Source organism: Mesorhizobium sp. P2_E6 (assembly GCF_056403835.1).
In genome coordinates this window covers 1-55,952 of the sequence record NZ_JBFUEQ010000017.1, presented here as the reverse complement: position 1 = coordinate 55,952, position 55,952 = coordinate 1, and the positions used below count along the sequence as shown (strand labels likewise).

Sequence of the window (55,952 nt, the reverse complement as noted above, 5' to 3'; positions counted from 1 at the left end):
CTTGTCGCCGCGATCGTCGAAGATGCCGCAGATGCGGATGTCGTTATAGGGCTGCTTTTCGACCGAGCGGATCAGCATCTCAGCCGCCTTGCCACCGCCGACGATGACGGCGCGCCGCTCCATGCGGCCATCGCGCGCCCAGCGCCGGATCAGCTTCGACATCACCAGTCTGAGGCCGAAGAGGAGAACGAAGCCGATGACGAACCAGGTGCCGAGCAGAAGGCGCGAATAGTCTTCCGACATCTTCATGACGAATGCCATCAGCGCCATGAGGGCGAAAGTGCCGGCCCAGACCAGCAGCACGCGGCCGAAATTGGCGATGGGCCGCATGAGGGCCACGATCTGGTAGCAGTCGGTGACGTCGAGCAGCACCACGGCAAGGAACGACGAAGCGGCGATCGTCAGCGGGTATTGCCAGGCGAGATAGTTGAAGAACCCGACATAGTAGAAATAGATGCCGAGCCCGGACACCAGCAGCAAGCCGAATTCGACCATGCGCAGCACGCCGCTGACCATGATCGGCGACATGGTATCGCGCCTGTACTGCGAGGCGACCTGGCGGGCGACATCGTTCATGCCGCCGGGCGGCGTGTCGCCTTCGGCCGGGCCGTCGAATTTACGCACCGCCTCTGGTGAAAAGCGGCGCGCGGGGTCGATCTCGTTCATGGGGCTTTCCGCAAGCTTCCCTACGGTGAATAGCAAAAGAGAGCTAAGAAAGCCTTGAAACAACAAGTGGCTTTGAAACGGCCTGGGGCTTGAGGCCTATTTGTTGATCGCGGCGAAGTAGGCCTTCTCGATGTCGGCGGCCATCACATCGGCGCCGAAGCGTGCCTTGAGGCTGGCGCCATCCGGCATCAGCTTGCGATAGGCGGCGAGGTCGCCCAGCGCCTGGCTCACCTTGTCGGCAAGCTCGACTGGGCCAGGCCGGATCAGGGCAGGGGAGCCGGAGCCGAAGATTTCCGGTATGCCGCCGACCGACGTGGCGATCATCGGCTTTCCCGCGGCGAGCGTCTCCAGGACGATATAGGGCATGGCTTCGGCCCGCGAGGGAACGATGACGAGTGCCGCCAGCGCGAAAGCCTCCCTGGCCGGCATCGGCGGCAGGAAGCGGACGTAGCCCTCAAGCCCGAGGCGTTTCACCTGGGCGTGGTAGCGGGGTAGGTCGTCGCCGGAGCCAACCATCACCGCGGTCAGCGCGCGGCCGAGCCGGGGGCCGGCGAGGGCCAGCGCGTCGATGAAGATGTCGGGACCCTTCAGGTCGCGCATCATGCCGATATAGAGCAGATCGGCTGCGTCGGCCCCGGTGATTGCGGGCTCGAATTCGGCGGCGCGCAATCCATTGTAGACCAGGGTGTTGGGGATCTGCGGCTCCCCGACCTTGCGGCGATAGGTTCGCCTTTCGTAGTCGGAGACAAAAAGCAGGTGGTCGGTGAAGAGCGCCATGAAGCGCTCGAGCGCGAAGAACAGCTTTCCGGTGGTCGTGTGCTCGTCATAGTGGAGAGAGCCACCATGCGGCGAATAAAGGCGGGCTACGCGAGACCTTGATACCCGCAACAATGAGCCGAACAGACGGGTATAGGCGCCACCCTTGGCGCCGTGCCCGTGCAACACGTCCGGCCGCAATTCCTTGATGATCCTGTAAGTGCGCCAGGCCGACGCAAGGTCGCCCGGGCCGACATGGCGCTGCATCGGCGTGCGATGGATGCCGAGCGCCAGCATATCCTTCATCTGCTCGAACAGACGTTCCTCGAACTCGCCGCCCGTCGTCGAATCGCAGACGATGCCGACAGAATGTCCGGCAGCGACCTGCGCCTCGGTCAGGTCGCGCACATGGCGGAAAATTCCTCCGACGGGTGAGCGAAAGCAATGGACGATCCTGAGGTTGTCCACCACGTGGGTCGTCAGAACAGGCGTTCGCGGACGTAGACCGTATCGCCCGGCAGCAGCGGGTCGGACGTGACCACGCGGCCGGTCATCACCTTACCGTTGATGTCGCGGGTGATGTCGACGCTTTCCTGATTGGCGCGCGGGGTGAAACCGCCAGCGATGGCGATTGCCTTCTGCACCGTCAGGCCGGGGACGTACGAGTATTGGCCTGCGGCACCCACTTCGCCCATGACGAAGATCGGCCGGTAGCGGTCGATCTCGACCGAAACGTCGGGATCGCGCAGATAGCCTTGCCGCAATTTGTCGGCGATTTCCTTTTCCATCTGCTGCGCTGTGTGGCCGCGCGCCGGTACGGCGCCGACAAGCGGGAAGGAGAGGTAGCCGGATTGGTCGACGCTGTAGGTGTTGGTCAACCCGTCCTGCTCGAACACGGTGACGCGGACGCGGTCGCCCGCGCCAAGACGATAAGGCTGTTCGAGCACTTCGTGGAAGGCTGCCGGCGTCGGCCGGTAGCTGGAACAGCCGGCAAGCATCGATACGGCAAGCAGCGCGCGAAACAGGGAAGCAGTGCTTTTCATGACCGGACAGGTACCTTCGACTGGCCGCTGCAGCCCCGCAGCAACTCTAGGGATCGAGGTCCGTTATCATCCTGTTAGGGTTAATGGCCGGTAAAGGGAGCGGCCGACACAGCGCGCGGCGGCGAGAGTTTTGCGATTTTTTTGGCGGTTTTGTTTGGCGTCCGCCAGTAAACCCTAACGCAAACTTACGGCCATCTTAACGGCTGAGTTACCATAGTTGTTTACGGTGTGTCCTGACCCAGTATCGGAGTAGGGATGCATGTCCGTTCAGTCCGCGGCCGCAGATGTTGACGTCGATCTCAGGCAGCTCTTCGCCAGCCTGGCGAGGAACTGGCTGCGCATCCTCGTCGTCGCACTGGTGGTGACCGGCGCGGCTTTCGCGCTCGCCTCGTTTGCCACACGTCACTACAAGGCACAGACCCAGGTCGAGATTGCGCCGCGTGAATCCGTTTATACGCGGCCGGCCAGCAACAACGACGCCGACAAGCCAATTCTCGATGAACAGGGCGTCGCCACCCAGGTCCAGATCATTTCCTCCAACGAAATCCTCAAGCAGGTCGCGCAAAAGCTTGGTCTGGAGAAGCTGCCCGAGTTCGACGAAGCACTCGACATGTCGCCGTTGAGCCGCGCTCTGGTCCTCGTCGGTCTGAAGAGCGACCCGATGGAAATTCCGACGGAAGAGCGCGTCCTCAAGAAAATGCATGAGAAGCTCAACGTCTATAGCGTCGAGAAGACCCGCATCATTGCCATTGAGTTCTCATCGGAAGATCCCAAGCTCGCGGCTGCCGTACCAGATGCCATTGCCGCCGCCTATATTGAGGGGCAAGGGGCCGCCAAGCTCGAATCGAACAACGCCGCCGCTGATTTTCTGGCGCCGGAGATCGCCGACCTGCAGCAGAAGGTTAGGGATGCCGAGGCCAAGGTTGCCACCTACCGTGCACAATCCGATCTTTTGATGGGCGGCAACAATTCGGTGCTTGCCACGCAGCAGCTTTCCGAACTGTCGAGCGAACTGATGCGTGTACGCGCCAACCGCGCCTCGGCGGAAGCGACCGCCGACAGCGTGCGCAAGGCGTTGCAGGGCGGCGGTTCGCTCGATGCCGTGCCTGAGGTCTTGTCTTCCGATCTGATCCAGCGCCTGCGCGAGCGGCAGGTCGAGCTCAGGGCCAACATCGCCGATCTTTCCACCACCTTGCTCGACAATCATCCGCGCATCCGGGCGTTGAAGTCTCAGCTTGCCGATCTCGACGGCCAGATCCGCAACGAGGCGCAAAAGCTGATGAAGGGTCTGATGACCCAGGCGCAGACCGCGCAGGCTCGTGAGAACCAGCTTGTCGCCGACGTCAACACATTGAAGGCGGCATCGGCCCGCGCCGGCGAACAGCAGGTCGAGCTTGATGCCTTGCAGCGTGATGCGGCCGCCAAGCGCCAGCAGCTCGAATCGTACCAGGCGAACTACCTCAGCGCGGCGTCGCGCAAGGATCGCAACTATCTGCCCGTCGATGCAAGGGTGGTTTCCTTGGCGCAGGTGCCGTCCGAGCCGTATTTCCCGAAGGTCCTGCCCATCGTCAGTGCCGCCTTCGTCGCATCGCTGCTGGTCATGGCCATCGTGACGCTCCTAAGGGAGCTGTTTTCTGGCCGCGCCATGCGGCCGGCGACCGGTTCCCGCTTCGAACGCATCGATGAGGTCGCGATGCCCCATGTAGCTCAGGCGCTGGATAGGGTCGCGATGCCGGCTGTCCACCAGGAGCCCGCCGTCCTCCAGGACCCTATCCTTCGCCCGGAGATGGGAGAAGGCCCGGCTGACACGAGGTCGGAGCCCTACACAGCCGTGATGCCCTATGCCACCGCGATGCCCGAGATCGATGCGCCTTATGCGCATGCGGCCGAAGCGCCTGATATGGTCGCGATGACCGAAGCAGCGACAGCGCAGGAGACGGCTGCCGAGGCCGAACCGGTGCGTTCCACTCTGGGCGAGATCGACATTGAGAAGGCCGCCGAAAAGCTGATCGCCAGCGGTGCGGCGCGCGCCATATTCGTCTCGCCGGAGGGCGACGAGGCCGCCGCGTCGGCGGTCCTGGTGGCACGCGAGGTCGCCGACGCCGGCCTGCGCGTCCTGTTGCTGGACCTTACCGCTTCGGGGGCCGCCTCGCGGCCGATGCTGGACAGCGGCCTTTTCCCCGGCATCACCAACCTGCTCGCTTCGGAAGCGCAGTTCAGCGACGTCATCCATGCCGATCTCTATTCTGACTGCCACGTCATTCCTGTCGGCACCGCCGATCCGGTCCGCGCCATGCGCGCCGCCGACCGGCTGCCGATCATCATGCAGTCGCTGACCACAGCCTATGATCTGGTGGTGGTCGAATGCGGACCGGCCGACGCGCAAGGCATCAGCCGTCTGGCCGGCGATGCGACCGAGGTGTTGCTGTCCATGCTGGAGCCGGACGATGAAGTGACGCAGGCCGCGGTCAAGCTGATCGAAAGTGGCTATCCCGACCTGACGCTGGTGACGCCGCTCGGCCACGAACCGCCCGGCAATCCGGTGCCGGGACGGCGCTCGGCGGCCTGACGCTCCGCCTGATCTATCCCAATTCCAGGGTCGTCACGCCGAACAGCCGCTGCAGGCCGAGCTCCGGGGCCGGGCCCTTGTACATGCGGGTGGTCTTGAAGGTCGGCGCAAAGCCGGCCGCCTCGAGTGCCGCAATGAAACCGGCCTTTTCGGCGGGAACGTCGATGTGCAGGTCGCCGCCCTCGCAGGCCCCCGCCAGTCCGTCCAGCAGCTGCAGCGCCGTGTCGTCGCTGTCGGCAAACAGCGGGCCGATCTTGAAGCCCGAGCGGCACGGTCGAGCCACGCCATAGCCGGTGGTACCGCGCGGGCTGACCGCCGCCAACGCATGATGCGGCGCCTGCAGCCATCGCTGCAGGAAGGCTCGCCGGGGTGCCGGAAAGCAATATGCGTCATAAGCGATGATGTCGGGCACGAGCTTGGCCGTCACGGTGCGCAACCCGTCGGCCTCGACCACCGGGCCTGCCGCGCGGCCGCTATAGCGGATGGTCTCGTAGGCGGGTTCGAAGCCCTTGCGCCTGTAATTGGCGCGCTGCTCGGCGACACCGTCGAGGCCGACGGTCCTGCCGGCAAGCCTGTCCATGCCGGCGTCCCACACCGCCTTGCCGTAGCCCTTGCCGCGCTTGTCCGGCCGGCAGATGTAGAGGCCGATGAAGCCGAATCCGCTTCCATAGGCCACTGCCGAGATTGCCGCGACCATTTCGTCGCCGGCAAAGGCGCCGATAAAGCCCGCGGGATCCGCAGCCTGGAACATCGCCGCGTCTTCAAGACCAGGGTTCCAGCCTTCCGCCGCCGCCCAGTCGATGAGAACCGCCAACTCATGCAGTGACAGCGTGCGGATGGTCGGCATCATCGTCCTCACTCCGTGGCGACAGCTTAAGGCTTTGACGACATCGAGGCCGATCTCGATCTCCGAGTCAAAGCCGCCCCTTAGAGGAGCCCTGAATTTCCGAAACTAGCTCTCATTCTCGCCGGTCGTGGGCGCCGCTTGTCCGGCAGTCTTGCGGCGCAGCATCTTGGTCAGCTTCCAGATCGTCGGGCTGTTCTTGATGAAGGCTTTGAACCTTGCGCCTTGCCGGAGCGTCACCGCCAGCGCGCGGCCCTTCAGCGTCAAGGGGACCAGCACCTCGAAATGCTGGGTTTCGATATCGCACCATAGCCGCTTGTAGGGCTCGTCGCCGACGGAGAAGTCATAGACGGCAAAACCGGTCTCGCAGGCTTCCTGGATGTTGTCGAAGAACAGGAAGTCGCCGGGACTGGTATTGCCGAGATCGTCCTCGGCGATCGCTCCGAACTCGCAGATCAGGCGCTTGCCGGAGCGGCTTGACCCGGTGACGGCGCGCAGCTTGCCGGCCACCTCGAGCCCGTGCAGCACGAAGGAGGGCTTGTCTTCGGCAAGCGCGTGCGTGAACAGCGCACGGAAGAAGGCGCGCACCTGCTCGTCGCCAAAGACGTTGGAAATGCCCATCTTGCGGAAGCGGAATTCCTTCATCTCGAAAAAGGCATCGAGCAGCCTGTCCACCTCGTCCGCCGTGCGCGCCTCGATGCGCCCGTGGGCGCCGACGGCTTCGAACTTGCGCATCTGCGAGCGGTGCTTCTTGCGCTTGCGCTTGCCGCTGGCGCGCAACAGCAGCGCATCGAAGCCACCGCCGAGATCGACGGCCAGCGACAAGTTTGGGCTGGCAAAATGGTCAAGCAAGGCGAGTGGATTGGTGACACCGTCGAGATCGGGCAGCAACCGCTCGAGCGCGACGAGATCGATGTCCGGGCGTGCCTTGGCGATGGTCGCCAACAGCGATCGAATGGCCGGGATATCCGCCCTGGCCAGCCACTGCGGATCAGCGGCGACGAAGTTGCCGTTGGCGTGGCGGTCGCCCATGAAGCGGGCGACGCGGTACGGACCTTTCGCGGTGACCTCCAGGGCCAGCGAAAAAACCGGCCGGCCTTCGGCGCTGAGCGTCGCTATGAGCAGATCCGGTCCGACCTGCTCGGCCCAGTTCAGTATCCAGCCGGCACTCTGCGCCGGCGCAAACAGAGCCGAGCGGCAGAACCCGGCATAGGCCGCGAGCCCTTCCGCGGATGTCACGGAAATCGACAGGCCGGCCTGGTCTCCCGGCAAGGCTCGCGGCGACGCCTCGGTCGCAGCGAGCCGATTGCCGTCAAATGACGCTGTTGCGTCAACCATACCTCAATCCTTAGGGCGTACTGATGGCGATTTGGGGAGCCGCATAGGCGCATTCCGTGCTTGGTTTAGCCTAGGCGCAAAAGGTGAATGAATGATCGACGGGGGCGAGGCAATCCGGAAACTGGCGCTGAACGTCGCCCGTTATTCCGGTCTTGCACCGCTGGCCAAGCCGTTCATCGGCGGCATTGGCGCCATACTTATGCTGCACCGCGTGACCGCGACGCCCGAAAAGCCCGATAGCGTCAACCGCCATCTGAACATCGCGCCTGGCTTCCTCGATGCTGTGATCGCCGACATGAAGGCGAGCGGCTATGCCTTTGTTTCCATGGATGAAGCGGTCGAGCGCATCAAGGCGGGCGGCAAGGGTGGCGAGTTCGCAACCATCACCGCCGATGACGCCTATCGCGACAACATGACGGAGGCGCTGCCGGTGCTGGAGAAGCACGGCGCGCCGATGACCATCTATGTCGCGCCCGGGCTGATCAACGGCACCGCCGATTTGTGGTGGGATGTGGTCGAGGACATCGTCAACGCGCGCGACAGCCTCACCCTGACGCGGCCGAATGGCCCGCTGGTGATCGACTGCTCGACCCCTGCGAAGAAGTTACAGGCCAATATACGCCTGCATGTCTATCTCACCTCCGAAGTCCGCGAGGAAGCCCTGCAAGCCGTGCTGCGTGACCTGGCTCGCTCGAATGGCGTCGACGCCGACGGCCCGCGCCTGCGGACATTGATGAACTGGGATGAAATCCGCCGCATCGCCACGCATCCGCTGGTGGCGATTGGCGCCCACACGATCAACCACAGCAATCTGAAGCGGCTTTCCGAAACCGATGCGCGGCACGAGATCGGCGCCGTGGGTGACATGCTGCAGGCCGAACTGGGCGAAAGGCCCAGCCATTTCGCCTATCCCTATGGCTATGCCAGGGCGGTGGGCTGCCGCGAAGTGGGTTTTGCCCGCGACGCCGGCTATGCCTCCGCCGTGACCACGCGCCATGGCGTGCTGCGCGCCGAACATGCCGGGTTCCTGCATGCCTTGCCGCGCATTTCAGTCAACGGCCGCTACCAGAGCCTCGCTCATATCCGCACCATGCTGTCGGGCGTGACCACGCCGCTCGCCAACGCCGGCAAGATGCTCGTGACGATCTGACTGCTGCGGGGCCGGGTTCCGGTTCAGCGCTTCGCCTTCGGCTCCAGCATCAGCCACTTGATGATGCCCATCGCCGGCAGCACCCACAGCAGGCCGCTGAGCAGGAAGAACAGGAAATGCACCCACGGGCTCGACTCCGAGAGCCGGGCGACCGCGAAGATCGATGCGACCAGCGCGTAGATGATGACCAGCGCCACCAGCAGGAACGCTCCGATCAGCTTTTTCAGGCGCACGGGCATGGTTGGCCTCCTGGTCTAGGCCGCCGGGACCTCGCAGGTCCGGCAAGCTCTTGGCTTCGCATAGGCCTTGACGCGACCCTGTGCAACCGGTGAGACGCGGCGCGACGGCGTGCCGCGCCGTCTGGTCTTGCCAGCAAGGGTGCGATGGTCCACCAATCCGCCAAACCAACCTGCCGGGACAAGACCATGGCTGCCATATCAGCTGCCGCGCCCTTCATGGCCCGCGACCGCGACCTGTACAATCGGGCGCTGCTGCGCGGCTGGCTCTATGTGGTGGTGCTGGTGCTGTTTGCGCTGGTGCTGGTCGGCGGCGCCACCAGGCTCACCGGTGCCGGCCTGTCGATCACGGAGTGGAAGCCGATCCATGGCGTGATACCGCCGCTCAACGACGCCGAGTGGCAGGAGGAATTCCAGCTCTACCAGCAGATCCCGCAATATGCCGAGCTCAACAAGGGCATGAGCATCGAGGCGTTCAAGTCGATCTTCTGGTGGGAATGGGCGCACCGCATCCTGGCGCGCAGCGTCGGCCTGGTGTTTGCCTTGCCGCTGCTGTTCTTCTGGGCGACGCGCCGCATCGAGCGCGGCCTGGGGCCAAAATTGGTGGGCATCCTTTTGCTCGGCGGCCTGCAGGGCGCCATCGGCTGGTGGATGGTGGCCTCGGGGCTGGTCGACCGGGTTTCGGTCAGCCAGTACCGGCTGGCAACCCATCTGACGCTGGCGGCGCTGATCTTCACCGCCACCATGGTCGTTGCGCGTGGGCTGGCGCCGCATTCCGAACCCGCCGCCGACCGCTCGACGCAGAGGCTGGCCGGTTTCATCGTGTTTCTGGCGTTGATCCAGATCTATCTCGGCGGCCTGGTCGCCGGGCTCGACGCCGGCCTGAGCTACAACACCTGGCCGCTGATGGACGGCAAGCTCATCCCTGGTGATTTGCTGATCCTCGAGCCGGCGTGGCGCAATTTCTTCGAAAGCCCCAAGACGGTGCAGTTCGTCCACCGGCTCGGCGCCTATACGGTGTTCGTCGTGGCCTTGTGGCACATGATCGCCACGCGTCGGCGCCTTCCTGGAACAACGCACGCCCGCCGCGCCACGCTGCTGTTTGCGCTGGTTTTGGTGCAGGCTTCGATCGGCATCGGCACGCTGCTGATGCACGTGCCGCTGCATATGGCACTGACCCATCAGGGGTTTGCGCTCATCGTGCTGGGCTTTGCCGCCGCTCATTGGCGCGGCACCAAGGGTGCCTATCCCTTGCCGCACGAAATCGCGCTCAGGAGCTGATCCCTAAGAGCAGTTCACCGTTTCACGGAAACGGTGAACTGCTCTATCTCTTTGTTTTGACGCAATTCCGGACGGAAAACCCGTTTCACACTTTTCCTGGAATTGCTTCAGCCGATCGGCCGTTCACATCCAGAATTCGTTTGACGCTGTCGTCTTCTCGCCGTCGAATTCGGCCTGGCGCAAGGTTGCGGCGGATGGCGTTGACTGGTTCTGAGCGGCCTTGGCCGCCTTGTCGGCGTCGGCGGCCCTGAGTGCATCAAGTTTGGCCTGGGCGACAGCGATATCCTGCTGCACCTGGGCGGCCTGGACCTGGTCCTTGATCGCCTTGGCCTGGTCTTCCAGATCCTGGATCTGCTTTTCGAGCGCGGCTTCCTGGGCTGCATTGCTCGATGAACTGGACGAAGCATACTGGGTTGCCTGGGAGGAACCCGAAATCGCGCTGACCATGACAATTCCCTGATGGAGCCACGCAATGTGAGTAGCCCATCATGGTGAACAAGCCCTTACCGTCGCCGGTTGACCGGCTGGATCAGAAGCTTGGCCGCACCGCCCGGATCGCCTTGGCGATCGACAATTCGCGGTTCTCCTCGACCGCGTTGTCGTCTTCGTGATGCCAGGATGCCGACAGGCAACCATAGGCGATCGCATGATCAAGAATGGCGCGCGGAGCCTGGCCCAGCGTTTTGGCGAAGACCTCGGCCATATCCGCGATCCGCTCCGGATCGAGGCAAAGATCGTCCCGGTCGAGCGGGTTGTAGAACATGTTCGCGGCGTCGAAGCCGGGATCGCCAAGCACACCCTTCGGGTCGATTGCCAGCCAGCCGCGCGACCCGTGCAGGATGTTGTCGTGATGCAGGTCGCCATGCAGAGGCATGATATCGTGCGGATCGGCCAGCAACCGATCGGCGATTGCCGCGGCCTCGACATAGAGACTGTCATGGCCGGCGTTGCGGTCGCTCGCGGCTTTCCTGAACAGGCTGGCAAACCGCTCCCTGAGCGGCTGCAACTCGGGCGGGAAGGGGTCTTTCCCAGGCGAAAACAGTTTCGCCATCACTTCGGCCGCGATTTCAGTGGCGGCGTTGTCGCCCTCTTTGTCGAGAACCTGCTGCAGCAGGGTTTCACCGGCATATTCGAGCAGCATGCTGTGGCCGTCGCGGCCAAGCAGGCGGACCGCGCCGTCGCCGCGCCGCCAGGCCAGATAATGCTCGCCGCGCAATCCGCGACGTCGTCGAAAGGCTTGAGCGCCTTGACGATCGCCGGCGAACCATCCTCGTGCCGCACCTTCCAGATGCGGCTCGAAAAGGTTTCGGCAATAAGTTCGGGCGCGCTGACCTTCCAGCGCGTCGGAAAGACAGGTGCGTCCATCAGAGGCCGAGCATCAAGTCCATGTTCTGCACGGCGGCACCCGAGGCCCCCTTGCCGAGATTGTCATAGACCGCCAGCAGCAGAGCCTGTGCCCGTTTGTCGTTGGCGAAGACGTAGACCTTCATCCGGTTGGTGCCGTTGTAGATCTCCGGATCGATCTCCGGCATGCGCTCCAGATGCGCATAGGGCGCCACCTCGACCACACCGCCCTCGATGGCGGCGAAATGGTCGGCAATCGCCGCATGAAGCTCCGCACCCGTCGGCACATGGTCGAGACCACCGAGTTGCAGGGGCACCACCGTAATCATGCCTTGTGCGAAATTGCCCACCGCCGGCTGCATGATCGGATCATGCGACAGCCTGGCATAGGCCCTGAGTTCAGGCACGTGCTTGTGCTGCAAGGTGAGGCCATAGGGCAGGAACTCCGAGGCGTTCTCGCCCTTGGCGACATAGTCCTCGATCATCGGCCGTCCGCCGCCCGAATAGCCGGAAATGCCATTGACCGTGATCGGGAAGTCCGCCGGCAGCAGGCCGGCGGTGACCAGCGGCCGCAGCGTCGCGATCGGTCCCTGCGGCCAGCAGCCGGGGTTGGCGACGCGTTTTGCCGAGGCGATCGTCTTTGCCTGTTCCTTGTCCATCTCGGCGAAACCATAAGCCCAGCCTTCGGCGACGCGATGCGCGGTCGAGGCGTCGATGACCTTGGTGGTGTCGTTGGCGATCAGCGAGACGCTTTCCTTCGCCGCGTCATCGGGGAGGCACAGGATGGCGACATCGGCGGCATTGAGGAACTCGGCACGCGCCGCCGTTTCCTTGCGGCGCTCGGCAGGAACGGAGATGATTTCCAGGTCACCGCGCTCGGCAAGCAGCGCCCTGATCTGCAGGCCGGTGGTGCCGTGCTCGCCGTCGATGAAGATTTTCGGTTTCATTTGCCTGATCAAATTCCCTGATATTTCAAGACTATATGCCCTGACCGTGATTCACCGCGGCACCGTTGTGGTTGCCGTTGTTGTTCAGCTCTTCCAGCCGGGCCTTTCGTTCGGCCAGCAGGCCGAGATACTGCATGGCCACCATCGAGCCGGCGATCGCCGTTATATCGGCGTGATCATAGGCCGGCGCAACCTCGACGACATCGGCGCCGACAATATCGATCTGGTTGAGCTGACGCAGCGTCGACAGGATCTTTGCCGAGGACGGCCCGCCGGCAACCGGCGTGCCGGTACCGGGCGCATAGGCCGGGTCAAGGCAGTCGATGTCGAAGGTGAGATAAGTCTTCTTGCCGCCGGTGCGGTCGACGATGGCATAGGCGATATCGGACGCACGCATCTCCTCGATTTCGTGACCGTAGAGGATCTTGATGCCGAACGTGTCGGGCGCGTGGGTGCGGATGCCGATCTGGATCGAGCGGTCCGGATCGATGATACCTTCATTGACGGCACGGCCGACAAAGGAGCCGTGGTCGATGCGCTTGCCGTCGTCCGGCCAGGTGTCCTGATGGGCGTCGAACTGCACCAGGGCGAGCGGGCCGTGGATGGCGGCATGCGCCTTGAGCAGCGGCCAGGTGACGAAATGATCACCACCCAGCGACAACAGGAAGGCGCCGGACTTGAGGATCTTCGCCGCTTCGCGCTCGATCGTGCCGGGCGTCTTCTGGTGATTGCCCGAATCGAGCAGGCAATCGCCATAATCGACCACCGCGAGATGCTCGAACAGATCGCGTGAAAACGGGTATTGCGGGTCGTTGTCGAGGATCGCCGAGGCGCGGCGGATCGCCTGCGGCCCAAAGCGGGCGCCGGGCCGGTTGGTGACGGCGGCGTCGAAGGGAATGCCCCATATCACCGCGTCCGCGCCCTTCACGTCCTTCGTATATTTGCGCCGCATGAACGACAGCGCGCCGGAATAGGTCGGCTCGAGGGCAGCACCCGTTTTGGAGCGGGCGGTGAAGGCATGGTCGATGTTGTTGGTCGCCATTACGGGTCCTTGTTTTTCATCGGGGTGCAACAACTACAGAACCGGCACGGAAGATGCCAGTCACAGCTTGGGGAGACGAAATGGCGCCCCTCAAGTGCCATGGCAAAACAGGATTTGTATCATCATGACGCAGACCGCGTTTCTTAATCCTGCCCGCGCCGTGGTGTCGACCCACAGCGGCACGATTGCCGGCGAACGCTTCCTGGTTCTCGATTCGTGGCGCGGCATCTGCGCGCTGATGGTGGCGCTGTTCCACTTCCCGACCGGTTCGACGATTTCGCAAAGCGCCTTCATCGGTTCGTCCTACCTCTTCGTCGACTTCTTCTTCGTTCTTTCCGGTTTCGTCATTGCCAGCAGCTACGGCAGCCGGCTCAGCCAGCCGGAAGAAGTGGCTCGCTTCGCCCTGGTCCGCTTTGGCCGCATCTACCCGCTGCATTTGCTCATGCTGGCCGCTTTCGCCGGCTTCGAGCTGCTGCGGCTGGTGCTGCCGCAGCTGCACGGCACCGGGGCAGCTCCCTTCACAGGAGGTTTCGACCTCAGGAGCCTGCTTGCCAATCTTCTCTTGCTGCAAGGCGTCGGCTTCGAGGATCACCTGACCTGGAATGCGCCAAGCTGGAGCATTTCGGCGGAGTTCTTCGCCTATCTGCTGTTTGCGGGCGTGGTCTTCGTTGCCGGCGAGCTCGCCTGGATATGGTTCGTCGGCGCTGCCGTCACCGCGCCGCTGTTCCTGCTTGGCTTCTCGACCCATCATATGGATGTGTCCTTCGATTTCGGCTTCATCCGCTGCCTGTACGGCTTCTCGCTGGGCGCCTTGCTTGCCTGGTTTCAGCATGATTCCATTGCAGGGGCGCGACAGGCCCTGGCCAGGGGCGGCCGGCGCATGGCCTGGACCCTTGCCGAGATCGTCATGGTCGCCGTCATCGTGCTTTTTGTCTCGCTGTCGGGCGACAATGATTTCGGCATCGCGGCACCCCTGGTGTTCGCGCTCGCGCTGTTCCTCTTCGCGCATGAAGGCGGCTGGATCAGTGCCCTGCTGAGGACGCCGTTCATGCTGACGCTCGGCGCGCTGTCCTATTCGATCTACATGGTCCACATCTTCGTCCAGGCACGCATGATCAACATCGCCGGGCTCGTCGAGCGCAAGCTTGGCGTGGGCCTGATCGACGACATCGTGCTGCGCGGCCAGCCGGCGACCGGCTTCGGGGCCGGCTGGACAGGGGCCGTGGCGATCGTCGTCATGCTTGTCGCCACCATCGCCGTCTCCTGGATCACCTGGCGTTTCGTCGAAATGCCGGCCATGGCCTGGTTCCGCCGGCTGTCGAAACGCATCTGACGCGAGCATGATCCCGAAAGAAAGTGGAAGCCGGTTTTCGGAAAGGGATCATGCTCAAACAAGACATCAGCTAGCCGGCTTCGTTCACCGGGCTGTCACGGGCATCGCCTATCCGGGTTTCGATCCGGCAAGGAGCGATTCTCGATGCGGACCATCTGGCAGAGCCTTCTGCTTTGCGCGGCACTTGCGGCCGCCTCTGGCCAATCATTGGCAGGAGAAACCCGCGCCAGGCAGATCCTCGACCGCTTCGAACATGCCAACCAGTGGCGCGACCACGTCATGATCGCCGCGCATCGCGCCGGCAGCATGCAGGCCGGCAAGACGCTCTATGCGGAAAATTCGATCGCAGCCGTCAAGGGTTCGATCGCCATGGGCGCCGAAATCGTCGAGGTCGACATCAGGCGCTCGAAGGACGGTGAGTTCGTCGTCATGCATGACAGCTGGCTCGACCGCACCACGACCTGCAGGGGCGAGGTGGTGAAATACACGCTGGCCGAACTGAAGACCTGCCGATTGGTGGTTGAGGGTACCTGCGCCATCACCAATGAGACAGTTTCGACGCTGCGCGAGATGCTGCTGGCGACCAGGGACCAGATCCTCATCAACCTCGACAACAAGCTCGAGGTCGGCGACCTCTCCGGCATGATTGCGGTGGCTCGCGATCTCGGCATGGCCGAACAGGTCATCGTCAAGGAAAACCTTTGGAACTCCACCCGGATTGCCACGGTCAAGGCCGCCATGGATGCCATAGGCGGCGGCTTCCAGTTCATGCCGATCATTGCTGACGACGCGGTGCACGATGCCGCTTTCGCCGAGACGGTCGACCACGCCTTTTCGCCACGCGCGACCGAGCTGATCAACTGGCGGGCAGGCGCCGAGACGCTGACCGAAACCGGCGGGCCGTTGTTCAGCACGCGCATGCGCGCGGCCGCGGTGCGTGGCAACTGGCACATCTGGGCCGACACCTACGCCATCGTCAACAAGCCGGGCGGCTTCCTCGCCGGTGGCCGCGGCGACGAGCTGGCGGTCCAGGCCAGCCTGCCGCGAGAGGCATATGGCTTCTGGGCCGATCGCGGCGCCACCATCATCCAGACCGACGAGCCGAAGGCGGCGATCGACTGGCTGGCGGCGAATGGCTACCGCGTGCCTTACGCCGACGAGGCGCGGCCGGCTGAGCCCGCCAACACGGCGAGCATCAACTAGGAACGTTGGCGCCGCACCCCGCCTGGGAATGCCAGCGCCTTCACCCCACCCGGCGCTACGCGCCGACCTCCCCATCGAGGGGAGGTAGAGGTTGCTGCTAACCGCGCGCGCCGAGTGGCTGCAAGGCAAAGGTTTGTCGCCAGTTGGTCGTCGGAATGTTGCAGAGCGATGGCAAACTTGGGCGCCCTACCTCCCCTTGATGGGGAGGTCGGCGCGCAGCGCCGGGTGGGGTGACAGCCGTCCCCCAAAAAAAGGCTGCCCGAAGGACGGCCTTTTGCTTATGCAACTGCGCGCAGTGCTGCGTCGTCAGGCAGCCGCCGCCATGCCATCCAATTCCCTGAGCACATCGCCCGAAAGCTCCAGTTCGGCGGCAGTGAGGTTCTCCCGCAGATGCGCGACCGACGATGTGCCGGGGATCAGCAGGATGTTGGGCGCGCGCCGAAGCAGCCAGGCGAGCGCGACCTGCATCGGGGTGGCGCCGAGGCGCTGCGCCACATCGGAGAGCGTCGAGGACTGCAGCGGGTTGAAGCCGCCGAGCGGGAAGAACGGCACGTACGCAATGCCGTCACGAGCGAGGTCGTCGATCAGGGCGTCGTCGCCGCGATGCGCCAGATTGTACTGGTTCTGCACACAGACGATCTCGGCGATCCGGCGTCCTTCCCTGATCTGGGTCGATGTCACGTTGCTCAGTCCGATATGCCTGACCAGGCCTTGGCGTTGCAGTTCGGCCAGCACGGTGAGCGGCGGTTCGATCGACCCCTCGGCGGGACCGTGGGTGTCGAACATGATGCGCAAATTGACCACGTCGATCACCTCGAGGCCGAGATTGTGCAGATTGTCGTGCACCGCCTGGGTCAGCGCTTCGGCGGAAAAGGCCGGAAGCCATGATCCATCCGCGCCGCGCCGGGCGCCGATCTTGGTGACGATGACCAGATCCTTGGGGTAGGGGGCCAGCGCCTCGCGGATCAGCCGGTTGGTGACGTGCGGGCCATAGAAGTCGCTGGTGTCGATGTGGTCGACGCCTTGTGCAACGGCCTCGCGCAATACTGCCAGTGCCGCGTCATGGTCCTTGGGCGGCCCGAACACACCGGGCCCGGCGAGCTGCATGGCACCGTAGCCAAGCCGTTTCACGGTGTGGCTGCCAAGGGTGAAGGTGCCGGCCTGTTGGATATTGGACATGATTGATCTCCTTTGAGGCGGCGAAGATAGGTGCTGCTCAATCTTGTGATAATCAGGTACAATCCACACAGGCTGTACGGAATTGCGAACAATGATGGATCTCAGTGATCTGAACGCCTTCGTGGCGGTGGCGCGCGCCGGGGGTTTTCGCGATGGTGCGCGCGCCAGTGGCGGCAGCGCCTCGGGCTTGAGCGAGGCGGTGCGTCGCCTGGAAGCGCAGCTCGGTGTCAGGCTGTTCAACCGCACGACGCGCAGCGTTGTCCCGACCGAGGCCGGTCTCAGCCTGCTGGAGAGGCTCGGTCCGGCGCTGTCGGAGGTGGAGGCCGCCCTCGATGTGGTGAATGGCTTTCGCGACAGGCCGGCGGGCTCGTTGCGTCTCAATGTGCCGGTCAGCGCCGCGCGGCTGATATTGCCCGACATCGTCCCAGGCTTCCTCGCCGCCTTTCCCGGCATCCGGCTGGAGGTGATCGCTGACGAGAATTTTGTCGATGTGCTGGCTGCCGGCTGCGACGCCGGCATCCGCTACGACGAGCGGCTGGAACAGGACATGATCGCGGTGCCGATCGGACCGCGCGTGCAGCGTTTCGCCACCGCCGCCAGCCCAGCCTATCTCGATCGCCATGGGCGGCCGCAACATCCGGGCGACCTGCTCGGCCATGCCTGTGTGCGGGGCCGCTTTGCCAGCGGCGCGATGCTGCCGTGGGAATTCGAGCGCGACGGCGAGGTGGTGCGCATCGATCCGACAGGCCCGCTGATCGTGCGGATCGGCGGGGCGACCGATCTGGCCGTCGATGCGGCCATCGCCGGCACCGGCATCATCGGCCTGTTCGAGGGCTGGCTTCGCCCGCACTTCCAAAGCGGGGCGCTTGAACCCATTCTGGAACCGTGGTGGCAGAGCTTCTCCGGGCCGTTTCTCTATTATCCCGGCCGCCGCCTCGTGCCGGCCCCGCTGCGGGCGTTCATCGACTATATCAAGGCCGGCAGACCCTGAGACCTGCGCCATGCATGAATTGCGCCGGCGCCGTCACCCCACCCGGCGCTACGCGCCGACCTCTCCATCGAGGGGAGGTAGCGTGCCGCGCTCTTCTACCTCCCCTTGGATGGGGAGGTCGCGCCGAAGGCGCGGGTGGGGTGATGGCGGAGCCGCAAAACAAAAAGGCCGCCCGAAGGTGGCCTTTTCGATTGGCAAAACTGCGGAGCGCTTAGCGCTTCGAGAACTGGAAGCTGCGGCGGGCTTTCGCCTTGCCGTACTTCTTGCGCTCGACGACGCGGCTGTCGCGGGTCAGGAAGCCGCCCTTCTTGAGCACGGCGCGCAGCGCCGGCTCGTAGTAGGTCAGCGCCTTGGAGATGCCGTGGCGCACGGCACCGGCCTGGCCCGAGAGGCCGCCGCCGATGACGGTGGCGACGATGTCGTACTGGCCCGAGCGGTTGGAGGCGATGATCGGCTGGTTGAGGATCATCTGCAGGACCGGACGCGCGAAATAGGTCGCGAATTCCTTGTCGTTGACGATGATCTTGCCGGAACCCGGCTTCACCCAGACGCGCGCGATGGCGTTCTTGCGCTTGCCGGTGGCATAGGCGCGGCCCGACTTGTCGAGCTTCTGGACATGGACGGGTGCCGCGGCCTGCGTGTTGGTGTTGCCTGTGGCGGCGCCCAGTTCTGCGAGCGAGGAAAGCTCAGCCATCTTATGCGACCTTCTTGTTCTTGGAATTCAGCTTGGCCACGTCGAGAACTTCGGGCTGCTGGGCGACATGCGGATGCTCTGCACCTGCATAGACGCGCAGGTTCTTCATCTGCCGACGGCCGAGCGGGCCACGCGGGACCATGCGCTCAACGGCCTTCTCGACGACACGCTCGGGGAAACGACCCTCGAGCAGCTGGCGCGCGGTGCGCTCCTTGATGCCGCCGGGGTGGCCGGTGTGCCAGTAATAGACCTTGTCGGTGAACTTCTTGCCGGTGAACACTACCTTGTCGGCATTGATGACGATGACGTTGTCGCCGTCGTCGACATGAGGGGTGAAGGTCGGCTTGTGCTTGCCGCGAAGATGATTGGCGATGACAGTGGCAAGACGGCCGACGACGAGACCCTCGGCGTCGATCAGGATCCACTTCTTCACCACATCCGCAGGCTTCTGCGAAAAGGTTGTCATATTTTCTGCTTTCGGTTCGGACCTTCACCAGGGAAGGCGTTTCTTGTTGCTTGGATTGGCGAAGGGCGCTTGCCCGCCGCCAATAACAAAACGGCGGCCTTTGCGGGCCGCTGCTTCGTGAGGGCTTATAGGCGAGGGCAGTTGTCGCGTCAAGGCTAACGAAAAGGGGAACAGCAGGAAAAGGAAAGCAAAACCAACATCTTGGACAAAAGGTATTATTTTACCACATCATCATTTCGCTTCGGCGGGATCGAATACGTGCCGGTGGCATGCGCCACGGTGTGTCCGTCCGGGCCGGCGACGATGTCGATGTCGAACACCATCAGGCTCTTTCCCAGCTTCAGGATCCGGCAATGGCCATCGATCGGCCCGGCCTCGGCCTTGCGGACGAAGTTGATGTCGAGGTTGACTGTAACGGAAAGCGCGTCCGGCCCGGCATGAGAGAGCACGCAGACATAGCCGCCGATATCGGCGAGCGTGAACAGCGACGGACCCGACACCGTGCCGCCAGGGCGCAGGTGCCGCTCGTCGGCATTGAGCCGCACGAGGCAACCGCCCGGGAACACGTCGATCGCCTCGTAATGTTTGAACTCGTCGTTGAGCTGGGGATAGACGCTACCCATCAGCACATTGACTTCCGCCGCGGTCAGCACCGGCTTGAGATTGCTCTGGGCGGGCATGGCGGTCTCCCTCGTATGCGCCTGTTTGAACGCGGCCGGGCCTTCTGGCAACACCGTTTCAGCCTCCATTGATGACAATCCTAAGCCACAGGGACAAATGCAGGGCAGCCTTGTCGCTTGTGCCAGCAATCTGTTTGATGGTGTTGGACGAGGCGCGATGGCGTACTAGATTGAAGCATCCAACCACGATCCTGAATCGCGGAGAAACGACCATGGCTGAAATCCTTGCCATCAAGCCTGGCGCCGTTGAAGGTCCGGTTGTCGCACAACTGGACAAGAGCGTGCTGCGCCTCACGCTTGCCAATCCGCCCGCCAACGCGCTGTCGCTGGCGGTAATGGAGGCGCTGACGGGGGAACTCGAACGCGCCAGAACCGACAAGGCGGTTCGCGTCATCGTTCTCTCGGCCGCCGGCAAGGTGTTCTGCGCCGGCCATGATCTCAAGGAAATGACGGCGCGCCGCGCCGACGCCGATCATGGCAAGGCCTTTTTCGCTGAGACGTTTGCGGCCTGTGCCACGCTGATGCAGGCGATCGTGCGTCATCCCTTGCCGGTGATCGCCGAGGTCGACGGCCTTGCCACAGCCGCCGGGCTGCAACTGGTCGCCAGCTGCGATCTGGCAATTGCGTCGCATGAGGCGACCTTCTGCACCCCCGGCGTCAACATCGGCCTGTTCTGCTCGACGCCGATGGTGGCACTGTCGCGCAACGTCTCGCGCAAGCATGCGATGGAGATGCTGTTGACCGGCGAGACGATCGATGCGGCAACCGCCAAGGAGTTCGGCCTGGTCAATCGCGTCGTGCCGCGTGAATATCTGAATCAGATTGTCACCAAATACGCGCAAACCATTGCTTCCAAATCATCTTTGGTGGTCAAGACCGGCAAGGAAGCCTTTTACGCGCAGGCTGAGATGGGATTGGCCGACGCCTATGCCTACACCGGTCGGATCATGGTCGACAACATGCTGGCGCGCGACGCGGAGGAGGGCATCGGCGCCTTTATCGGCAAGCGCAAGCCGCAATGGACGGACGAGTAGTCGTGGAACCGCGCATCTCCATCATCACCATCGCGACGGACGATCTCGACCGCGCTGTGCGCTTCTACGAGGCGATGGGCCTGACCCGTCATGCCGGCATCACCGACGGTGTCGCCTTTTTCCAGATGGGCGGCGCCATTCTCGGCCTGTTCCCGCGCGCCAGCGCAGAGGAGGACTCTGGCGTTGCCTTCACTGGGGCGCCGTCCGCCGTCTACCTCGCTTACAACACACGCTCCGATGCCGAAGTCGACGAGGTGCTCGCCATGGCCGAAAAAGCCGGCGGCCGTATCGTCAAGCCGGCCGGCCGCGCCTTTTGGGGCGGCTGGTACGGTTATTTCGCCGATGCCGATGGGCATGTCTGGGAAGTGGCGCACAATCCGGCCTTTCCAATCGCGGAGGACGGCACCATTTCCCTGCCTGGCTGATGGCCTGTCGTAAGCAGCTGACGCGGCTCAAGGCACCCTATCTCAAACGCATCCGGCTTGACTGGAACCTGCCGCTGTTTCGCGACCACGATTTCGAACTCGAATTCACCACGCCGATCTGCACCGATCCGCAAGCTTTTGTGCAGGAAGCGCTGTCGGAGGATGATGCGTGACGGATGACGATCTCAACTGGCGCAGCGAACAGGCGTGCCGCGAAGCCTGGCCGGCGGCGATCGAAACCGTCGTCGACGGCTGGCTTCTCAGGCGCTCCGGTGGCCGGACCCGGCGCGCAAACTCGGTCAATCCCTTGCGTGGCAAGCGCGGTGCGCCCGACAAGGTGATCGACGCCGCCGAGTCCTTCTATGTCGGCCACGACCAGACGCCGCTGTTTCGGGTGCCTGATATTGCCGATGAGCTCGAAGCCGCACTCGACCATCGCGGTTACCAGCTCGAAGGCGGAACCATCCATCTTTATGCCGGTATCGACGACCTGGCGGAGATCCGTGACGGGCGCGTCACTGTATCGCTGGTGCCCGGCGAAGACTGGCTCGCAGCGCGGTTTCGCATGGGCGCCTACGACGACATCGATCGCCGGGTCTTTCGCGAGATGACGGGGCTGATCGCCGGCGACCGGGCGTTCGTGTCCTGTGAACGCGACAGCGAAATTGCCGCGCTGGCCTATGGCGTCATCCGAAACGGGCTGCTTGTGGTGGAATCGGTTGAAACCGACGGCCGCTTCAGGCAGCAAGGCCTGGGCCGCAAGACGGTCGGCGGTCTGATCGACTGGGCACGACGGGCGGGTGCTGACGCGGCATGCCTGCAAGTGGTGGCCGACAATGCGCCAGGCCGTGCGCTCTATGCTTCGCTTGGATTCAGCCGTGAACTTTACCGCTATCACTACCGCAGGAAGCCGCATGAACCACGATAGTTACGACAACACCTACATCGCCGGCATCCTCAATTCGGTGAAGACCATCGCCATGGTTGGCGCGTCCGCCAATGACGTGCGGCCAAGCTATTTCGTGCTGAAATATCTGCTGGCCAAAGGCTTTTCGGTGTTTCCGATCAACCCTGGCCAGGCCGGCAAGCAAATCCTCGGCCGGATGACCTATGCCAGGCTGGCCGATATTCCCGAACCGATCGACATGGTCGACATCTTTCGCGCGGCGTCGGCGGTGCCGGGCATTGTCGATGAGGTATTGCGGCTCGATCCCTTGCCGAAAGTCCTTTGGATGCAGCTTGGCGTACGCCATGACGAGACAGCCGCGCGCGCCGAGGCCGCCGGCATCAAGGTGGTGATGAACCGCTGCCCCAAGATCGAATATGGCAAGCTGTCCGGCGAGATCGGCTGGACCGGCGTCAATTCGGGGGTCTTGTCGTCGAAGAAGCCGCTGATGCGCCCCGGGTTCCAGAGTTTCGGCGTTCGCCAGAAATGATGCATGTCGCCCAAAAGTGCGCAGCGGTTTTGGGATGACGACATGCACCAAAAAGGAGCCTCTAAGGCGCGTCGGATAAAGTCCTTCAAACGCGGCACGCCTTAGAAGCAAAATTATTCCGCAAGGCCGTGCATTTTCTCGCGTCCCGGCCGCAGATCGTTCGCCGAAGGGCATTTTCTTCTTTGCATTCGCGTCCGGGCTTCGCCAAGAATGCCCGGCCATTTCAAGAGTTTCAAAAAGAGAGGTTTCGATGACCCGCACGCCCGGTTTCAACACGCTCGCCGTCCATGCCGGCGCCAAGCCTGACCCGGCCACCGGCGCCCGGGCCACGCCGATCTACCAGACGACCTCCTTCGTCTTCGACGATGCCGATCACGCTGCCTCGCTGTTTGGGCTGAAGGCCTTCGGCAATATCTATACCCGCATCATGAACCCGACGCAGGCAGTGCTGGAAGAACGCATCGCGGCCCTCGAGGGCGGCACGGCGGCGCTTGCGGTCGCCTCCGGCCATGCCGCGCAAGTGATCGTGTTCCACAATCTGATGCAGCCGGGCGACAATTTCGTCGCCGCCAACAAGCTTTATGGCGGCTCGATCAACCAGTTCGGCCACGCCTTCAAGAATTATGGCTGGGAGGTGCGCTGGGCCGACACCAATGACATCTCGACCTTCGAGAGCCAGATCGACGACAGGACCAAGGCGATCTTCATCGAGAGCCTCGCCAATCCGGGCGGCACCTTTGTCGATATCGAGAAGATCGGCGACATCGCCCGCAAGCACGGCCTGCCGCTCATCGTCGACAACACGCTGGCCTCGCCCTACCTGATCCGCCCGATCGAGCACGGCGCCGATATCGTCGTCCATTCGCTGACCAAATTCATCGGCGGTCACGGCAATTCGATCGGTGGCGCCATCGTCGACGGCGGCACCTTCGACTGGTCCAAGTCGGGCAAGTACCCGATGCTGTCGGAACCGCGCCCCGAATATGGCGGCCTTATCCTGCACGAAACCTTCGGCAATTTCGCTTTCGCCATTGCTGCCCGCGTGCTTGGCCTGCGCGACCTCGGTCCGGCGATTTCGCCGTTCAACGCCTTCCTGATCCTGACCGGTCTGGAAACCTTGCCGCTGCGCATGCAACGCCACTGCGACAACGCCGTGACCGTCGCCGCCTGGCTGTCCAATCATCCCAAGGTCGCCTCGGTGAATTATCCCGGCCTGCCCTCAGACAAGAACCACGCGCTGCAGAAGAAGTACTCGCCGCAAGGCGCCGGCGCCGTGTTCACCTTCGGCCTCAAGGGCGGCTATGACGCCGGCGTCAAATTCGTCGAGGCGCTGGAGCTGTTTTCGCACCTGGCCAATGTCGGCGACACCAAGTCGCTGGTCATCCACCCGGCCTCGACCACGCACCGCCAGCTTTCCGACGAGCAGAAGGTCAAGGCCGGAGCCGGTCCGGACACTGTGCGGCTTTCCATCGGCATCGAGGACGTCAACGACATCGTTGCCGACCTCGAACAGGCGCTTGCCAAGGTCTGATCGATCATGACCGCGTTTCTTTCCGTCGACATCAAGAACGTCGAACCCGAATCTGGCGCGCCGGCGCCGGATCGGCTGATCTCGGGCGATCCGAAATTCCGGACCTGGAACGTCGAGGAGCGTGACGGCGGCCTCTATGCCGGCATCTGGGAATCGACCCCGGGCAAATGGCGCATCGTCTATGACGAATGGGAATTCTGCCACATCCTGTCCGGCGTTTCGGTGATCACCGAAGAAGGCGGTGCGGCGCGCACCGTCAAGGCCGGCGACAGCTTTGTGCTCAGGCCCGGCTTCAAGGGCAGTTGGGAAGTGCTTGAAACGACCCGCAAGGAGTATGTGATCAAGCTCTAATGCATGTCGCCCAAAAAGTGGCCCCGGTTTTGGGGGAACGACATGCATAAAAACAGGCGTCCACGCCGGGATCAGACGACGCGATCGATATCGCTGTCCGAAAATCCGTATCGCGCCATCATCTGCCGGTGCCAGTCACCGCCCAGCAATTCATCGAGGCAAGCATCGATGTCCCTGAGCAGGGCGCGGTTGCCCTTGGCGATTGCGAAGGCACCGGCCGATGGCTGTTTTTCGCTGGCCGGGACCTCGACAAGGCCAAGCGGCATTTCGGACCGCTGGGTCAGATAGCCTCGATGCGCCATCGCAACGCTGGCATAGGCATGCACCACGCCGTTGGCCACTGCGTCCGCCGCATCGGCCTGGGTTGCAAACATCCTGATCTGCTCCGGCGCAATCCCGTTGTGCAACGCCGTGAGATGCTGCACCTGGTCGGTAATGACGCCAAGCAAAGCCGTCCGGTCCCTGGCAATGGACTGGTAGCCGCCAAAGCCGCGCGGATTGTCTTTCGCGACCAGCAATCCATCCTGCAACGCCCAGATCGGCCGTGTGAAGTCGACAATCTCTTGGCGCTCTTCGGAGACGAACAAGCCGGTCGTCATGGTCCAGCGGCCCTCGACCAGCCCTGGCAGCAATTCAGCGAATTCGGTCTCGATCGTCCTGAATCCCGCCAATCCGAGCTTCTCGCCGAGCCTGCGCGCAAACTCGACGTCACAGCCTGAGACCTCGCCCGATGCACCGGTGAAGCAGAATGGCGGCTCTTCGAGGAAGGCGAACGTCAACTCCGTCATATGCTTGATCAAACGGTCGCCATCCTATTTCGCCGGGAACTGGCTGAGGCAGGCCTCCGATGCCTTGTCGTGGAAGGTTAGGGCATTGGCGTCCTCTGCCTCGATATCGACGTCGGAAATCTCGTTGCGATAATACTGCGCCACGAGATCGAGGCCCTCCTGGCTGATGCCCTGGGTGGGCATTTCGCGCGCAAGGCAGCCGCAAAGGCTGAGCGCTCGATCCGGTGAGCCAATTTTGTGGTTGGTGAGGATGAAGTCCTGTGCCGGGCAGGCATCGAGGAAGCCGGCGAAATTCAACTTCTGCTGCGGCTGGTCGCCATGATTGAAGTAGGCCGGCGGCCATTGGCTCTTGCCGTTGGCGACATCGCAGCCGGTGGCGACGTCCTCGGCATTTTTCAGAAGCGCCTGCCAGGCAATCTCTTTCGCGCCCGTCGGATATTCGAAGTTCTCGCCCAGCGATGCGGTGTACATATCGAGATCGGGTTGCGTGAAGCCGGTCACCTGAAACCGGCTGAACCGGCATTGGCATTCAGCGCTCACGCGTTCCGCTTCACCCTCCGCCGGCTGCTCGTTGGATCTGCTTTTCTGGCATGCCGCCATGAAGGCGGCGCCATCGAGCGACGAGGCAGGAAACGTAGAGGCGTCGACATAGCGTTTTCCGTCCCAGCCGATCATCATCTGGTCGGACTGGATGTCGAGAAAACCGTTTCGTTTGAAGGCGCTGAGCCCGATCTTGTCCTGCTGCACCAGCCTTGCACCGGGAATGTCGCCGAGGACTTCCTGGTAGATGTCGCCTTCGAGGACGAACAGGAAGTTGCCGCAATGGATGCCGTCGCAGCCAGGCGCATAGCGATAGGCGAAGATCTCGGGAAAGCCGTCGAGGTTGAGATCGACCTCCACCGCAAAGGATGGCGGCGGGAAATCCTTGGCTCCGGTCTGCCGCTCCAGCAGGCCGGCCGCCATTTTCTGGGCGATCGCCACGCTGTTTTCCCACGGGATGTTCTCCGGCTGCTGCTGGGCGTGCGCCATCCCCAGGCACGCGCAAAGCATTGCCAACGCGAACGCCGTCGCCGGTCTCGAAAACACCCACATGTCGCAGCCCCAGGCCCGCGATCGTCAGAAGCCGACGGCGAGCGTTTCCAGCCCATGGAAGTGGTAAGTGTCGCGGAAGCGGGGCGGTTCGGCAAGATGCAGCTTTGGCTGCCGGTCGAACAAGGTTTTCAGCGATACCTGCAATTCGAGCCGGGCTAGCGGCGCACCGATGCAGAAATGGATGCCGGCGCCGAAGGATACGTTCTTCTGGTCGGCGCGATCCGGGTTGAAGGCGAGCGGTTCGGCGAAGGCGCGCGGGTCGTGATTGGCCATGCCGAGCAGCAGCCCGATCGTCTGGCCCGGCTGTACGACGATGCCCGGCGCGACTTCGAACTCCTGATAGGCGTAGCGCGTGAACATGTGCAGTGGCGCGTCGAAGCGCAGGCACTCCTCCACTGTCGCCGCGGTCGCTTCGGGTGAGCTGAAGAAGCGACGGGGATCGCCACCTTGCGCCAGGATCGAGCGCACGGCATTGCCGGTCTGGTGCACGGTCGCTTCATGGCCGGCATTGAGCAGCAGGATCGCCGAGGACACCATCTCGTCCTCCGACAGCTTCTGGCCGTCCTCCTGCGCCGAGATCAGCAGCGACAGCAGGTCGTCACCGGGGTTCTTGCGCCGCTCGGTGACATGGCTGCGCAGGAAATCGGCAAAATCGCCTGCGGCGCGGTTGGCCGTCTCCTCGGTTTCGCGCGTGCGGCTATGCATGTACATGGCGACCATCTGGTGCGACCAGTCGAGCAGTTGCGGCCCCATCTCGACCGGAACGCCGAGCATTTCGGCAATGATGGTGATCGGCAGCGGCGCCGCGAAGGCGGGCAAGAGGTCGACGGTTCCTTCGGGTTGGAAACGGTCGATCAACTCGTTGGCGAGCGCTTCGACACGCGGCCGCAGCCGTTCGACCTGGCGCGAGACGAAGGCGCGGTTGACCAGCGTTCTCAGCCGCGTGTGCACCGGTGGCTCCAGCTCCAGCATCGAATTGGCTTCGATGCCGTCGAATGCCTTGAGATGGCTGCGGTCCTGGCCGACACCGCGCCTGTCTGGAATGCCGGCTGGGTTCTGCCGGCCGAAGCGACGATCGCGCAGCAGCCGGTTGACGTCGTCGAAGCCGCCAAAGCACAAGAAGCCGAACTCTTCCCAGAAGAATGCATTCGAGGTGCCGTGCAGAAAGGCGTAGGCCTCGTAAGGATTTTGAAAAAAGGCCGGCTCGTGCGGGTCGAGCCGCAGGTGGCGGGTGGCTGGATCAAAGGCCAGATAAGGTGGCGTCAATTTGGTCATGCCAGACCAATAGCGCGGCTTGCCAGCCCGGTTCCAGACCGTATGTTGCGCCCGATAGCCCAATGCGTTGAGCCAGCCATATGGCTGCGGAAAGACTGAACTGATGAATGTGATCGTTGTCGGCGCGGGCATTGCTGGTCTTTCCACCGCGTGGTCGCTGGTCAAGGCCGGCCACAGCGTTTCGATCGTCGAACAGGGACCGATCCCCAACCCGCTGGCGGCATCAGGCGACCATCACCGAATCATCCGCCGTGCCTATCGGGCCGGTACCGGCTATGGCCGGCTGATCACCGAAGCCTATCAGGCCTGGGACGAGATGTGGGCCGATCTCGGCGAAAGCCACCTCGATCCCAGAGGTTTTGTCTGCATCTCGCGCGCGCCGGGCGACGAGGCCGAGGAATACCGCGAGGGCCTGGAGGAGGGGAATTTCCCTTTCGAATTGCTGGCGCCGGATGTGGCCGCGCAACGCTGGCCGTTTCTTGAGGCTGGCTCGTTCCGCTATGCCTATTTTTCGACCGAAGGCGGCGCGCTGCACTGCCGCAAGATCGCCTCCGGCCTGGCCAGATGGCTGCGGACCAATGGGGCCAATGTCTACGAGAACAGCAAGGTCCTTGAAATCGACGAGGAAACCGGCCACATCGTGCTCGAAAGCGGCGAAACCATGCAGGCCGACCGCATCGTCGTCGCTGCCGGTGCCTGGGTGTTGAAACTTTTCCCGGAACTGGACGGCGAGTTGAAGACCTATCGAACGGCACTTGCCTATGTCGAACCGCCGGCGGACCTAAAGGCCGCCTGGCTGGCAGCGCCGGTCGTCCTCGATATCGGCGGCACGGTCGACGGCTACGTGATCCCGCCCTCCGGCGGCGCCGGCATGAAATTCGGTTCCGGGCTCCACAGGGTGCCGACCAGCGACGCCGACTGGAACCGGGAGCCGGTGCCGGGCGAGGGGGAGGCGATCCGCAACCTGTTTTCGCCGCCGATCGCCCGCATCGATGAGTATGAGGTGACCGAGGTCGTCACCTGCGCCTACACCTTCACCGCCGACGAGAAATTCATGGCGCACGAGAAGGGCAGATGCCTGATCGTCTCGGCCTGCTCCGGCCATGGCTACAAATTCGGTGCTGCGGTCGGCCGGCGCGTTGCCGCTGCCATTGGTGACGGCGACATCGCCGGCCTGAAGGCATGGCTGCGGGCGGAGGTGGCCTGAACGGACCTCGTAAGACAGCGCGCTAGCCGGAGGCGTAAAAGAAAAGCGCCACTGCTGCGATCGTTAGAAAACCGAAGAACGCCGCATAAGGGTGGTATCCATCGGGTCCAGATGGGCTTTTCCATTTTAGCACCGCCGCGTCGTACAGGTCGTGTCGCAGGAGGAGATAAGCCGCAGCCGCACCAAAGGCGATGACGATCCAGCCAAGACTATCCATTGCAGTGCCTGGGAATATGCACGCGCCGCCAGCCGGATGACCCTTCGCGGACCAGCACGCGCCGCGCGACCGTCCGGTAAGAGGCGGGAACATTGATGATGCGCCTTTGCTCCGGCTGCACCAGAACCTCCTCGGCGATGCTGTCATACTGCGCCGGGGTGACGACACGCCGTGTGCGTTCGGGCTGGATCACCACGGTCTCGGCGACACGCCCGTAGCGCGCCTTGTGCCAGATCTTGCACAGCACCTTGCGGCCATGGATGACGCGCCATTCCCAGGAATAGCCGCCATCATCGATCTGGACCGTGTGGTAAACGGTGCGGGTGACGGCGGGCACGACCTCGTAGGTCACTTGCGCCGGAACCGTCATCACCACGCGTTCGCGGGTGCCATAGATGGCCGGGGTATAGTCGACCTGCTGGCCGGCCGGGCTGACCAGCACGTCTTCGTAGACAGTGTCGTAGACATCAGGCGTGCGGACCGGTTCATAGCATTCGACGGCGCGACCGCCGGCCGCGGTTTGCGAAATCGTGCCGAGCACGGTCAGCCCGGCAATGGCGAAGCATGCGGTTTTCCTGAACATGACACTCCCCCTGTTGAACGGTACGAAGACGGTTCAACGTTGGATTGTAGGGGAAGCGGCGTCGGGTAAAAGGGGGATTTGCGGTATTTCGTTAAGCAATTCGGTTAAGAAATTGCTACGGGTGGTGATGACATCGCCAAACGATGACGACACGGGTCGATGATCCCCGTGAATAACCTTGATTCGACTTACCCAGATGGCTAGGACGGGTCGGCCTTGCACAAGGATGAGCCGGCATCCTATTTACGGAATGACGATCCAGAACCGATTCTGCCCGATCTGCCAGCCTTCCCGGCGCCGGAATCCCACCGCGAGATAAGAGATAACTGATGAAGAACCCCGTCGAAACCTACATGAACCTCGTTCCGATGGTGGTCGAACAGACCAATCGCGGCGAGCGGGCCTACGACATTTTCTCGCGCCTCCTCAAGGAGCGCATCATTTTCATCACCGGTCCGGTCGAGGACGGCATGGCGACGCTGGTCTGCGCGCAGCTTTTGTTCCTGGAAGCCGAGAATCCGAAGAAGGAAATCAACCTCTACATCAACTCGCCGGGCGGCGTCGTCACCTCGGGCATGGCGATCTACGATACCATGCAGTTCATCAAGCCGGCAGTGTCGACGCTCTGCATCGGCCAGGCGGCCTCGATGGGGTCGCTGCTTTTGACCGCCGGCCACAAGGACATGCGCTTTGCCACGCCGAACGCCCGCATCATGGTTCACCAGCCTTCCGGCGGCTTCCAGGGCCAGGCGTCCGACATCGAGCGCCATGCCCAGGACATCATCAAGCTGAAGCGTCGCCTCAACGAGGTCTACGTCAAGCACACCGGCAAGAGCTACGAAGAGATCGAAAAGACGCTCGACCGCGACCATTTCATGACCGCCGACGAAGCCAGGGATTTCGGCCTCATCGACAAGGTCATTTCGTCGCGCGAGCCGGTAGAAGGCGTTGTGGCATAAGGGCTAGTTGGCAGTTGGATGGCGGCATCACGCGCTTTTGGCGTGTCTTGCGGCATTTCAGCCACAATTGCCTGTTCCCTCGGGGGCTAGGATTGCCTACGTTAAGGCTATGTTGAGTTTCGGCAGCTTAGCTTTATGCGGGGCTGTCGCGAATCATTGCCACGTTTTCTGATTTGTGTTTCGTACGGAATGCGTTGCAGGAGCCGGACACTGGCGGCGGCGGATTCCCGCGATAGATGAGAGTATGCGCCCTTTCAGCCAGACCATCGGCGGGCGGCCATGAAAGGACATGAAAATGAGCAAGGTCGGCAACAACAGCGGCGATTCCAAGAATACGCTCTACTGCTCGTTTTGCGGCAAAAGCCAGCACGAAGTGCGCAAGCTGATCGCCGGTCCGACGGTCTTCATCTGCGACGAGTGCGTCGAGCTCTGCATGGACATCATCCGCGAGGAGAACAAGACCTCGATGGTGAAGTCGCGCGAGGGCGTGCCGACACCGCAGGAGATCCTCAAGGTTCTCGACGATTACGTTATCGGCCAGCCCTACGCCAAGCGCGTGCTGTCGGTGGCCGTCCACAACCACTACAAGCGCCTCGCGCATGCCGGCAAGAACAACGATGTCGAGCTGGCCAAGTCGAACATTCTGCTGATCGGCCCGACCGGCTGCGGCAAGACGCTGCTGGCGCAGACGCTGGCCCGCATCATCGACGTGCCCTTCACCATGGCTGATGCCACGACGCTGACCGAAGCCGGTTATGTCGGCGAGGATGTCGAAAACATCATCCTCAAGCTGCTGCAGTCGGCCGACTACAATGTCGAGCGGGCGCAGCGCGGCATCGTCTACATCGACGAGATCGACAAGATTTCGCGCAAGTCCGACAATCCCTCGATCACCCGCGACGTGTCGGGCGAGGGCGTGCAGCAGGCGCTGCTGAAGATCATGGAAGGTACCGTCGCCTCCGTGCCGCCGCAGGGCGGCAGGAAGCACCCACAGCAGGAATTCCTGCAGGTCGACACCGCCAACATCCTGTTCATCTGCGGCGGCGCTTTCGCCGGGTTGGACAAGATCATCTCGGATCGCGGCCGGAAGACCTCGATCGGCTTCGGCGCCATCGTCGCTTCGCCCGAGGATCGCCGCACCGGCGACGTCTTCCGCCTGGTCGAGCCCGAGGATCTCTTGAAATTCGGTCTTATCCCCGAATTTGTCGGCCGTCTGCCGGTCTTGGCGACGCTGGAGGACCTCGACGAGCCGGCGCTGATCCAGATCCTGACCGAGCCGAAGAACGCGCTGGTCAAGCAGTATCAGCGGCTGTTCGAGATGGAAAATGTCGACCTGACCTTCCACGAGAACGCCCTGTCGGCGATCGCCAAGCGCGCCATCGAGCGCAAGACCGGCGCGCGCGGCCTGCGCTCGATCATGGAAGCGATCCTGCTCGACACGATGTTCGAACTTCCCGCGCTCGAAGGCGTTCGCGAAGTGGTTATTTCGGAAGAGGTGGTTACCGGCAGTGCCCGGCCGCTCTATATCTACTCCGAGCAGAAGGAAAAGAAGGGCAATGTCAGCGCCTGACATGAGCCCACAGCGGAATTTTGAAACGGCGCCGCAAGGCGCCGTTTTGCTGTCACGCAGGGTTTTGCGGCTGCGCACGGTCTTGCAGTCACAAATCTGTCACTTGCGGGTAAGTTGGAGGAGCGGATTTGTACGGGCCTCTTGATCTTTGTGGATCGTGCATCCAACTAACTGGAGAAGGCCGAGGTGCCCGATTTCTGTGCTGTAAAACTCCCGTCATAAACGGTGGTAGGCGGAACGATCCCCGGTCGTTAATATGAGATTCGCGGTTGGCTGATTGGCGGCCGCGACATGAAAGGTTGGACAATGGCCAAAATATCCAAGGCTCCCAGCGACGGCGTCTTCGCAGTCCTCCCACTGCGCGACATCGTGGTGTTCCCGCACATGATCGTTCCGCTCTTCGTCGGGCGTGAAAAGTCGATCAAGGCGCTGGAAGAGGTGATGGGTCAGGAGAAGCAGATCCTGCTTGCCACCCAGATGAATGCCGCCGACGACGATCCCGAGCCCGATGCCATCTTCGACATCGGCACGCTCGCCAATGTGCTGCAATTGCTGAAGCTGCCGGACGGTACCGTCAAGGTTCTGGTCGAAGGCGCCTCGCGCGCGAAAATCGTCTCGTTCACCGACCGTCCCGACTTCCACGAGGCCCGCGCCACGGCGCTGGTCGAGCCGGAAGAGGAAGAGGTCGAGGTTGAGGCGCTGGCTCGCTCGGTGGTCACCGACTTCGAGAACTACGTCAAGCTGAACAAGAAGATCTCGCCAGAAGTGGTGGGTGCCGCCAGCCAGATCGACGACTATTCCAAGCTCGCCGACACGGTCGCGTCGCATCTCGCCATCAAGATTCCTGAAAAGCAGGAAATGCTGGCCACGCTCTCGGTCAAGGAGCGGCTGGAAAAGGCGATGGGCTTCATGGAAGCCGAAATCTCCGTCCTGCAGGTGGAGAAGCGCATCCGTTCGCGCGTCAAGCGCCAGATGGAGAAGACACAGCGCGAATACTACCTCAACGAGCAGATGAAGGCGATCCAGAAGGAGCTCGGCGAAGGCGAGGACGGCCGCGACGAGGCTGCCGAGATCGAGGCGCGCATCAAGAAGACCAAGCTCTCCAAGGAGGCCCGCGAAAAGGCGGAAGCCGAGTTGAAGAAGCTCCGGACGATGTCGCCGATGTCGGCGGAATCGACCGTCGTGCGCAACTATCTCGACTGGATCCTGTCGATCCCGTGGGGCAAGAACTCCAAGGTCAAGCAGGACCTGGCTTTCGCGCAGAACGTGCTCGACACCGATCATTTCGGCCTCGACAAGGTCAAGGACCGTATCGTCGAGTACCTTGCCGTGCAAAGCCGCCAGAAGAAGCTGAAGGGGCCGATCCTGTGCCTCGTCGGCCCTCCCGGCGTTGGCAAGACCTCGCTCGGCAAGTCGATCGCCAAGGCGACCGGTCGCGAATTCATCCGCATGGCGCTCGGCGGCGTGCGTGACGAAGCCGAGATCCGTGGCCATCGGCGCACCTATATCGGCTCGATGCCCGGCAAGGTCATCCAGTCGATGAAGAAGGCGAAGAAGTCCAACCCGCTCTTCCTGCTCGACGAGATCGACAAGATGGGCCAGGACTTCCGTGGCGACCCGTCGTCGGCGCTGCTCGAGGTGCTCGATCCGGAACAGAACTCGACGTTCATGGACCATTACCTCGAGGTCGAGTACGACCTGTCGAGCGTGATGTTCGTGACGACGGCGAACACGCTGAACATCCCTGCGCCCTTGATGGACCGCATGGAGATCATCCGTATCGCCGGCTACACCGAGGACGAGAAGATCGAGATCGCCAAGCGGCACCTAATGCCGAAGGTGGTGCGCGACCATGCCTTGCAGCCGAAGGAGTTCTCCGTTGGCGAGGACGCGATCCGCGCCATCATCCAGACCTACACCCGTGAAGCGGGCGTCAGAAGTCTGGAGCGCGAGCTGATGAAGCTCGGGCGCAAGGCGGTGACCGAGATCCTGAAGACGAAGAAGAAGACGGTCAACATCACGGCGGCGAACCTCGCCGACTACCTCGGTGTTCCGCGCTTCCGCTTCGGTCAGGTCGAGGCTGACGATCAGGTCGGTGTCGTTACCGGGCTTGCCTGGACGGAAGTCGGCGGCGAGCTGCTGACGGTCGAAGGCGTCATGATGCCCGGCAAGGGCCGCATGACGGTGACCGGCAACCTGCGCGACGTGATGAAGGAATCGATTTCGGCGGCGGCCTCCTACGTCCGCTCGCGCGCCATCGATTTCGGCATCGAGCCGCCGCTGTTCGACAAGCGCGACATCCACGTGCACGTGCCGGAAGGTGCGACGCCCAAGGATGGACCGTCGGCCGGCGTGGCGATGGCGACCGCGATCATCTCGGTGCTGACCGGCATTCCGATCAAGGCCGATGTGGCGATGACCGGCGAGATCACGCTGCGCGGCAGGGTGCTGCCGATCGGCGGCCTCAAGGAGAAGCTGCTTGCCGCATTGCGCGGCGGCATCAAGAAGGTGCTGATCCCGGAAGACAACGCCAAGGACCTGGCGGAGATTCCGGACAACGTGAAGAACGGCATGGAAATCATTCCGGTCTCGCGGGTCGGTGAGGTGTTGCGCCACGCGCTGGTGCGTATGCCGGAGCCGATCGAGTGGGTCGAACCTGTCAATCCGCCGGCGACGACCGACACTGCGGACGATGCCGGCAAGACGCTTGCGCATTAGAGCAAAGCGGCGCGTCCACCTGGACGCGCCAGGGACGCTCTAACACTCGAGACTTGCGCATGGTCCTTTCCGAAAACCGCCTGCGGTTTTTCGGGGCCATGCGTAAGTTTTCGCTAAGGTTGCGGTGCACAAACAGAGAGCCGGGCTTCGCGCCCGGCTTTTTCATGTGAAAAACCCCGGAATCCCGGGCTTTTTCCGCTTTTTCTTGGGCTTTTCGACTTGGTTGCGGGAACGCTTCTTTCTAAAGTCCGTTTCCTGCCGGATGAGTCGTAGGTTCCGGTGTTCTCATGGAAGGGAATTTTTATGAACAAGAACGAACTGGTGTCCGCTGTCGCCGACGCCGCGAGCATTTCGAAGGGTGACGCACAGTCGGCGGTCGACGCGGTGTTTTCCGTGATCTCCGGCGAACTGAAGAAGGGCGGCGATGTCCGGCTTGTCGGCTTTGGCAATTTCACCGTGTCAAAGCGTGCGGCTTCGACGGGCCGCAACCCGCAGACAGGCGCCGAAGTCCAGATCCCGGCGCGCACCGTGCCGAAGTTCTCGGCCGGCAAGGGCCTCAAGGATGCGGTCAACTAAGCGACTTTTTTCTTTTCAGAGACCAGAAAAGCCGGGCTTGCCCGGCTTTTCATTTTTGTGCCCGACGCCGGTACAAGCGACCAGAAAAGGCGGGCTTGCCCGGCTTTTCATTTGCCGGGCCTGGAGTGGACGATCTCTGGGTCATGCCGTCCCGGAAAATGAGGGCGCGAAGCAGTCAAACTCGCGCGTCCGGAGAACCGGGATGAAGGGGCGCTTGGCGCGAGTCCGCTTTTGCGCTCGACCGAGGGCCCTGGCCATACTATCCTGCACCTAGGACATTGGCGGCGCTGCTCCACGTCGGGAAGAGGTTCCCCATGCCTAGGGGTGTTCGGAAATGAACCTGTTGATCGACAAGCTTGCCGGATTGGTCTTTATCGTCATTGGCTTCCTGCTTGCGGCATCGGGTTACCGGGCCGCATCGACGGGATATATGGCTGCCGGGATCGTTCTGCTCGCCATCGGAATTGCACTGGTGGTACGCAAGGTGTTGCGGCGAAATCAGGACAATCAACAGTGATGGCCGCCAGGGGTAGAGGGCTGACCCCCTGGCTCCGCACGATCCAGGATGATCTCAAAACACGCCTGGGTCGTGTACCGTGAACGGATTCAGGCGACGCGCTTTGGGTCTTTGCTCTTATGCATGCCGTTGTCCCAAAACCGGGTCCACCTTTGGGCGCGATACATGCACTAGCCATTCGGCGCGTCGGCGCGCATCAGGCCTTCCTGCTTGAGATCGGCCCAAAGCGCTGCCGGCAGCTTTGCGTCGAGCAGCGAGCGGTTGCTCTCGACTTCGCTCGGCCGCTGGCCGCCGGGGATCACCGAGACCACCGAAGGGTGCAGCAGCGGGAATTGCAGGGCAGCCTCGATCAACCGCACGCCATGGCGCTTGCAGACGGCGTCGATGCGCGCGACGCGCTCCATGATGTCCTGTGGCGCCTCGGAGTAGTTGTAGTGCGCGCCGGGCCTCGGTCCGGTCGCCAGGATGCCGGAGTTGTAGGGACCGCCGAGGACGATGCCGATGCCACGCGCCTGGCAGAGCGGCAGGAACGATGCCAGCGCCTCCTGTTCGAGCAGCGTATAGCGCCCGGCAAGCAGGAACAGGTCGAAATCGCCACGCTCGGCCAGCGTCTGGGCAACCTGCCACTCGTTGATGCCGCCGCCGAACGCCTTGATCACGCCCTGATCGCGGAGCGACAGCAGCCCGTAATAGCCCGAGCCCATGAACTCCTCGATGCGCCGGTCGGCCGCTTCCTTGCTGCCATGGGTGAAGATGTCGACATCGTGCACGAAGAGGATGTCGATACGGTCGACGCCGAGGCGCTCGAGCGAGGCTTCGAACGAACGCATGACGCCGTCATAGCTGTAGTCGTAGACCTCACGGCGCGACGGCGTGTCGAAGAACTTGCCGATGGCGGTGCGCTGTTCCGGCGGACAGGCGCGCATGATGCGGCCGACCTTGCTTGACAGCACATAGTCATCGCGCTTCTTGGAGCGCAGGAACGGATTGAGCCGCGTTTCCGACAGGCCGAGCCCGTAGAGCGGCGCGGTGTCGTAGTAGCGGCAGCCGGTCGCCCAGGCGGCCTCCAGCGTGGCGTTGGCGTCCTCGTCCGAGACAGCACGGTAGAGATTGCCGAGCGGCGCGGTGCCGAAGCCGAGCTCGGTAAAAGGGATGCCGCCATTGCCGATGCGGTCGAAGTGCCGTGTCTTCATATTCTGCTGTCTGCCTCACTTGATTTGTCTGACATGACACTATCATGCCTGTGGCTCGGCAAAAGCATCGCGGACCGTTGGACACGCTTTTTCGCGGTTGCTAGCATGAGCGAAATCAAGCTGTTCGTCGAAGCAAGAGCGACAATCCCCGGGATGATTTCGATGCCAGGTTCGCCGTGACCGACAACAGCGAAAATCCGTTCAAGACCGCGCTTGGCGAACTCGGCAGCGTGCTGGCACGGGTCGACGGCAGCCGCATCGACGCCGCTTGCCAGATGCTTGCAGGAGCCGGACAAATCGTCGTCTATGGCTGCGGCCGCGAGGCCTTGCAGGTCAAGGGCTTTGCCATGCGGCTCTATCATCTCGGCCTGCCGGTCTCGGTGGTCGGCGACATGAACACGCCGCCGCTGGGACCCGGCGATGTCTTCCTGGCCAGTTCTGGGCCGGGAGAAACCTCGACCGTGCTCACCTTGATGCAGGTCGCGCACGGTGCCGGCGCAACGAACCTGCTGCTGACAGCCCAGGCCGAAAGCAGTGCGGCAAAGCGCGCTGATTTCACGCTGCTCATTCCCGCACAGACAATGGCCAACGACCAGGGGGCCAAGAAAACGTCGGTGCTGCCGATGGGTTCGGTGTTCGAAGGGGCGCTATTCCTGCTGTTCGAGGTGATGGTGCTGAAGCTCAGGGATTTGATCGGCGCTTCGCCGGAAGCGATGCGCGCCCGCCACACCAACATGGAATAGACCATGCGCTACGAACTGATGCTGCCGCACCAGATCCGCAAGGCGATCGCCGAGAACTGGCCGGTTGCCTTGCCGCTCGGCGTGCTCGAATACCATGGCGAGCACATGGCCGTCGGCATGGACACCCTGGCCGTCATCAAGACGCTGGAGCTGTTCGAGAAGGAGCGCGACATCGTCATCCTGCCGCCCTTCTACTATGGCGCGGCAAGCTACGCCGTGGCGGCCCCGGAAGGCAGCGGCTCGCTGCAGGTCGGCGGCAATCAACTGGCGCCGTTCGGCGAAGAGCTGTTTTACAGCCTGCTGCGCATAGGCTTTCGCAACATCCACGCCATCATCCACCACCAGACCGAGAATTTCGCCGCCGGCATGCCGACCGATCTCGCCTTCAAGACCGCCGGCCGGCAGGCGATCTTCCGCTTCCTCGAAAAGGAGCGCGGCGAGGGCTGGTGGGGCTCGGAGGCGATGGCCGGCTATTATGCCCAGCACGCCGAGGGCGGCAATTTCTTCAACTGGGTGCAGGTGCATCCGCTGATGTCGGCGACAATGAACGGCAAGTACCCGTTCGACCATGCCGGCATCGGCGAGACCTCGCTGATGCTGGCGCTATGCCCGGAAGCTGTCGATGCCAGTCACTTCGAAGACAACAAGAGCTGGTACACCGCGACCGCCAAGGACGCCTCGGCCGAGCTTGGGCAAAAGGGTGTCGCCATGATCATGGATCATTTGCGCGCGATCCTGAGGAGCTAACCGCCGATTTTCTGCCGCTCCGCCCTATAGTCGGTGATCGACTTGTCCGGATCGCTTTTGGTCGCGACAGCCCAGATGAAGGTGCCGCCGCCGGCAACGGCAAGGATGGCAAACAGCGCGATGCCGAGGGGAAATGTCCTGGTGTAGAGCACGATCAGGAGCATCGACAGGCCGCCTCCCACCATGGCCACCACAAAGCCGGCGATGACAGCGCGACCCTGCCAGGCGATCGGCATGACGCCCTTGCCGTAACGGTCGTAGCCCTTGTGGCCAACGCGGATGTTGCGCGCGAACCAGTATTTGGCAGCCATCGCCTATTTCACCGCGCCCGCGGTCATGCCCATGATCAGATAGCGTTCGAGCGCGATGCCGATGACGGCCAATGGCGCAATTGCCGCGGTGGCCAGCGCGGCCATCGACCACCAGTTGATGCCTTGCGAGCCGGTCTGGCTCGCCACCATGACCGGAATTGTCTTGGCGTCGGTCGAAGTCAGCAGCGCGGCGAAGAAATACTCGTTCCAGCACAGCACCATCGCCAGGATGAAGGCAGCGACCATGCCCGGCAGCGCGATCGGCATGACGATGCGGAAGAAGGCGCCCCAGATCGACAGCCCGTCGACGAGCGCTGCTTCCTCGAGCTCGACCGGTATGGAATTGAACTGGTCGCGCATGATCCAGATGACGATCGGCAGCACCATCAGCGTGTAGAGCAGGATCAGTCCGACGCGCGTGTCGAGCAGGCCGACCTCCCGGTAGAGCACCAGGAAGGGCAAGGCCAGCACCACCGGCGGCAGGATCAGCTGCGACAGGAAGAAGAACGAGATGTCCTCGTTCTTGAACCAGGCGAAATGGTAGCGATAGCGGGTAAGGCCGTAGGCGGCGAGGCTGCCGATGATGATGGCGAGGCTCGACGCGCCGACCGAGGTGATCACCGAGTTCATGAAGCGCTTGAAGAACTCATCGCGCACCGTCGAGGTCTGGAAGATCGAATCCGGCGACAGGCCGAGAGAACGCCAGCCCTTCCAGTCCGGTTGGAAGTCGACGAACGGGATCAGGTGGCCCTGGGTGACGTCGACCGCCGATTTGAACGAGGTGGTTATCGTCCAGTAGATCGGGAACAGGCAGATGAACGCCCAGAACACCAGCGCGCCATAGATGAAGACGCGGCTGGTGATGAAGCTCGCCGGAGAGCGGATTTCGGAAACGGTGTACTCGGTGGTTTGAACGCTCATGATCCCGGCCGCTCAGTTGACGTTGCGCACGAAGCGGTTGGCGAATTTCAGCAGCCAGGTCACGAACACGACGATGATGATGAGATAGACCATCGCCAGCATGGTTCCGTAGCCGACATTCGAGCGGTCGCGATATTCGCGGTAGATGAAGCTCGATACCGAATCGGTGGCGCCGCCCGGGCCGCCGGACGTCACCGTGATGATGATGTCGGCAAGCTTCAGCTTGAAGATGATGCGCAGGATCACCGCCGTCACCGACACCGGCAGCATCAGCGGGAAGGTGACTTGCCAGAAGGTCTGCCACGCATTCGCGCCGTCGACCCGTGCCGCTTCCAGTATCTCACGCGACATTGCCTGCAGGCCGGCGAGCAGCATGATCATCATAAACGGGATGAAGGTCCAGGCATCCAGCACCATGATCGAGATACGGGCGATGATCGGGTCGCTGAAGAAGGCCGGGTTTTCCCAGCCGAGATAGCGCGCCAATGTTGCCGCCGGCCCGAAGCGGTATTCCATCAGCGACTTGCCGACCATCCACGACACCGCGACCGGCGACAGCATCAGCGGCATCAGGAAGACGACGCGGAAGAATTTGCGGGCGCGGATCTGCGCGTTGAGCAACAGCGCCAGGCCAAAGGCAATGACATATTCGACCAGCACGGCGAGCACATAGAGCACCATGTTGAACAGCGCGTTGCGGTAGTAGGGATCGCCCAGCATCTGCCAGAAATTGGCAAGCCCATTGAACTTGCGGCCGCTGAAGGAACTGAGGTTCCAGTCGGTCAGCGCGATATAGAAACCGAACAGCGTCGGGAAGATCACCATGGCGATGGTAAACAGCAGCGCCGGCAGCAGGAACAGGGCGCGCTGGCCGTCCTCGCCGCGTGTCAGCACCTGGCCGATACCGAGCGCCACGCCCCACAGAACATAGGCATAGACGACAGGGCGCCACGTCTCGAAGCCGATGGTATCGGCTTCGGTCTTGTACAGGATCTCCAGCACGATCACCGCCAGCAGGCCAACCGTCGCAACAGCCATCAGCGCCCAACCGAGGCGTTTTCGGCCGGGCGAAATCAGATCGGAAGGGTCGGCATCTGCCGGCCACTGGTTCGCGGTCGAAGTCGGGTCAGTCACATATCTCGCCCGTTTGAAGGCTCATCGAGGAGCCGGAGCCGGTCTGCTGTGGTCCGGCGTTGCCGCCGGACCACGGTTTCACAAWAGCCTACATGCCGAGCGAAGCCTTGTAGAGCTTGACCTGCTTTTCGCGGCCGATCTGGTCGGTCAGCTTCTCCCAGGCCGCTGCGATGGCGTCTGCGCCTTCTTGCGCCTTCATCTTGCCGGCGAAGGTGTTGGCCAGAATATCCTCGGCGGCGCTGTAGTACTGGAAGATGCCGGGGATGCGCGGCTCGATCGCCGCGTTCGGATGGTTGTACGAATCGCCTTCCGACTTCAGGTACGAAGTGATGAAGGCCTCGTCGTAGCCTGCCGCCACCCATTCCGGAATGTCGAAGTGGGAGTTGCGATAGGGCTGGAAGCCCGACGGATACATCGCCGTCCAGATCGACAGGTCCTTGCCGCCGAGATGGGCGGCGGCGGACCATGCCGCCTTCTTCTTCTTCTCGTCGGCATCGACGCGGGCCATGACATAGACGCCCCAGCCGAGATAGGCGCAGTTCGGCGAGTAGTTCGGCCCGCTGGCGAGCTTTTCCCACTTGCCGGTCTTGGAATTGTAGACGTCGTCGGAGCCGGGCAGGATCGAGAAACCGGTGACGTCGCCGATGACCGAGGAATCATTGGTCTTGACGTTGGAGCCGATGTCGCCCCACCAGGGGATCATCGAACCGGTGCCGGCCAGGAACTGCTGGAAGCCGGTGGTGTTCGGGTCGGCGTTGATCTGGTCCGCCGGTTCGGACGGCAGCGCGTCGATGACGTCCTGGATTGCCCGCACCCAGGCCGGGTTGTTGATGCGCGGCTTCATCGTGTCGGCGTCGAACAGCCAGGCCTTGTCATCGGGATGCTTGGCGTAGGCGGTGGCGCGGCTGCCGAGGAAGTAGAAGCCGAAACCACCCCATGGCTTGGGCGCATCGAGATAGCCATAGACGTCCTGGCCCTTGAACTTCTTGCCCTTGAGGAACTTGGTGACCGCCTGGACCTGTTGCCAGGTCTTCGGCACGCCCCACTCGCCTTCACCGCCGCCATCCTTCCAGGCCTTGGCGAGGTCGGCATCGGCGAACACGTCGGTGCGGTAGTTGAAATTGTGCGTGTCGCCGTCAATGGTCACGCGATACTGCTTGCCATCCCAGGTGCCGACGGGAGGCTTCAGATAGTTGACCAGATCGTCGAAATCGATCTGCTTCTTGACCCAGTCGGGCATCTCGGACGTGAGACCCTTGCCGCAGACATCGCCTTCGAACGGCGCGCCCATCTCGATGATGTCGAAGTCGACGGTGCCGGTGGCGATCGATTGCTGCAGGCGGGCGTTGTAGTCGGCCTGCGCCAGATCGATCCAGCTGATCTTGGCGCCGGTATAGGCTTCCCATGGCTTCAGGAAGCCGCGGAACAGCACATTGTGCAGGTTCTGGTTGTTGAGACCCATGAAGGTCAGCTCGACACCGGCGAATTCGCCTTCCTTGACGTTGGCCTTGGTCGCCTCGAGGCAGAGTTCACCGACCTTCTGGAAGTCGGCGTCGGTCGGCTGACCTTTGCCCACGCCGGGGATCTGCAGGATTTTGGAGCGCAGTTCGCTTGCGGCGGAAGCCGGCCGGGTGAAAGCGCCGAGCCCGGCGCCGGATGCGGCCGCAATCGCAGCCATGCTGGCCGCGCCCTTCAAGATGTCGCGCCTTGTGGCGCCGGCACGCACCAGTTTATCGTAAAGACCTGTTCTCATCGACTATTCCTCCCAGAAATCAGTGTGAATGGATGTGGCCATTCTGTCGGTCGCTGGAGCGCCAGCGATACGTCCGGCTCGGAAACGAATTAGCAGGACCCCACCCTGCGTCGATTGAAGCTCCGATTGCGGATCTGGTTCCGACTTTGGACCAGCACTCGTCACTATTCTCACAACCAAACGCCGTGTCAACGAGGGTAGGTTTTTATCTATAAGAGACTGACTTGCCCTGACCGATTGCGTTGGTTAGCTTCTGCGCCTACGGCAGTGGAGCCGATGGGGGAGATATGGCGCAAGTCGCAATCAGCAAGGTGGCCAAGGCGTTTGGAACCGTCAAGGTTCTGCACGAAGTCAGCGTCGATATCGCTGACGGACAGTTCGTGGTGCTGGTTGGTCCTTCGGGTTGCGGCAAGTCCACGCTGCTCAGGATGGTGGCCGGGCTGGAGACCGTCTCCGGGGGCACGATCGCCATCGGCGACCGCATCGTCAATCATTTGCCGCCGGCCAAGCGCGACATCGCCATGGTGTTCCAGAACTACGCGCTCTATCCGCACAAGACGGTCGAGCAGAACATGGCCTTTGCGCTCAAGCTGCGGAAAACCGATCCAGCCGTGGTCGCCGAGCGGGTCAAGCGCGCCGCCGACATCCTCGACCTCAATCCCTACCTGAAGCGCTATCCCCGGCAGCTCTCAGGCGGCCAGCGCCAGCGCGTGGCGATGGGCCGCGCCATCGTGCGCAATCCGCAGGTGTTCCTGTTTGACGAGCCGCTGTCCAACCTCGACGCCAAGCTGCGCGTTCAGATGCGCACCGAGATCAAGGAATTGCACCAGCGGCTGAAGACCACCACCATCTACGTCACCCACGACCAGATCGAGGCCATGACAATGGCCGACAAGATCGTCGTCATGCGCGACGGCCGCATCGAGCAGGTCGGCGCGCCGCTGGAACTGTTCGACCGGCCGGCCAATCTTTTCGTCGCCGGCTTCATCGGCTCGCCTTCGATGAACCTGCTCAAGGGCACTATGCGCAAGGGTGGCAAGGCCGGCGTCGAGATATCAGGCTCACTGTTCCCGATTGCATCGGACAACGCCGCGAAGGACGGGCAAGCCGTCGTCTACGGCGTGCGGCCGGAGCATCTCGAGATCCATCCCGATGGCGTGCCGGCGAGGATTTCGGTGGTCGAGCCGACGGGCTCGGAAACGCTGGTGTTCCTGCGCTTCGGCGAGGGTGAGATGGTGGCACTGTTTCGCGAACGCCACGACTTCAAGCCGGGCGACACGCTTACCTTGAAGCCACGGCTCGACCAGATCCATCTCTTCGACGCCGAGACCGGCAAGCGTCTCTGATCTCCAACCGACTTCACGAGGAATACCATGCTCAAAGGGATCAATCCGTTGCTCAATGCCGACGTGCTGCAGGCATTGCGGGCGATGGGCCATGGCGATGATTTGATCATCGCCGACACCAATTTTCCGGCCGATTCGGTGGCGCGCCAGACGGCGCTGGGCCGCCTGCTGCGCATCGATGCGCCGGCCGCCGACGTGGCCAAGGCCGTGCTGTCGCTCTACCCGCTGGACACGTTCGTCGACGATGCCGCGGCGCGCATGGAGATCGTCGGCAAGCCCGACGAGATCCCGCCCGTGCAGAAGGAAGTGCAGAAGGAAATCGACAAGGCCGAAGGCAAATCGTGGCCGATGATCGCGGTCGAGCGCTACGCTTTCTACGAGCGCGCCAAGCAGGCTTATTGCGTCATCCAGACCGGTGAGCGCCGCTTCTATGGCTGCTTCGCCTTCCGCAAGGGCGTTGTGCCGCCGGATGCGGAGTAGCGGCATGGTTTCGGGCAAGCCTGTCGTCATCCTTGGCGTGTTCGTCGCCGACACCGCCTACCGCGCTGATCGCCAGCCACGCATGGGCGAGACGATCCTCGGCAACTCGTTCAAGCTGGGGCCGGGCGGCAAGGGCTCGAACCAGGCGGTGGCCGCCGGCAAGCTCGGCGCCGACGTCACCTTCCTCACCCGCCTCGGCGTCGATCCCTTCGCCGACATGGCGAGGCAGACCTGGGCCGGCGCGGGCGTCAAGGATGCCGTCATCGACACGCCGGAAAGCTATACCGGCGCTGCCTACATCTTCGTCGAGGAGACGACCGGCAACAACGCCATCATCGTCAGTCCCGGCGCGGCGATGCTGATTTCGCCGGCCGATATTGAAGCCAATGCCACGCTGATCAGCAGCGCGGGCGTCTTCGTCACCCAGCTCGAACAACCGATCGATGCCGCGCTGCGGGCGCTGGAGATCGCGCGCGGGGCAGGGGTGACGACCATCCTCAACCCGGCCCCGGCGGCAAAACTTCCTGACCGCATCTACACGCTGTGCGACTATCTCACGCCCAACGAGACGGAGACGGAGGAATTGACCGGGATGAAGGTCTCCTCGCTCGATGAGGCGCGCGCCGCCGCCGCAAGCCTGATCGAAAAGGGCGTCGGCACGGTCATCGTCACGCTTGGTGACAAGGGCGCGCTTTTGCACTCCAAGAACCGCTCCGACCATGTTCCTGCTGTTGGTGCGGGGCCGGTTGTCGAGACCACGGGGGCGGGCGACGCCTTCAACGGAGGCCTCGCCGCAGCGCTGTCTCGCGGTGTCGAGCCGCTGCAGGCGGTGCGGTTTGCCTGCGCGGTTGCCGGCATTTCCGTGACGCGACCCGGCACCGCGCCGTCCATGCCGACGCTGCAGGAGGTCGAGGCGCTGCTGGCGCAGGCGACCTGATAGCCTTGTGTTGGCGACCGTCTGGGTTCAACCCTTGTCCGGTGACGATCATTTACAGCCGATTTCATTTGGCTGTGCGAGCGTGAAAATCTACCTGGCTAAATCACCACGAAATCGGCGTTGGTGAGCGCAAGGTTTGCGGCCAGCGTGGCGAAATGGGTTGAGCCGCCAGCCGCACTGCCGTTGCTGTCATAATAGAGCCAGCCGGTATCCGTCTCGTAGATGATGTGGTCGTTGCCGTCGCCGGCAAGGCCGGTTGTGTTCTTGACGAACTGGTCGGCAGTCAGCGTGCCGTTGCCGCCAAGCGCTGCAAAGATCGCATTGTCGACCTGGATGGTGTCTTCGACCACTGAGAAGTCGGTGATGTGGTCGACATTGGTCGACGCGTTGAGCGCCGTGGTGAAGACGAAACTGTCGTTGCCGGTGCTGCCGGACAGCGTGTCATTGCCGAGCAGGCCGTTGATGACGTTGTTGCCGGAATTGCCGGTGATGATGTTGGCGGTGGAGTTGCCGGTGCCGTTGATCGAGGCCGCGCTGCGCAGTGCCAGGTTCTCGAGCTCCTGTCCCGACAGGTTGAACGAGACGAAGGCCTGGACATTGTCGGTACCCTCGCCGTTGAGCTCGACGACATGGTCTCCGGCATTGTCGACATAGTAGGTGTCGTTGCCGATACCGCCTTGCATGGTGTCGGCGCCCGCCTTGCCATCCAGTGTGTCGTTGCCGCCCAGGCCGGTGAGCGTGTTGACGCCCGAATTGCCGTTCATCGCGTTGGCCAGGCTGTTGCCGGTGGCGTTGATCGAAGTCGCACCGAGCAGCGTCACGTTCTCTATATTGCCCGTGAAGTGGTTGCCATCACTGAGGTTGATCGAGATGTGGCCGTTGACGGTATCGGTGCCGTTGGCGCCGGCGGTGCTTTCACTGACGATATCGCCCGCATTGTCGACGAAGTAGGTGTCGTCGCCCTGCGCTCCGCTCATCGTGTCGGCGCCGCCTTTGCCGTCCAGCAAATTGTCGCCGGAATTACCGGTCAGCACGTTGGCCAGGCTGTTGCCGGTGGCGTCGATGGAGGCCGCGCTGCGCAGTGCGACGTTCTCGATATTGCCCGTGAAGTGGTTGCCATCGCCGAGGTTGATCGAGATATAGCCGTTGACGGTGTCGGTGCCGTTGGCGCCGACAGTGCTCTCACTGACGATATCGCCCGCATTGTCGACGTAGTAGCCGTCGTTGCCCTGAGCGCCAGTCATGGTATCGGCACCGATGCCGCCATCCAGAATATTGGCAACATCGTTGCCGTAGAGCTGGTCCGCATGGCTCGATCCGGTCAGGTTTTCGATGAAGGTATAGCTGTCGCCATTGGCGTCGCCGGTATTGACCTTGTGATTTGAGAGGTTCGCAATGACGCCTGCGGCAGCGCTTGCATAAGAGGCCGTATCCGAACCGTCGCCACCATTCAGATTGTCCTCGCCGCCTCCGCCGATCAGCACGTCGTTGCCGAGGTCGCCACTAATGGTATCGGCGTGGGACGACCCGGTAATCGTATTGGCAAGGCCGTTGCCAACGATGGCGATTTGGTCAGTGGAATCTGCCCAGTTGGTGAAAGTTGCGGTCGAAAGGCTGAAATTCGACGCTGTCGCATCGAGGTCTATGTGAAGACCATCGGTGAAGCCCGACCCTAGATATGTGCCTCCCAGGGCGGCTGACTGATCGAGCAGATGCAACGTCGTTCCGCCGAAGCTGACGGTGCCGGCATTCGCCAATGCCTGTACCGACGCGCTGTTTCCCGACAGCCCGCCGAGAGCAAAAGTGGCCCCTGCGGAAATCGCCAGTCCGGATGAATCGGCAATCGAACCCGACCCGGACAGCACCAAGGTTCCCGCCGTGATCGTGGTCTGGCCCGTGTAGGTGTTCAGGCCTGACAGGACCTGGGTTCCCGCGCCGCTTTTTATCAGGTTGAGCTCGCCAAATACCGCCGAGCCGTTCGAGATCACGCCTGCAAACTCCCTCACGTCGCCAAGGCTTACACTCGTCGTCAAGGTGGCCGCGGTAACAGTATCGGCCCGGACTTCGCCGCTGCCGGTCAGTCCGGCGATGGTCTGGTCGAAAGTGCTGATATTGAGCGTCGCGCCAGCTTTTACGTCGACGACACTGGTGGCGCTGAAGGCGTGGTCGGCTCCCGCCCGCAATGTTCCGATCGCGACAGTGGTCGTGCCGGAGTAAGTATTGGCGCCTGACAATGTCAGGGTGCCGGTGCCGATCTTGTTTAACCCTGTATGGCTCAAGCTATTCGCGAAAACGCCCGAGAAGATGGAGCTGCCGGCCTCATAGACGTTAGCGACAACATCGGAAAGGCCGTTGTTGGTGATCAAGCCCGCCCCGGTCAGATGGTTCAGTTCCAGATAGAAGCCATTGGCGTCGAGAACCGCTCCGGCCGCGATATTGGTGTTGGCCAGCCCGTTGGTGAAGGACGCGAACGCCTTGCCCGCTCTCAGCGTGCCGCCGTCAATGGCAAGCGAGCCCGCATCATTGGCGGTGATGCTGCTTGAGCCAAAGTAAATCGTTCCCTTATCCGTCGCGCTGCCAAAATGCACGGCGGTCCCGGCGCCGCCGAGCGCCGCGAACGTACCGGTCAACGAAAGTGACGTGCCCGTCTGTGCCCTGATAAACGTTGAAACGCCGGCGAGTTCGATCAGATCGTTGGCAAGTGTCGCGCCGCCTGTAGACCGGAACACGCTATCGCCGGCGAACGTGATGTCTCCCGTTCCGAACGCAGCGGCGCCAAACGAAACTGTGCCTTGATTGATTTGCGTTCCGCCCGACCAGTTGTTGGTCGCATCAGACAGCTTCAGCGTGCCGAGGCCGGATTTGGTTAGCAGTCCCGTTCCAGTAATCTGCGCCTGAACGTCGAGGGTCGTGTTGGTTCCGGTCGTCGCGATCAACGTTGCCGCATTGAGCTGCAGCGTCAGCGAAGACGCCAGCACGCTTGCCTGTAGATTGGAGGTCGACGTTACGCTGATGATCGCACCGCCGGCCTTGTTCATGATGAGCGAGCCGTGTTCGAGACTGTAATTCTCGATGGCGGAACTCGCCAGGTTCAAGGTGCCGACCGTGAACGGACCTTGAACCGCCAGGTCGATGTGATGCGTGACGCTGACGCCTAGATTAGTGAAATCCGCTGTAGCACCGATTGCGTCAGGCACGCCGCCAGTCCAAAATGCAGCGTTGGACCACGCGCCACCTGCAAGACCATTCCAAACCGACATGCTGACCCCCGCCAAAACTGATTCTCAATTGAAGCAGACGTTTTCCTGAGTCCTTGCGCCTGGACGCAGTCTTGGAATCCGACGCTACTCAGGGCCAGGGCGTCTTGAATTGACGCGCTCTGGAACCTGCCTTGTGCCGCCCACTAGGCCTGGCGTGTTGCAATGTCGTCACCCGAAAGAATGAGGTCTCAGAAATCCTTCGGCTTGCGTTGAGCTTTTCAGGGCCATGCTGGTATAGGCAGGGCGTGCGGTATCCCTGACTGACAAAAAGGGAAGGCTCTGTTGGGCAGGGGCAAATGTACAGGCTGAGCAACGAGTTGCTTTCGTCGATCATCGGCGACATCTACGATAGCGCACTCAATTCGGAGTTCTGGACCGTCGTCATGGTCCGACTCACGGAGGCCGTGGACGCCGCCTATTCAACCATCGCGCTGGCTGATCCCGGCGATCAGTATGGCCGTTTCGCGGCCCAATCGCCTTGGGATGCGGAGCAAATGCGGGTTCTGCAGCAGGACTACGGCTTCGAGGACATTCCAGGTCTGAACGCCGTGGTCGTCGGCGACATCGACACACCGTTGTCGACATTGTCGAGCATGACTGAAGCCGAACTTCACCAGTCACCTTTCTACCGGAACTGGGCTGGCCCGCAGGGCTTGCGCGAGGGCTGCATCACCAAATTCGTGCACACCTCGGATCGGATCGGCCTCGTGAGCTTCACGACACGCGCGAGCAGGGGTGCCGTCACTGCGGAGGAGCAGCGCTTTATGGCGCTGCTTTCTCCTCATTTGCGCCGCGCTTCGCTGATCGGCGACCTGCTCGATCAGGCGCGCGTGACCGCCAGTCTCTATCGCGCGACGCTCGACAATCTTGCAACCGCCGTCGTTCTTACCAGCGCGGATGGCGCGATCCTTTATGTGAACGGCCGTGCCGAGGCGATGCTTTCGACACAGCACCCCATCTTTTCCAGAAACGGCATCCTCCAGGCACAAAATCCGATAACGGGCCGCGCCCTGCTGGAAGCGATATCGGGAGCCGCTGATGCCGATGCCTCGCTTGGCGCGCGCGGCATCGGCTTGCCCTTGTCCGCGGCCGGCCAGCCCCCAGCCGTTGCCTATGTGCTGCCTTTGACCGAGGGGACCGCGCGCGCGGCTTTCCGTCCCGCATGCGCCGCCGTCTTCATCTCGACGACAACCTCGGCCGCGCCGCCCTCAGAGGCGGTGCTGACGACACTGTTCGATCTCACACCGGCGGAAGTGCGGGTTTTGCTGGCCGTGGGTGGCGGACTGACCACGCAGAAGAGTGCGCTGTCGCTCGGGGTCGGTGAGAACACGATCAAGACCCACCTTGGCCGCATCTATGCCAAGACCAACACGACGCGGCAGGCGGACCTCGTCAAGCTAGTCTCCGATATTGGTGTGCCGCTCAGTCCGGGAGCCGTCCCATTGAACATCGCATGACGGTTGGCGATAACGCGGCCGCTGCCTCGGGGGCGGGCGCCGCCTTCATCGGTGCTCTGCTGGCCAAGGGGTAATGATCACCTTGGCGGCCGGATCGCCGATGCCGCCAACCAAGCTGAGTTCAAGACTTCGAACCCTATGATTTTTTCGAACGCAAGCTTGTGGATATCCTGCGCAAGGGACTGGTGATGCGCCAGCTTGTGGACTGATACAAGGCCGCGATTTGCATTCGGCATGCTTGCAGCGCCTGTTCGATCTCGTCCTTCTCGTTTCCTGTATCCGAAGCGGCGCTCCGTAGCTCGGCGTTGCGTTGGTGAGCCAGATCGAGCGCGGTGCGCAGCCTCGCGATTTCCGGCTGCAACGCAGCTTCCTTGTCGAACGCGTCCGAAGCGGCCCTCCGTAGCTCGGAATTGCCTTGCTGAGCCAACTGCAGCTCATTGTGCAGCCGCGAGATCTCAGACCGCAGCTTCGCCTTCTCGGCCTCGGCGCTTGCCAGCATCGGGCGGGTCGTTTGGACGTCCTCCCAGGCAAGCCGTGCCACCAGATCACCGACCACGCGGCGCATCTGCGCGCTCCAGGCCGCAGGGTCGACGCGCATCAGGCGCGAGTACTCATATTGTTCGTTGCTGCCGTTCGGTATCCAGACGCGCAAGGCTGAAGGCCACCAGCCTGCTCCGTCCGCGATATCAAGAAAAATGGCCAGTTGCCCCGCCTGTGAGTGACGCGAATTTTTCCATTTGGCGCTGAAATGCAGGACGGTTGGGACGCGGCAATAGGTGAGGGGATTGCGCGGGTTCTCGCGCATGATTCGCCGCCACAATTGCCAATCCCCGCCCGATGCGACGTCTTCCGGCCAGACATCGCGCGACGGCAGGCAATCAGCACGATACAGGAAGCAACTGGCGGGTATCGTGTTGCCGACCTCGGTGAACACCCTGAACTCGTCGGCCAGCTCCAGATTGGTCAGGAAGGGTGCTGCGATGCCATCGGTGGAAACCCACAGCGCCTGGCTGTAGGCGATGGCAGCCCCACCCTTGAGGCCATCCGCTAGGATTTCAAGATGATCCGGAAACAGCAGGTCGTCGTCGGCCGCAAAGCCGATCAGGTCGCCGCGGGCCTCGCGCAGCGCGATATTGCGGTTGGCGTAGCCATAGCTCGGCGCCTTGGGCAAATCGAAGAAGCGGATGCGGGCGTCCTGAAAGGCGTCGACCACCTCGGCCGTGCCGGGCGAGCAGCCGTCGCCGACGACCAGGAGCTCAAAGTCCTCGACGGTCTGATCCAGCACCGATTGGATGGCCAGACCGATGACGTCGACGCGGGAATGCGTCGGCATCAGGATGGAAAAGCGAGGCTTGCTCACCATCCCTTCGCGCTGCCGAAATCATAGGGGATGAGATCGGTGTCGATGGGCAGCCGGTACTTGTCGGGATTTGAGTGATCGTACTGTATCGTTGGAAAATTGATGACCACCACTTCGGACGTTCCGATGTTTCGGTCGGCATGCCAGACAAATTTTGGAATATTGACCAGGCGTGGACGATTGCCGGAGAGGTAAACCTTCGAAATCTTGCCATATGTGCTGGATTCGGGGCGAGGGTCATAAAGAACCAGTTCCAGCTCGCCGCTGACCACAAAGTAGCGATCCTCATGCAGCTTGTGCAGGCCCCAGCCCTTCACCAGTCCGGGGCGAATTGTGAAGATGTAGGAGAAGACCAGCGGGTCGGCGTGCCAGCCCCAGCGCGGGTCGTAGACCTCCGTGACGCTACCACGGTCATCATTGTGCCGGATGCTGTCGAAAAACGTCATGCCGTCTACCAGGGGCGCAATGCTGAGCCGCTGCTCGTCAAGAGTCCGTTGATCCCGCTGAGCTGCGGCAAGTGTGGATTCGAGAATATTTGGGCGGATCCCGGAATGATCGCTCATGAACAAAGCCCCCGTTATTTTGATCGAGTCGTCGGATCGGACTAACTCCCACAATTTTCGCGGGATGTCCTGACCGGGCCACTAGCTTCGCATCGCGACGACGACTTTTTTTTGGCGCTGTGCAAAGTTCTGAGCGCGTGGAGCGGCCAGACTTGCCGTTGCAAGCGTGTCAGTTGATCGGAATCTGGATCGGGTGTCGTCTGCGCCGGTATTTCGAATATCCGGCCAAGCCAGTGCCGTTGGGACGGGTTGCAAGAAACAGGGGATGCCGCCCGTGAAGGTATTCAACATCCGTGCGGAGGCAGCCTGCAAGCCGAGGCGCCACCTTCAAAACTCAGACCGGAAAAGGATCCAATCTGCTCTTTCGAGAAAGCATTTCGACAATCAACGTCAACATTTCTCCAAAGCCAAGGGCTTGATACCCTTAGGAGAAATGGCGCGAGTGACGGGGCTCGAACCCGCGACCTCCGGCGTGACAGGCCGGCACTCTAACCAACTGAGCTACACCCGCGCATTGACGAGCACGTGTCAGCCGTGTTCGTCGTTGGGGCGCTGGATAAGGGGTTCGCCACCGGGTGTCAAGCGTAGCAAGACAGCATAACAGCAAACAGGAGAAGGTTTTTTGACAGCCGACGTTTTGTTGGCAAAACCAGCCTCCAACCAGGGCATCCCCGGCTCATTTGGCCTTGCGAAGCCGACCTCGACCGCTTAAAGGTCCGGCCCGGAGCGGGCGATTAGCTCAGTTGGTAGAGCGCTTCGTTTACACCGAAGATGTCGGCGGTTCGAGCCCGTCATCGCCCACCAGATTTCTTCAATCAAAAGCCCTGTGGCGCCGGCACTCCCCGGAGCCAGCAACCGCATAGTCCTTGCTGGGGTCGAGAGCCCGTCACACAGTCCTGATGTGGCGGGCCCATGTAGCGTTCCTCACACCACCACGAAATCCGCGTTTGTCAGCGCCAGGTTTGCGGCCAGAGTGGCGAAATGGATTGAGCCGCCTGCCGCACTGCCGTTGCTGTCATAGGTGAGCCAGCCAGTGTCGGTCTCGTAGATGATGTGGTCGTTGCCATCGCCGGCAAGCCCGGTGGTGTTCTTGACGAACTGCGCGGCCGTCAGCGTGCCATTGCCGCCAAGCGCTGCAAAGATCGCATTGTCGAGCTGGATGGTATCCTCGACCACCGAGAAGTCGGTGATGTGGTCGACATTGGTCGAAGCGTTGAGCGCCGTGGTGAAGACGAAGATGTCCTGGCCGGTGCTGCCGGACAGCGTGTCGTTGCCGCCAAGCCCGTTGATGACATTCGCGCCCGAATTACCGGTGATGATGTTGGCAGTCGAATTGCCGGTGCCATTGATGTTGCCGGTGCTTCTCAGCGCCAGGTTCTCTAGTTCCTGGCCGGACAGGTTGAAGCTGACATAGGCCTGGACATTGTCGGTGCCCTGGCTATTCGCTTCGATGACATGGTCACCGGCATTGTCGACATAGTAGGTGTCGTTGCCGATGCCGCCTTGCAGGGTGTCGGCGCCTTCCTTGCCGTCCAGCGTATCGTTGCCGCCAAGGCCGATCAGGATGTTGACGCCCGAATTGCCGGTGATGACGTTGGCAATGGAATTGCCGGTGCCGTTGATCGAGGCGCCGGTCCGCAGCGCCAGGTTCTCCAACTCCTGACCGGAGAGGTTGAAGGAGATGGTGCTCTGCACGTTGTCGATGCCCTGGCCATTCAGTTCGATGACATGGTCACCGGCATTGTCGACCCAATAGGTGTCATCGCCGGTGCCGCCGCTCATCAGATCGGCGCCGGCGCCACCGTTGAGCGTATCGTTATGGGCTCCACCAAACAGCTTGTCGCTGCCGGCGCCACCGTCGAGCATGTCGTTGCCGGCATCGCCGCTGATCGTATCGTCACCACCAAGACCCGAGAGCGTGTCGGCGCTGGTGCCGCCGTTGATGTGGTCTGCGAAGACATTGCTGCCCTGCCAGATGTCCTTGCCGGCCGTGCCGACGAAGATGGTCGGGTCGAAGATCTGGGCGCGGACGCAGCTGCCGCTGCCATCGCCGGTATCACTGGACTCCCAGGTGGCCACGAAACGGCCATCGGCCAGCGCCGTGGTTGCCGAGTTATACTGAGGGCCAGTTGTCGTCGAATTGACGATGAAGTCGCTGCCGGCCGCTGAACCGTCGGCGTTGTAAAGGTGGGCGCGGATGCAGCTGCCGTCGCCGTCGCCGGTATCACTGGACTGCCAGGAGGCCACGAAGCGGCCATCGGCCAGCACAGTGATCGCGGGGTTATACTGATTACCCGCTGCCGTCGAATTGACGATGAAGTCGCTGCCGGCCGCTGAGCCGTTGGCGTTGTAGATGCGGGCGCGGATGCAGCTGCCTTCGCCGTCGCTGCCATCATTGGACTGCCAGGTGGCCACGAAGCGGCCATCAGCCAGAGCCGTGATCGTGGGGCTATACGGATCACCCACCGTCGTCGAATTGACGATGAAATCGCTGCCGGCCGCTGAACCGTTGGCGTCGTAGATGCGGGCGCGGATGCAATTGCCGTCGCCGTCGCTGGTTTCGTGGGACTCCCACGTGGTCACGAAGCGGCCATCGGCCAGCGCCGTGATCGCAGGGCTAGCCTGATCGCTCGTTGTTGTCGAATTGACGATGAAGTCGCTGCCGGCCGCTGAACCGTCGGCGTTGTAGATGTGGGCGCGGATGCAGCTGTTGCTCCCGTCGCCGGCGTCGTAGGACTGCCAGGTGGCCACGAAGCGGCCATCGGCCAGCGCCGTGATTGCGGGGCTGGACTGATAGCCAGTTGCTGTCGAGTTGACGATGAAGTCGCTGCCGCCCGCACTGCCATCAGCGTTGTAGACGCGGGCGCGGATGCAATAGCCATCGCCGTCGCCGGTGTCACCGGACTGCCAGGTGGCCACGAAGCGGCCATCGGCCAGCGCCGTGATCGCGGGGTTAGATTGATCGCTCGTTGCTGTCGAATTGACGATGAAGTCGCTGCCGGCCGCTGAACCGTCAGCGTTATAGATGTGGGCACGGATGCAGCTGCCAGCGCCGTCGCCGGTATCAGTGGACTGCCAGGTGGCCACGAAGCGGCCGTCGGCCAGCGCTGTGATCACGGGGCTGTACTGACTGTTTGTTGTCGTCGAATTGACGATGAAGTCCTGTCCGATGCGTCCGATAGGCATGGCTTGTTCCCTTTCGCTGCCGGCGCGGTGGAAAATGGCCAGCAGCTGGCGTCGCGTACTGGCATGAACGGAATTCGGTGAGCGCGGTGAAGATCGTTACAAGGTGCGTTGTTGGGACTGCGCACAAGCTGCGTTCAGATCACCACGAAATCGGCGTTGGTGAGCGCGAGGTTGGCGGCCAGTGTGGCGAAATGGGTTGAGCCGCCAGCGGCACTGCCGTTGCTGTCATAATAGAGCCAGCCGGTATCCGTCTCATAGATGATATGGTCGTTGCCGTCGCCGGCAAGGCCAGTCGTGTTCTTGACGAACTGGTCGGCGGTCAGCGTGCCATTGCCGCCAAGTGCGGCAAAGATCGCATTGTCGAGGTGGATGGTGTCTTCGACCACTGAGAAGTCGGTGATGTGGTCGACATTGGTCGACGCGTTGAGCGCCGTGGTGAAGACGAAACTGTCGTTGCCGGTGCTGCCGGACAGCGTGTCATTGCCGAGCAGGCCGTTGATGACGTTGTTGCCGGAATTGC

Annotated in this window: 52 protein-coding genes, 2 tRNA genes and 2 pseudogenes (1 of these 56 running past the window's edge); 26 read left to right on the top strand and 30 right to left on the bottom strand. The window is 62.4% G+C overall.

All coding sequences use genetic code 11. The annotated features are described in order from the left end of the window. From AC1D08_RS31330 to AC1D08_RS31320, 3 genes are all read right to left on the bottom strand, one after another. Window positions 1–666, bottom strand: partial view of an undecaprenyl-phosphate glucose phosphotransferase gene (locus AC1D08_RS31330; RefSeq protein ID WP_457153655.1) — the start only. Its footprint begins 873 nt before the window's first position; the window shows 666 of its 1,539 coding nt (coding positions 1–666); the start codon lies at window positions 664–666; its stop codon lies beyond the left edge, outside the window. A 96-nt stretch (window positions 667–762) separates the two neighbouring features. Next, on the bottom strand, window positions 763–1,893 hold the full coding sequence (locus AC1D08_RS31325; RefSeq protein ID WP_457153656.1) for a glycosyltransferase family 4 protein: 1,131 nt from the start codon (window positions 1,891–1,893) through the stop codon (window positions 763–765). A gap of 8 nt (window positions 1,894–1,901) precedes the next feature. Then, entirely contained in the window at window positions 1,902–2,465 is a 564-nt protein-coding gene (locus AC1D08_RS31320) for a polysaccharide biosynthesis/export family protein (protein ID WP_095081215.1), read from the bottom strand. 259 nt (window positions 2,466–2,724) lie between these two features. Between AC1D08_RS31320 and AC1D08_RS31315 the strand changes: the two genes are divergently transcribed. Continuing rightward, complete coding sequence (locus AC1D08_RS31315) at window positions 2,725–5,034, top strand: GumC family protein (protein ID WP_457152667.1); 2,310 nt, start codon at window positions 2,725–2,727, stop codon at window positions 5,032–5,034. Between the two features lie 13 nt (window positions 5,035–5,047). Here AC1D08_RS31315 and AC1D08_RS31310 read toward each other — a convergent pair whose 3' ends face one another. Together AC1D08_RS31310 and AC1D08_RS31305 are read right to left on the bottom strand one after the other, a co-directional pair. Next, a complete protein-coding gene (locus tag AC1D08_RS31310; protein WP_457152666.1) occupies window positions 5,048–5,884 on the bottom strand; it encodes a GNAT family N-acetyltransferase in 837 nt (278 codons plus the stop codon). 102 nt (window positions 5,885–5,986) lie between these two features. After that, entirely contained in the window at window positions 5,987–7,216 is a 1,230-nt protein-coding gene (locus AC1D08_RS31305) for a GNAT family N-acetyltransferase (protein WP_457152665.1), read from the bottom strand. Window positions 7,217–7,307: 91 nt separating this feature from the next. Here AC1D08_RS31305 and AC1D08_RS31300 point away from each other — a divergent pair, with 91 nt between their 5' ends. Beyond that, on the top strand, window positions 7,308–8,366 hold the full coding sequence (locus AC1D08_RS31300; protein WP_477424966.1) for a polysaccharide deacetylase family protein: 1,059 nt from the start codon (window positions 7,308–7,310) through the stop codon (window positions 8,364–8,366). Between the two features lie 23 nt (window positions 8,367–8,389). On the opposite strand, the gene AC1D08_RS31295 is transcribed toward AC1D08_RS31300, so the two are convergent. Next, complete coding sequence (locus tag AC1D08_RS31295; RefSeq protein WP_457152663.1) at window positions 8,390–8,605, bottom strand: DUF2842 domain-containing protein; 216 nt, start codon at window positions 8,603–8,605, stop codon at window positions 8,390–8,392. A gap of 186 nt (window positions 8,606–8,791) precedes the next feature. Here AC1D08_RS31295 and AC1D08_RS31290 point away from each other — a divergent pair, with 186 nt between their 5' ends. Then, window positions 8,792–9,883 carry a COX15/CtaA family protein gene (locus tag AC1D08_RS31290; RefSeq protein WP_457152662.1) on the top strand — a complete coding sequence of 364 codons (1,092 nt, stop codon included), beginning with the start codon at window positions 8,792–8,794 and terminating at the stop codon, window positions 9,881–9,883. 123 nt (window positions 9,884–10,006) lie between these two features. On the opposite strand, the gene AC1D08_RS31285 is transcribed toward AC1D08_RS31290, so the two are convergent. The 4 genes and pseudogenes from AC1D08_RS31285 to speB all read right to left on the bottom strand — a co-directional run bounded on the left by AC1D08_RS31285 (window position 10,007) and on the right by speB (window position 13,216). Beyond that, the gene (locus AC1D08_RS31285; RefSeq protein ID WP_457152661.1) at window positions 10,007–10,330 is read right to left on the bottom strand and encodes a hypothetical protein; all 324 of its coding nucleotides are present in this window, start codon (window positions 10,328–10,330) and stop codon (window positions 10,007–10,009) included. A gap of 82 nt (window positions 10,331–10,412) precedes the next feature. Then, a pseudogene (locus AC1D08_RS31280) lies at window positions 10,413–11,251 on the bottom strand (aminoglycoside phosphotransferase family protein). Next, window positions 11,248–12,174 carry an N-acetyl-gamma-glutamyl-phosphate reductase gene (gene argC, locus AC1D08_RS31275; RefSeq protein ID WP_095081229.1) on the bottom strand — a complete coding sequence of 309 codons (927 nt, stop codon included), beginning with the start codon at window positions 12,172–12,174 and terminating at the stop codon, window positions 11,248–11,250. The pseudogene AC1D08_RS31280 and the gene argC overlap by 4 nt, the downstream one beginning before the upstream one ends. 31 nt (window positions 12,175–12,205) lie before the next feature. Continuing rightward, window positions 12,206–13,216, bottom strand: a complete 1,011-nt coding sequence (speB, locus tag AC1D08_RS31270) for an agmatinase (RefSeq protein WP_095081232.1) — start codon at window positions 13,214–13,216, stop codon at window positions 12,206–12,208. 124 nt (window positions 13,217–13,340) lie between these two features. On the opposite strand from speB, the gene AC1D08_RS31265 reads away from it, so the two are divergent. Both AC1D08_RS31265 and AC1D08_RS31260 read left to right on the top strand, forming a co-directional pair. After that, entirely contained in the window at window positions 13,341–14,549 is a 1,209-nt protein-coding gene (locus tag AC1D08_RS31265; RefSeq protein WP_457152851.1) for an acyltransferase family protein, read from the top strand. Between the two features lie 144 nt (window positions 14,550–14,693). Continuing rightward, window positions 14,694–15,752, top strand: a complete 1,059-nt coding sequence (locus tag AC1D08_RS31260; protein ID WP_457152850.1) for a glycerophosphodiester phosphodiesterase family protein — start codon at window positions 14,694–14,696, stop codon at window positions 15,750–15,752. A 306-nt stretch (window positions 15,753–16,058) separates the two neighbouring features. On the opposite strand, the gene AC1D08_RS31255 is transcribed toward AC1D08_RS31260, so the two are convergent. Then, complete coding sequence (locus AC1D08_RS31255; protein ID WP_457152849.1) at window positions 16,059–16,931, bottom strand: aldo/keto reductase family oxidoreductase; 873 nt, start codon at window positions 16,929–16,931, stop codon at window positions 16,059–16,061. 91 nt (window positions 16,932–17,022) lie between these two features. Between AC1D08_RS31255 and AC1D08_RS31250 the strand changes: the two genes are divergently transcribed. Further along, a complete protein-coding gene (locus AC1D08_RS31250) occupies window positions 17,023–17,922 on the top strand; it encodes a LysR family transcriptional regulator (RefSeq protein WP_457152848.1) in 900 nt (299 codons plus the stop codon). A gap of 211 nt (window positions 17,923–18,133) precedes the next feature. Here the strand turns inward: AC1D08_RS31250 and rpsI are convergent, their stop codons facing one another. The 3 genes from rpsI to AC1D08_RS31235 form a co-directional block, all read right to left on the bottom strand. Then, a complete protein-coding gene (rpsI, locus tag AC1D08_RS31245; RefSeq protein WP_457152847.1) occupies window positions 18,134–18,616 on the bottom strand; it encodes a 30S ribosomal protein S9 in 483 nt (160 codons plus the stop codon). 1 nt (window position 18,617) lies between these two features. Further along, complete coding sequence (gene rplM / locus AC1D08_RS31240) at window positions 18,618–19,082, bottom strand: 50S ribosomal protein L13 (protein ID WP_010915638.1); 465 nt, start codon at window positions 19,080–19,082, stop codon at window positions 18,618–18,620. Between the two features lie 215 nt (window positions 19,083–19,297). Beyond that, window positions 19,298–19,762: a PaaI family thioesterase gene (locus AC1D08_RS31235; RefSeq protein WP_457152852.1), complete on the bottom strand. Its 465-nt coding sequence runs from the start codon at window positions 19,760–19,762 to the stop codon at window positions 19,298–19,300. Window positions 19,763–19,974: 212 nt separating this feature from the next. Between AC1D08_RS31235 and AC1D08_RS31230 the strand changes: the two genes are divergently transcribed. The 7 genes and pseudogenes from AC1D08_RS31230 to AC1D08_RS31200 all read left to right on the top strand — a co-directional run bounded on the left by AC1D08_RS31230 (window position 19,975) and on the right by AC1D08_RS31200 (window position 24,539). After that, a complete protein-coding gene (locus tag AC1D08_RS31230) occupies window positions 19,975–20,796 on the top strand; it encodes an enoyl-CoA hydratase (RefSeq protein ID WP_457152846.1) in 822 nt (273 codons plus the stop codon). A 2-nt stretch (window positions 20,797–20,798) separates the two neighbouring features. Beyond that, complete coding sequence (locus AC1D08_RS31225) at window positions 20,799–21,221, top strand: VOC family protein (RefSeq protein ID WP_457152845.1); 423 nt, start codon at window positions 20,799–20,801, stop codon at window positions 21,219–21,221. Beyond that, window positions 21,221–21,340, top strand: a pseudogene (locus tag AC1D08_RS31220) (AAA family ATPase); the annotation flags it as partial. The gene AC1D08_RS31225 and the pseudogene AC1D08_RS31220, both read left to right, overlap by 1 nt. A 50-nt stretch (window positions 21,341–21,390) precedes the next feature. Continuing rightward, on the top strand, window positions 21,391–22,149 hold the full coding sequence (locus tag AC1D08_RS31215; protein WP_457152844.1) for a GNAT family N-acetyltransferase: 759 nt from the start codon (window positions 21,391–21,393) through the stop codon (window positions 22,147–22,149). After that, window positions 22,136–22,657: a CoA-binding protein gene (locus tag AC1D08_RS31210; protein WP_457152843.1), complete on the top strand. Its 522-nt coding sequence runs from the start codon at window positions 22,136–22,138 to the stop codon at window positions 22,655–22,657. Before AC1D08_RS31215 ends, AC1D08_RS31210 begins: the two co-directional genes overlap by 14 nt. Before the next feature lie 250 nt (window positions 22,658–22,907). Next, on the top strand, window positions 22,908–24,188 hold the full coding sequence (locus AC1D08_RS31205; protein ID WP_095081250.1) for an O-acetylhomoserine aminocarboxypropyltransferase: 1,281 nt from the start codon (window positions 22,908–22,910) through the stop codon (window positions 24,186–24,188). Between the two features lie 6 nt (window positions 24,189–24,194). Further along, complete coding sequence (locus AC1D08_RS31200) at window positions 24,195–24,539, top strand: cupin domain-containing protein (protein WP_477424963.1); 345 nt, start codon at window positions 24,195–24,197, stop codon at window positions 24,537–24,539. Between the two features lie 71 nt (window positions 24,540–24,610). Here the strand turns inward: AC1D08_RS31200 and AC1D08_RS31195 are convergent, their stop codons facing one another. The 3 genes from AC1D08_RS31195 to AC1D08_RS31185 all read right to left on the bottom strand — a co-directional run bounded on the left by AC1D08_RS31195 (window position 24,611) and on the right by AC1D08_RS31185 (window position 27,694). After that, on the bottom strand, window positions 24,611–25,327 hold the full coding sequence (locus AC1D08_RS31195; protein WP_477424961.1) for a transporter substrate-binding domain-containing protein: 717 nt from the start codon (window positions 25,325–25,327) through the stop codon (window positions 24,611–24,613). Between the two features lie 24 nt (window positions 25,328–25,351). Next, entirely contained in the window at window positions 25,352–26,356 is a 1,005-nt protein-coding gene (locus AC1D08_RS31190) for a hypothetical protein (RefSeq protein WP_477424959.1), read from the bottom strand. An 87-nt stretch (window positions 26,357–26,443) separates the two neighbouring features. Continuing rightward, window positions 26,444–27,694 carry a cytochrome P450 gene (locus AC1D08_RS31185; protein ID WP_457154780.1) on the bottom strand — a complete coding sequence of 417 codons (1,251 nt, stop codon included), beginning with the start codon at window positions 27,692–27,694 and terminating at the stop codon, window positions 26,444–26,446. Window positions 27,695–27,797: 103 nt separating this feature from the next. Here AC1D08_RS31185 and AC1D08_RS31180 point away from each other — a divergent pair, with 103 nt between their 5' ends. Continuing rightward, on the top strand, window positions 27,798–28,901 hold the full coding sequence (locus tag AC1D08_RS31180) for an NAD(P)/FAD-dependent oxidoreductase (RefSeq protein ID WP_477424958.1): 1,104 nt from the start codon (window positions 27,798–27,800) through the stop codon (window positions 28,899–28,901). Between the two features lie 22 nt (window positions 28,902–28,923). Here AC1D08_RS31180 and AC1D08_RS31175 read toward each other — a convergent pair whose 3' ends face one another. Next, window positions 28,924–29,118: a hypothetical protein gene (locus AC1D08_RS31175; protein ID WP_477424956.1), complete on the bottom strand. Its 195-nt coding sequence runs from the start codon at window positions 29,116–29,118 to the stop codon at window positions 28,924–28,926. After that, window positions 29,111–29,701, bottom strand: a complete 591-nt coding sequence (locus tag AC1D08_RS31170) for a hypothetical protein (RefSeq protein ID WP_477424954.1) — start codon at window positions 29,699–29,701, stop codon at window positions 29,111–29,113. The genes AC1D08_RS31175 and AC1D08_RS31170 overlap by 8 nt, the downstream gene beginning before the upstream one ends. 329 nt (window positions 29,702–30,030) lie before the next feature. Between AC1D08_RS31170 and clpP the strand changes: the two genes are divergently transcribed. The 5 genes from clpP (at window position 30,031) to AC1D08_RS31145 (ending at window position 36,041) form a co-directional block, all read left to right on the top strand. Continuing rightward, window positions 30,031–30,660: an ATP-dependent Clp endopeptidase proteolytic subunit ClpP gene (gene clpP, locus AC1D08_RS31165; RefSeq protein ID WP_457155424.1), complete on the top strand. Its 630-nt coding sequence runs from the start codon at window positions 30,031–30,033 to the stop codon at window positions 30,658–30,660. A gap of 295 nt (window positions 30,661–30,955) precedes the next feature. Continuing rightward, window positions 30,956–32,230: an ATP-dependent Clp protease ATP-binding subunit ClpX gene (gene clpX / locus AC1D08_RS31160; RefSeq protein ID WP_023759839.1), complete on the top strand. Its 1,275-nt coding sequence runs from the start codon at window positions 30,956–30,958 to the stop codon at window positions 32,228–32,230. A gap of 306 nt (window positions 32,231–32,536) precedes the next feature. Next, complete coding sequence (gene lon / locus AC1D08_RS31155; protein WP_184870800.1) at window positions 32,537–34,948, top strand: endopeptidase La; 2,412 nt, start codon at window positions 32,537–32,539, stop codon at window positions 34,946–34,948. A 303-nt stretch (window positions 34,949–35,251) separates the two neighbouring features. Beyond that, complete coding sequence (locus tag AC1D08_RS31150; protein ID WP_027143628.1) at window positions 35,252–35,524, top strand: HU family DNA-binding protein; 273 nt, start codon at window positions 35,252–35,254, stop codon at window positions 35,522–35,524. A 334-nt stretch (window positions 35,525–35,858) separates the two neighbouring features. Next, window positions 35,859–36,041, top strand: a complete 183-nt coding sequence (locus tag AC1D08_RS31145) for a hypothetical protein (RefSeq protein ID WP_457153672.1) — start codon at window positions 35,859–35,861, stop codon at window positions 36,039–36,041. 170 nt (window positions 36,042–36,211) lie between these two features. Here the strand turns inward: AC1D08_RS31145 and AC1D08_RS31140 are convergent, their stop codons facing one another. Beyond that, a complete protein-coding gene (locus AC1D08_RS31140; protein ID WP_457153673.1) occupies window positions 36,212–37,234 on the bottom strand; it encodes an aldo/keto reductase in 1,023 nt (340 codons plus the stop codon). 176 nt (window positions 37,235–37,410) lie between these two features. On the opposite strand from AC1D08_RS31140, the gene AC1D08_RS31135 reads away from it, so the two are divergent. Next, window positions 37,411–37,977: an SIS domain-containing protein gene (locus tag AC1D08_RS31135; RefSeq protein WP_457153674.1), complete on the top strand. Its 567-nt coding sequence runs from the start codon at window positions 37,411–37,413 to the stop codon at window positions 37,975–37,977. Window positions 37,978–37,980: 3 nt separating this feature from the next. Continuing rightward, window positions 37,981–38,724 (top strand): creatininase family protein, encoded by a 744-nt coding sequence (locus tag AC1D08_RS31130; protein WP_457153675.1) that lies wholly within the window; start codon window positions 37,981–37,983, stop codon window positions 38,722–38,724. On the opposite strand, the gene AC1D08_RS31125 is transcribed toward AC1D08_RS31130, so the two are convergent. The 4 genes from AC1D08_RS31125 to AC1D08_RS31110 form a co-directional block, all read right to left on the bottom strand. Beyond that, entirely contained in the window at window positions 38,721–39,035 is a 315-nt protein-coding gene (locus AC1D08_RS31125) for a hypothetical protein (protein WP_457153678.1), read from the bottom strand. The two genes, AC1D08_RS31130 and AC1D08_RS31125, sit on opposite strands and share 4 nt — an antisense overlap. 3 nt (window positions 39,036–39,038) lie before the next feature. Beyond that, window positions 39,039–39,956 carry a carbohydrate ABC transporter permease gene (locus tag AC1D08_RS31120; RefSeq protein ID WP_457153676.1) on the bottom strand — a complete coding sequence of 306 codons (918 nt, stop codon included), beginning with the start codon at window positions 39,954–39,956 and terminating at the stop codon, window positions 39,039–39,041. Between the two features lie 12 nt (window positions 39,957–39,968). Continuing rightward, window positions 39,969–41,090: a carbohydrate ABC transporter permease gene (locus tag AC1D08_RS31115; protein ID WP_457153677.1), complete on the bottom strand. Its 1,122-nt coding sequence runs from the start codon at window positions 41,088–41,090 to the stop codon at window positions 39,969–39,971. 88 nt (window positions 41,091–41,178) lie between these two features. Beyond that, window positions 41,179–42,843 carry an ABC transporter substrate-binding protein gene (locus tag AC1D08_RS31110; RefSeq protein WP_477424951.1) on the bottom strand — a complete coding sequence of 555 codons (1,665 nt, stop codon included), beginning with the start codon at window positions 42,841–42,843 and terminating at the stop codon, window positions 41,179–41,181. 287 nt (window positions 42,844–43,130) lie between these two features. Here AC1D08_RS31110 and AC1D08_RS31105 point away from each other — a divergent pair, with 287 nt between their 5' ends. From AC1D08_RS31105 to rbsK, 3 genes are read left to right on the top strand one after another with little or no spacing between them, the layout of a single operon-like run. Beyond that, a complete protein-coding gene (locus AC1D08_RS31105) occupies window positions 43,131–44,189 on the top strand; it encodes an ABC transporter ATP-binding protein (RefSeq protein WP_477424949.1) in 1,059 nt (352 codons plus the stop codon). A gap of 27 nt (window positions 44,190–44,216) precedes the next feature. After that, window positions 44,217–44,669 (top strand): RbsD/FucU family protein, encoded by a 453-nt coding sequence (locus AC1D08_RS31100; protein ID WP_457154674.1) that lies wholly within the window; start codon window positions 44,217–44,219, stop codon window positions 44,667–44,669. Window positions 44,670–44,673: 4 nt separating this feature from the next. Beyond that, window positions 44,674–45,606 (top strand): ribokinase, encoded by a 933-nt coding sequence (gene rbsK / locus AC1D08_RS31095; RefSeq protein WP_457154673.1) that lies wholly within the window; start codon window positions 44,674–44,676, stop codon window positions 45,604–45,606. Between the two features lie 98 nt (window positions 45,607–45,704). On the opposite strand, the gene AC1D08_RS31090 is transcribed toward rbsK, so the two are convergent. Continuing rightward, window positions 45,705–48,803 (bottom strand): beta strand repeat-containing protein, encoded by a 3,099-nt coding sequence (locus tag AC1D08_RS31090; protein WP_477424947.1) that lies wholly within the window; start codon window positions 48,801–48,803, stop codon window positions 45,705–45,707. 467 nt (window positions 48,804–49,270) lie between these two features. On the opposite strand from AC1D08_RS31090, the gene AC1D08_RS31085 reads away from it, so the two are divergent. Then, window positions 49,271–50,323, top strand: a complete 1,053-nt coding sequence (locus AC1D08_RS31085; protein WP_477228797.1) for a helix-turn-helix transcriptional regulator — start codon at window positions 49,271–49,273, stop codon at window positions 50,321–50,323. A gap of 136 nt (window positions 50,324–50,459) precedes the next feature. On the opposite strand, the gene AC1D08_RS31080 is transcribed toward AC1D08_RS31085, so the two are convergent. From AC1D08_RS31080 to AC1D08_RS31070, 3 genes are all read right to left on the bottom strand, one after another. After that, a complete protein-coding gene (locus tag AC1D08_RS31080) occupies window positions 50,460–51,686 on the bottom strand; it encodes a glycosyltransferase (RefSeq protein ID WP_477424945.1) in 1,227 nt (408 codons plus the stop codon). Next, entirely contained in the window at window positions 51,680–52,246 is a 567-nt protein-coding gene (locus AC1D08_RS31075) for a polysaccharide biosynthesis C-terminal domain-containing protein (RefSeq protein WP_477228795.1), read from the bottom strand. Before AC1D08_RS31075 ends, AC1D08_RS31080 begins: the two co-directional genes overlap by 7 nt. Before the next feature lie 434 nt (window positions 52,247–52,680). Next, window positions 52,681–52,757, bottom strand: a tRNA-Asp gene (locus AC1D08_RS31070). A gap of 217 nt (window positions 52,758–52,974) precedes the next feature. On the opposite strand from AC1D08_RS31070, the gene AC1D08_RS31065 reads away from it, so the two are divergent. Then, window positions 52,975–53,050: transfer RNA gene (locus AC1D08_RS31065), tRNA-Val, on the top strand. A gap of 120 nt (window positions 53,051–53,170) precedes the next feature. On the opposite strand, the gene AC1D08_RS31060 is transcribed toward AC1D08_RS31065, so the two are convergent. Continuing rightward, a complete protein-coding gene (locus AC1D08_RS31060; protein WP_457153291.1) occupies window positions 53,171–55,432 on the bottom strand; it encodes a calcium-binding protein in 2,262 nt (753 codons plus the stop codon). Between the two features lie 134 nt (window positions 55,433–55,566). Then, the coding region (locus AC1D08_RS31055; RefSeq protein WP_477424944.1) for a M10 family metallopeptidase C-terminal domain-containing protein at window positions 55,567–55,952 on the bottom strand (386 nt) is incomplete at its 5' end.

Excerpts from the sequence above, each read along its gene's own strand:
- AC1D08_RS31105 (WP_477424949.1), top strand. The coding sequence starts at position 43,131 with ATGGCGCAAGTCGCAATCAGCAAGGTGGCCAAGGCGTTTGGAACCGTC.
- AC1D08_RS31175 (WP_477424956.1), bottom strand. The coding sequence starts at position 29,118 with ATGGATAGTCTTGGCTGGATCGTCATCGCCTTTGGTGCGGCTGCGGCT.
- AC1D08_RS31265 (WP_457152851.1), top strand. The coding sequence starts at position 13,341 with ATGACGCAGACCGCGTTTCTTAATCCTGCCCGCGCCGTGGTGTCGACC.
- AC1D08_RS31125 (WP_457153678.1), bottom strand. The coding sequence starts at position 39,035 with ATGGCTGCCAAATACTGGTTCGCGCGCAACATCCGCGTTGGCCACAAG.
- AC1D08_RS31075 (WP_477228795.1), bottom strand. The coding sequence starts at position 52,246 with ATGAGCGATCATTCCGGGATCCGCCCAAATATTCTCGAATCCACACTT.
- AC1D08_RS31290 (WP_457152662.1), top strand. The coding sequence starts at position 8,792 with ATGGCTGCCATATCAGCTGCCGCGCCCTTCATGGCCCGCGACCGCGAC.
- AC1D08_RS31285 (WP_457152661.1), bottom strand. The coding sequence starts at position 10,330 with ATGGTCAGCGCGATTTCGGGTTCCTCCCAGGCAACCCAGTATGCTTCG.
- rbsK (WP_457154673.1), top strand. The coding sequence starts at position 44,674 with ATGGTTTCGGGCAAGCCTGTCGTCATCCTTGGCGTGTTCGTCGCCGAC.
- clpX (WP_023759839.1), top strand. The coding sequence starts at position 30,956 with ATGAGCAAGGTCGGCAACAACAGCGGCGATTCCAAGAATACGCTCTAC.
- AC1D08_RS31200 (WP_477424963.1), top strand. The coding sequence starts at position 24,195 with ATGACCGCGTTTCTTTCCGTCGACATCAAGAACGTCGAACCCGAATCT.
- AC1D08_RS31320 (WP_095081215.1), bottom strand. The coding sequence starts at position 2,465 with ATGAAAAGCACTGCTTCCCTGTTTCGCGCGCTGCTTGCCGTATCGATG.
- AC1D08_RS31140 (WP_457153673.1), bottom strand. The coding sequence starts at position 37,234 with ATGAAGACACGGCACTTCGACCGCATCGGCAATGGCGGCATCCCTTTT.
- AC1D08_RS31185 (WP_457154780.1), bottom strand. The coding sequence starts at position 27,694 with ATGACCAAATTGACGCCACCTTATCTGGCCTTTGATCCAGCCACCCGC.
- speB (WP_095081232.1), bottom strand. The coding sequence starts at position 13,216 with ATGGCGACCAACAACATCGACCATGCCTTCACCGCCCGCTCCAAAACG.
- AC1D08_RS31150 (WP_027143628.1), top strand. The coding sequence starts at position 35,252 with ATGAACAAGAACGAACTGGTGTCCGCTGTCGCCGACGCCGCGAGCATT.
- lon (WP_184870800.1), top strand. The coding sequence starts at position 32,537 with ATGGCCAAAATATCCAAGGCTCCCAGCGACGGCGTCTTCGCAGTCCTC.
- argC (WP_095081229.1), bottom strand. The coding sequence starts at position 12,174 with ATGAAACCGAAAATCTTCATCGACGGCGAGCACGGCACCACCGGCCTG.
- AC1D08_RS31100 (WP_457154674.1), top strand. The coding sequence starts at position 44,217 with ATGCTCAAAGGGATCAATCCGTTGCTCAATGCCGACGTGCTGCAGGCA.
- AC1D08_RS31080 (WP_477424945.1), bottom strand. The coding sequence starts at position 51,686 with ATGGTGAGCAAGCCTCGCTTTTCCATCCTGATGCCGACGCATTCCCGC.
- AC1D08_RS31170 (WP_477424954.1), bottom strand. The coding sequence starts at position 29,701 with ATGTTCAGGAAAACCGCATGCTTCGCCATTGCCGGGCTGACCGTGCTC.
- clpP (WP_457155424.1), top strand. The coding sequence starts at position 30,031 with ATGAAGAACCCCGTCGAAACCTACATGAACCTCGTTCCGATGGTGGTC.
- AC1D08_RS31230 (WP_457152846.1), top strand. The coding sequence starts at position 19,975 with ATGGCTGAAATCCTTGCCATCAAGCCTGGCGCCGTTGAAGGTCCGGTT.
- AC1D08_RS31315 (WP_457152667.1), top strand. The coding sequence starts at position 2,725 with ATGTCCGTTCAGTCCGCGGCCGCAGATGTTGACGTCGATCTCAGGCAG.
- AC1D08_RS31235 (WP_457152852.1), bottom strand. The coding sequence starts at position 19,762 with ATGCCCGCCCAGAGCAATCTCAAGCCGGTGCTGACCGCGGCGGAAGTC.
- AC1D08_RS31210 (WP_457152843.1), top strand. The coding sequence starts at position 22,136 with ATGAACCACGATAGTTACGACAACACCTACATCGCCGGCATCCTCAAT.
- AC1D08_RS31060 (WP_457153291.1), bottom strand. The coding sequence starts at position 55,432 with ATGCCTATCGGACGCATCGGACAGGACTTCATCGTCAATTCGACGACA.
- AC1D08_RS31205 (WP_095081250.1), top strand. The coding sequence starts at position 22,908 with ATGACCCGCACGCCCGGTTTCAACACGCTCGCCGTCCATGCCGGCGCC.
- AC1D08_RS31195 (WP_477424961.1), bottom strand. The coding sequence starts at position 25,327 with ATGACGGAGTTGACGTTCGCCTTCCTCGAAGAGCCGCCATTCTGCTTC.
- rpsI (WP_457152847.1), bottom strand. The coding sequence starts at position 18,616 with ATGGCTGAGCTTTCCTCGCTCGCAGAACTGGGCGCCGCCACAGGCAAC.
- AC1D08_RS31250 (WP_457152848.1), top strand. The coding sequence starts at position 17,023 with ATGATGGATCTCAGTGATCTGAACGCCTTCGTGGCGGTGGCGCGCGCC.
- AC1D08_RS31190 (WP_477424959.1), bottom strand. The coding sequence starts at position 26,356 with ATGGCGCACGCCCAGCAGCAGCCGGAGAACATCCCGTGGGAAAACAGC.
- AC1D08_RS31130 (WP_457153675.1), top strand. The coding sequence starts at position 37,981 with ATGCGCTACGAACTGATGCTGCCGCACCAGATCCGCAAGGCGATCGCC.
- AC1D08_RS31300 (WP_477424966.1), top strand. The coding sequence starts at position 7,308 with ATGATCGACGGGGGCGAGGCAATCCGGAAACTGGCGCTGAACGTCGCC.
- AC1D08_RS31255 (WP_457152849.1), bottom strand. The coding sequence starts at position 16,931 with ATGTCCAATATCCAACAGGCCGGCACCTTCACCCTTGGCAGCCACACC.
- AC1D08_RS31145 (WP_457153672.1), top strand. The coding sequence starts at position 35,859 with ATGAACCTGTTGATCGACAAGCTTGCCGGATTGGTCTTTATCGTCATT.
- AC1D08_RS31110 (WP_477424951.1), bottom strand. The coding sequence starts at position 42,843 with ATGAGAACAGGTCTTTACGATAAACTGGTGCGTGCCGGCGCCACAAGG.
- AC1D08_RS31120 (WP_457153676.1), bottom strand. The coding sequence starts at position 39,956 with ATGAGCGTTCAAACCACCGAGTACACCGTTTCCGAAATCCGCTCTCCG.
- AC1D08_RS31180 (WP_477424958.1), top strand. The coding sequence starts at position 27,798 with ATGAATGTGATCGTTGTCGGCGCGGGCATTGCTGGTCTTTCCACCGCG.
- AC1D08_RS31305 (WP_457152665.1), bottom strand. The coding sequence starts at position 7,216 with ATGGTTGACGCAACAGCGTCATTTGACGGCAATCGGCTCGCTGCGACC.
- AC1D08_RS31260 (WP_457152850.1), top strand. The coding sequence starts at position 14,694 with ATGCGGACCATCTGGCAGAGCCTTCTGCTTTGCGCGGCACTTGCGGCC.
- rplM (WP_010915638.1), bottom strand. The coding sequence starts at position 19,082 with ATGACAACCTTTTCGCAGAAGCCTGCGGATGTGGTGAAGAAGTGGATC.
- AC1D08_RS31310 (WP_457152666.1), bottom strand. The coding sequence starts at position 5,884 with ATGATGCCGACCATCCGCACGCTGTCACTGCATGAGTTGGCGGTTCTC.
- AC1D08_RS31295 (WP_457152663.1), bottom strand. The coding sequence starts at position 8,605 with ATGCCCGTGCGCCTGAAAAAGCTGATCGGAGCGTTCCTGCTGGTGGCG.